At 44.8% G+C, this 57,671-nt stretch carries 45 protein-coding genes and 1 riboswitch (2 of these 46 running past the window's edge); of the genes, 24 read left to right on the forward strand and 21 right to left on the reverse strand.

Annotated elements, in window-relative coordinates; all coding sequences use genetic code 11:
• The 7 genes from A3CY_RS0117590 to A3CY_RS0117620 form a co-directional block, all read left to right on the forward strand.
• Positions 1-62, forward strand: the final stretch of a protein-coding gene (locus tag A3CY_RS0117590) for a TonB-dependent receptor (RefSeq protein ID WP_240388182.1). It extends 2,320 nt beyond the left edge of the window; only the last 62 of its 2,382 coding nucleotides appear in the window; the start codon falls outside the window, past its left edge; the stop codon is at positions 60-62.
• A gap of 143 nt (positions 63-205) precedes the next feature.
• Positions 206-1,696 carry a PepSY domain-containing protein gene (locus A3CY_RS0117595; protein WP_018339263.1) on the forward strand — a complete coding sequence of 497 codons (1,491 nt, stop codon included), beginning with the start codon at positions 206-208 and terminating at the stop codon, positions 1,694-1,696.
• Positions 1,697-1,870: 174 nt separating this feature from the next.
• Positions 1,871-2,071: riboswitch (cobalamin riboswitch) on the forward strand.
• Positions 2,072-2,177: 106 nt separating this feature from the next.
• On the forward strand, positions 2,178-4,562 hold the full coding sequence (locus A3CY_RS0117600; RefSeq protein ID WP_026207822.1) for a TonB-dependent receptor: 2,385 nt from the start codon (positions 2,178-2,180) through the stop codon (positions 4,560-4,562).
• A gap of 12 nt (positions 4,563-4,574) precedes the next feature.
• A complete protein-coding gene (locus A3CY_RS22305) occupies positions 4,575-5,615 on the forward strand; it encodes a leucine-rich repeat domain-containing protein (RefSeq protein ID WP_155828449.1) in 1,041 nt (346 codons plus the stop codon).
• A gap of 156 nt (positions 5,616-5,771) precedes the next feature.
• The gene (locus A3CY_RS0117610) at positions 5,772-6,983 is read left to right on the forward strand and encodes a C1 family peptidase (protein ID WP_018339267.1); all 1,212 of its coding nucleotides are present in this window, start codon (positions 5,772-5,774) and stop codon (positions 6,981-6,983) included.
• A 10-nt stretch (positions 6,984-6,993) separates the two neighbouring features.
• Positions 6,994-8,301, forward strand: coding sequence for a cobyrinate a,c-diamide synthase (locus A3CY_RS0117615; protein WP_018339268.1), 1,308 nt, complete (start codon positions 6,994-6,996; stop codon positions 8,299-8,301).
• A gap of 115 nt (positions 8,302-8,416) precedes the next feature.
• Positions 8,417-8,899, forward strand: coding sequence for a ferritin (locus A3CY_RS0117620; RefSeq protein ID WP_018339269.1), 483 nt, complete (start codon positions 8,417-8,419; stop codon positions 8,897-8,899).
• A gap of 99 nt (positions 8,900-8,998) precedes the next feature.
• On the opposite strand, the gene cbiB is transcribed toward A3CY_RS0117620, so the two are convergent.
• The 6 genes from cbiB to A3CY_RS0117650 form a co-directional block, all read right to left on the reverse strand.
• The gene (gene cbiB, locus A3CY_RS0117625; RefSeq protein ID WP_018339270.1) at positions 8,999-9,976 is read right to left on the reverse strand and encodes an adenosylcobinamide-phosphate synthase CbiB; all 978 of its coding nucleotides are present in this window, start codon (positions 9,974-9,976) and stop codon (positions 8,999-9,001) included.
• 8 nt (positions 9,977-9,984) lie between these two features.
• Positions 9,985-10,998 (reverse strand): pyridoxal phosphate-dependent aminotransferase, encoded by a 1,014-nt coding sequence (locus tag A3CY_RS0117630; RefSeq protein ID WP_018339271.1) that lies wholly within the window; start codon positions 10,996-10,998, stop codon positions 9,985-9,987.
• Between the two features lie 2 nt (positions 10,999-11,000).
• Positions 11,001-12,476: a cobyric acid synthase gene (locus A3CY_RS0117635; RefSeq protein ID WP_018339272.1), complete on the reverse strand. Its 1,476-nt coding sequence runs from the start codon at positions 12,474-12,476 to the stop codon at positions 11,001-11,003.
• 33 nt (positions 12,477-12,509) lie between these two features.
• Positions 12,510-13,082: a cob(I)yrinic acid a,c-diamide adenosyltransferase gene (locus tag A3CY_RS0117640; RefSeq protein WP_018339273.1), complete on the reverse strand. Its 573-nt coding sequence runs from the start codon at positions 13,080-13,082 to the stop codon at positions 12,510-12,512.
• 59 nt (positions 13,083-13,141) lie between these two features.
• A complete protein-coding gene (locus tag A3CY_RS0117645; RefSeq protein WP_018339274.1) occupies positions 13,142-13,657 on the reverse strand; it encodes a histidine phosphatase family protein in 516 nt (171 codons plus the stop codon).
• Between the two features lie 347 nt (positions 13,658-14,004).
• Positions 14,005-14,499, reverse strand: coding sequence for a GNAT family N-acetyltransferase (locus A3CY_RS0117650; protein WP_018339275.1), 495 nt, complete (start codon positions 14,497-14,499; stop codon positions 14,005-14,007).
• Positions 14,500-14,603: 104 nt separating this feature from the next.
• Between A3CY_RS0117650 and A3CY_RS0117655 the strand changes: the two genes are divergently transcribed.
• The 4 genes from A3CY_RS0117655 (at position 14,604) to cobS (ending at position 17,467) form a co-directional block, all read left to right on the forward strand.
• Positions 14,604-14,993, forward strand: a complete 390-nt coding sequence (locus A3CY_RS0117655; protein WP_018339276.1) for a ribosomal maturation YjgA family protein — start codon at positions 14,604-14,606, stop codon at positions 14,991-14,993.
• Positions 14,994-15,056: 63 nt separating this feature from the next.
• Positions 15,057-15,569, forward strand: coding sequence for a bifunctional adenosylcobinamide kinase/adenosylcobinamide-phosphate guanylyltransferase (locus A3CY_RS0117660; protein WP_026207824.1), 513 nt, complete (start codon positions 15,057-15,059; stop codon positions 15,567-15,569).
• Between the two features lie 16 nt (positions 15,570-15,585).
• Positions 15,586-16,626, forward strand: a complete 1,041-nt coding sequence (cobT, locus tag A3CY_RS0117665; RefSeq protein ID WP_018339278.1) for a nicotinate-nucleotide--dimethylbenzimidazole phosphoribosyltransferase — start codon at positions 15,586-15,588, stop codon at positions 16,624-16,626.
• 79 nt (positions 16,627-16,705) lie between these two features.
• On the forward strand, positions 16,706-17,467 hold the full coding sequence (cobS, locus tag A3CY_RS0117670) for an adenosylcobinamide-GDP ribazoletransferase (RefSeq protein WP_018339279.1): 762 nt from the start codon (positions 16,706-16,708) through the stop codon (positions 17,465-17,467).
• A 47-nt stretch (positions 17,468-17,514) separates the two neighbouring features.
• Here the strand turns inward: cobS and A3CY_RS0117675 are convergent, their stop codons facing one another.
• The gene (locus A3CY_RS0117675; protein WP_148375307.1) at positions 17,515-17,859 is read right to left on the reverse strand and encodes a WG repeat-containing protein; all 345 of its coding nucleotides are present in this window, start codon (positions 17,857-17,859) and stop codon (positions 17,515-17,517) included.
• A gap of 136 nt (positions 17,860-17,995) precedes the next feature.
• Between A3CY_RS0117675 and cobC the strand changes: the two genes are divergently transcribed.
• Together cobC and A3CY_RS22310 are read left to right on the forward strand one after the other, a co-directional pair.
• Positions 17,996-18,523: an alpha-ribazole phosphatase gene (gene cobC, locus A3CY_RS0117680; RefSeq protein WP_018339281.1), complete on the forward strand. Its 528-nt coding sequence runs from the start codon at positions 17,996-17,998 to the stop codon at positions 18,521-18,523.
• Positions 18,520-21,276, forward strand: coding sequence for a sensor histidine kinase (locus tag A3CY_RS22310; RefSeq protein ID WP_018339282.1), 2,757 nt, complete (start codon positions 18,520-18,522; stop codon positions 21,274-21,276). Before cobC ends, A3CY_RS22310 begins: the two co-directional genes overlap by 4 nt.
• Here the strand turns inward: A3CY_RS22310 and A3CY_RS0117690 are convergent.
• The 8 genes from A3CY_RS0117690 to A3CY_RS0117725 all read right to left on the reverse strand — a co-directional run bounded on the left by A3CY_RS0117690 (position 21,271) and on the right by A3CY_RS0117725 (position 30,282).
• Complete coding sequence (locus A3CY_RS0117690; protein WP_018339283.1) at positions 21,271-21,546, reverse strand: hypothetical protein; 276 nt, start codon at positions 21,544-21,546, stop codon at positions 21,271-21,273. The genes A3CY_RS22310 and A3CY_RS0117690 overlap by 6 nt on opposite strands.
• Before the next feature lie 118 nt (positions 21,547-21,664).
• Positions 21,665-22,711 (reverse strand): winged helix DNA-binding domain-containing protein, encoded by a 1,047-nt coding sequence (locus A3CY_RS0117695; RefSeq protein WP_018339284.1) that lies wholly within the window; start codon positions 22,709-22,711, stop codon positions 21,665-21,667.
• Positions 22,712-22,775: 64 nt separating this feature from the next.
• A complete protein-coding gene (gene typA, locus A3CY_RS0117700; RefSeq protein ID WP_018339285.1) occupies positions 22,776-24,584 on the reverse strand; it encodes a translational GTPase TypA in 1,809 nt (602 codons plus the stop codon).
• Between the two features lie 83 nt (positions 24,585-24,667).
• The gene (locus A3CY_RS0117705) at positions 24,668-25,663 is read right to left on the reverse strand and encodes a class II fructose-bisphosphate aldolase (RefSeq protein ID WP_018339286.1); all 996 of its coding nucleotides are present in this window, start codon (positions 25,661-25,663) and stop codon (positions 24,668-24,670) included.
• A 160-nt stretch (positions 25,664-25,823) separates the two neighbouring features.
• Positions 25,824-26,492 (reverse strand): uracil-DNA glycosylase, encoded by a 669-nt coding sequence (gene ung / locus A3CY_RS0117710; RefSeq protein ID WP_018339287.1) that lies wholly within the window; start codon positions 26,490-26,492, stop codon positions 25,824-25,826.
• Between the two features lie 96 nt (positions 26,493-26,588).
• Positions 26,589-27,710: a glutaminyl-peptide cyclotransferase gene (locus A3CY_RS0117715; protein ID WP_148375305.1), complete on the reverse strand. Its 1,122-nt coding sequence runs from the start codon at positions 27,708-27,710 to the stop codon at positions 26,589-26,591.
• 10 nt (positions 27,711-27,720) lie between these two features.
• The gene (gene cysS, locus A3CY_RS0117720) at positions 27,721-29,190 is read right to left on the reverse strand and encodes a cysteine--tRNA ligase (protein ID WP_018339289.1); all 1,470 of its coding nucleotides are present in this window, start codon (positions 29,188-29,190) and stop codon (positions 27,721-27,723) included.
• Between the two features lie 285 nt (positions 29,191-29,475).
• Entirely contained in the window at positions 29,476-30,282 is an 807-nt protein-coding gene (locus A3CY_RS0117725; RefSeq protein ID WP_018339290.1) for a M48 family metallopeptidase, read from the reverse strand.
• A 215-nt stretch (positions 30,283-30,497) separates the two neighbouring features.
• On the opposite strand from A3CY_RS0117725, the gene A3CY_RS0117735 reads away from it, so the two are divergent.
• From A3CY_RS0117735 to A3CY_RS0117755, 5 genes are all read left to right on the forward strand, one after another.
• Positions 30,498-31,064 (forward strand): RNA polymerase sigma factor, encoded by a 567-nt coding sequence (locus A3CY_RS0117735; RefSeq protein ID WP_018339292.1) that lies wholly within the window; start codon positions 30,498-30,500, stop codon positions 31,062-31,064.
• A gap of 116 nt (positions 31,065-31,180) precedes the next feature.
• Positions 31,181-32,338: a FecR family protein gene (locus A3CY_RS0117740; RefSeq protein WP_018339293.1), complete on the forward strand. Its 1,158-nt coding sequence runs from the start codon at positions 31,181-31,183 to the stop codon at positions 32,336-32,338.
• A gap of 139 nt (positions 32,339-32,477) precedes the next feature.
• Entirely contained in the window at positions 32,478-35,951 is a 3,474-nt protein-coding gene (locus tag A3CY_RS0117745) for a SusC/RagA family TonB-linked outer membrane protein (RefSeq protein ID WP_018339294.1), read from the forward strand.
• 11 nt (positions 35,952-35,962) lie between these two features.
• On the forward strand, positions 35,963-37,444 hold the full coding sequence (locus A3CY_RS0117750; protein ID WP_026207825.1) for a RagB/SusD family nutrient uptake outer membrane protein: 1,482 nt from the start codon (positions 35,963-35,965) through the stop codon (positions 37,442-37,444).
• Between the two features lie 2 nt (positions 37,445-37,446).
• On the forward strand, positions 37,447-38,253 hold the full coding sequence (locus A3CY_RS0117755; RefSeq protein ID WP_018339296.1) for a hypothetical protein: 807 nt from the start codon (positions 37,447-37,449) through the stop codon (positions 38,251-38,253).
• 79 nt (positions 38,254-38,332) lie between these two features.
• On the opposite strand, the gene A3CY_RS0117760 is transcribed toward A3CY_RS0117755, so the two are convergent.
• From A3CY_RS0117760 to A3CY_RS0117780, 5 genes are read right to left on the reverse strand one after another with little or no spacing between them, the layout of a single operon-like run.
• On the reverse strand, positions 38,333-40,954 hold the full coding sequence (locus A3CY_RS0117760; protein WP_026207827.1) for a valine--tRNA ligase: 2,622 nt from the start codon (positions 40,952-40,954) through the stop codon (positions 38,333-38,335).
• Positions 40,955-41,012: 58 nt separating this feature from the next.
• The gene (locus A3CY_RS0117765; RefSeq protein WP_018339298.1) at positions 41,013-41,855 is read right to left on the reverse strand and encodes a zinc ribbon domain-containing protein; all 843 of its coding nucleotides are present in this window, start codon (positions 41,853-41,855) and stop codon (positions 41,013-41,015) included.
• A gap of 3 nt (positions 41,856-41,858) precedes the next feature.
• On the reverse strand, positions 41,859-42,644 hold the full coding sequence (locus A3CY_RS0117770; RefSeq protein WP_018339299.1) for a Nif3-like dinuclear metal center hexameric protein: 786 nt from the start codon (positions 42,642-42,644) through the stop codon (positions 41,859-41,861).
• 20 nt (positions 42,645-42,664) lie between these two features.
• Positions 42,665-43,000: a MerR family transcriptional regulator gene (locus A3CY_RS0117775; RefSeq protein ID WP_205619924.1), complete on the reverse strand. Its 336-nt coding sequence runs from the start codon at positions 42,998-43,000 to the stop codon at positions 42,665-42,667.
• A gap of 13 nt (positions 43,001-43,013) precedes the next feature.
• A complete protein-coding gene (locus tag A3CY_RS0117780) occupies positions 43,014-43,904 on the reverse strand; it encodes a M23 family metallopeptidase (RefSeq protein ID WP_240388183.1) in 891 nt (296 codons plus the stop codon).
• Between the two features lie 244 nt (positions 43,905-44,148).
• Here A3CY_RS0117780 and alaS point away from each other — a divergent pair, with 244 nt between their 5' ends.
• From alaS to A3CY_RS0117810, 6 genes are all read left to right on the forward strand, one after another.
• Positions 44,149-46,776 carry an alanine--tRNA ligase gene (alaS, locus tag A3CY_RS0117785; RefSeq protein WP_026207828.1) on the forward strand — a complete coding sequence of 876 codons (2,628 nt, stop codon included), beginning with the start codon at positions 44,149-44,151 and terminating at the stop codon, positions 46,774-46,776.
• 117 nt (positions 46,777-46,893) lie between these two features.
• The gene (locus A3CY_RS0117790; RefSeq protein WP_018339303.1) at positions 46,894-48,618 is read left to right on the forward strand and encodes a tetratricopeptide repeat protein; all 1,725 of its coding nucleotides are present in this window, start codon (positions 46,894-46,896) and stop codon (positions 48,616-48,618) included.
• Positions 48,619-48,739: 121 nt separating this feature from the next.
• Positions 48,740-50,044 carry a TlpA family protein disulfide reductase gene (locus tag A3CY_RS0117795; protein ID WP_026207829.1) on the forward strand — a complete coding sequence of 435 codons (1,305 nt, stop codon included), beginning with the start codon at positions 48,740-48,742 and terminating at the stop codon, positions 50,042-50,044.
• Positions 50,045-50,185: 141 nt separating this feature from the next.
• On the forward strand, positions 50,186-50,869 hold the full coding sequence (locus A3CY_RS0117800) for a hypothetical protein (RefSeq protein WP_018339306.1): 684 nt from the start codon (positions 50,186-50,188) through the stop codon (positions 50,867-50,869).
• Between the two features lie 156 nt (positions 50,870-51,025).
• Positions 51,026-52,624: a sensor histidine kinase gene (locus A3CY_RS0117805; protein WP_018339307.1), complete on the forward strand. Its 1,599-nt coding sequence runs from the start codon at positions 51,026-51,028 to the stop codon at positions 52,622-52,624.
• Positions 52,625-52,669: 45 nt separating this feature from the next.
• Positions 52,670-53,356 (forward strand): response regulator transcription factor, encoded by a 687-nt coding sequence (locus A3CY_RS0117810; protein WP_018339308.1) that lies wholly within the window; start codon positions 52,670-52,672, stop codon positions 53,354-53,356.
• A gap of 87 nt (positions 53,357-53,443) precedes the next feature.
• On the opposite strand, the gene A3CY_RS0117815 is transcribed toward A3CY_RS0117810, so the two are convergent.
• A protein-coding gene (locus A3CY_RS0117815; RefSeq protein WP_018339309.1) for an alpha-2-macroglobulin family protein crosses the window boundary here: on the reverse strand, positions 53,444-57,671 show its 3' portion. The gene runs 1,535 nt beyond the window's last position; only the last 4,228 of its 5,763 coding nucleotides appear in the window; the start codon falls outside the window, past its right edge — the gene reads right to left on this strand; the stop codon is at positions 53,444-53,446.

The following is a 57,671-nucleotide window of genomic DNA, read 5'->3' on the forward strand; positions in this document are numbered from 1 at the left end:
CGAATGCTCCCGTGCAAGGTGCGCCGGTGAATTATCAGTTTTCACTTTCTTACAAGTTTTAGAACAATTGTTCCCCGGGATTGTTTGTTATAGGGATGAAGTGAAGAATTTCTTGAAAAGAGGTTTTTCACTTCTCTCTAAATGAAGAAAGTAAGTGAAACGGAGTTTCGGACCAGTCCGGGGAATTGATATAAATGGTATTGTTATGATTAAATTTTTTATTCATGTTCACCGCTTGCTGGGCGTATTGTTGTGTATTTTGTGTTTCTCGTGGTGTATTTCGGGGATTGTACTTATCTATCATGGTTACCCCCGCGTGGGTCCGGATAAAAGTTTGCCCCGGCAGGAAGCCTTGGATTGTGCTCAACTTCCCTCCATGCAGGAGGTGTGGCAGCGTCTGCCTAAAGACGTGTTAGGCAAAAATCTCACGCTCAATAATCCTTACGGTCGACCGGTTTTCCATTACGGTCGGTGGAGGGACATTGAGGACGTATACATGGACACGGCTTACGTGCTGCCGGATAATACTTATCCGCTTTGCGAGGAGCACGCCCGCTTATGGTGTCCCGATCATCATATTGTGAAGGTGGACACCATGCATAAGTTGGACGTGTGGATTCCTTTCGGACAATTGAAGCGGGATTTGCCCGTTTATGCTTTTTATTATGATGGACCGGAGCATTATCGCTTGTATGTGTCATCCCGTACGGGCGATATTCTTCATTTTTCTTCCCGTGAGCAACGTTTCTGGGCATGGATCGGGGCGATTCCGCATTGGTTGTATATTACTTCTATTCGGCAAGATATGCAGTCGTGGAATGCTTTGCTCTACTGGAGCACGTTGGTAAGCATGATTATGTGCGTTGCCGGTGCTTTCCTTGGTGTCCGGGCTTACTGGTTGAACCGGCGCAAAGGGCTGTTACGTTCCCCGTACAAAAAGCAATGGTTTCGCTGGCATCACATTACGGGGTTCTTTTTCGGTATTTTCTTGTTTACTTGGCTTTTCAGCGCTTGGGCGCCGATGTCGTCGACCTTTTCAAGTTTGTTTAAACAGCAGAAGGGAAAAGACATGGCATCCCGTCCCCAGGTATCTGACCGGGGTGCATTGCCCGCTGAAGCTTATCGGTTGGACTACCGGGCGGCAATAGCTTCGATTGCCAAGGAACACGGAGAGGTGAAAGAGATATCGTGGGGGAACTATCAGGATATCCCGCTTTACAAGGTGCGTACCGTGGATGAGATTTATACGCTGGACGCTTCTGCGGATTCTGTGTGTCCGTTCCGTATAACAGAGGAAATGGTGTATGCTGCTGCCAAGAAATTAGCTGGAGATACGGTTCAATACACGATTAGTAGGATGGATGAGTATGACAATTATTATATTTCCCGGCGGAAAGGGAGATTACCCCTTCCGGCATATAAAGTAACGATGGAAACGGAAAATAATGATGTTTACTATTTTAATCTCGAATCTGAAAAACCGCAGCATTATGATGACAATGGCAGATGGCGAAGATGGGCTTTCCGGGGATTGCACCGGCTGGATTTTAAGTTCTTGTTGGATCGTCCCGTGTTGTGGACAGTGGTCATGTGGACGTTGTTGCTGGGATGTGCGTTTGTATCTCTATCCGGGATCGTGTTGTTCGTGAAATACATTATCCGATTGATAAGAAGACCCCGGAAATGTAAAGGTTAAAGTAGAGTGAAGGAGTTTTGATCATTCCTTCCGTCAGCCGGAATATCGTGAAGAATCTCTTGCCAGAAGTTCCTGTGTTTGAGATTCTTCATTTCGTTTAGAATAATAAATGAAGATTTTGTCCGGAGGAACGGAAAAAATAGGTCTGGAAATTATAAAATAAGAAAATTGTATTACTTTTGCCCCTGTTTTGGTGTTACACCTTCTCTCGTGGAGGTGATNCTTAATAGGGAATCCGGTGAGAATCCGGAACTGTACCCGCAGCTGTAAGTTCCTTTAAAAGGATTTTGTACTTCAAATGTCACTGGTGTTACAACCGGGAAGGCAACAAAATCCGGAACAAGTCAGAAGACCTGCCGAACAAGATAAACCATAGCTTTCGGGAAAAAAAGCGAGAGGGAAAATACAATTTTACCTTGAAACTCATATTGCCCAGAAGACTATGTTAATAATGCTTTATTCATTATTAATATATAGTTGTATGAAAAAAGTTGTTGTATTGGCATTATTGCTGATGATGTGTATTGGTTCTCTTTTTGCGGAGGACAAAGACAAGCGGAAAAAGAAAAGTATCACGGATACCATTTTCCAGATTGATGAGGTAAACGTGGTGAAAACTAAAAAGACGAATCGGGTTCAGCTATTAAACCTGAATGTGCCTTTACGTTATGTACCCATGACAGTAACTTCTTTGCCGGGGGCGGTGATCGAACGCAAAGGAATTGTAAACTTAGAGGATGCAGTACGTTTTTTGCCGGGAGTAACGATTTCTAATCAACTTGGTCCTTTTAAGGCTTATTCTGTACGCGGGGGACGGCAGGCATTGGTGATGATCGATGGAATACGCGATGACCGGGCTATCATGAACACGGCACCGTTTGGAGATTTGGCTTCAGTGGAAAGAATCGAGGTAATTAAGGGTGCGGCATCCATTCTGGGCGGACATTCTGCCATGGGGGGAATAATCAATATCGTTCGCAAGAAGGTGACTCCTGATTTCACGGCAAATGCCCGTATCAGTTACGGGAGTTGGAATGAGAAACGGGCAACCATGGGATTCGGGGGCAAATTGGTCGGACCTATTGAATACCGGGCAAATTTGCATTACTCCCACGGGGATGGGTATCGGGATGTGACATCCAATCGCTTTTCCGGTTTGGCTGCATTGGGGGCTACTCTCGGGAAAAGCCGGATTGATATGCGTTTCGGTTTTTGCGATGACGATTACACGACGGAAATCGGATCGGCTCCTTATATGCCCGGGGATATGTTTGATGTGGAGACAAATGAACTCGTGTTGAAGAAAGGGGATTTAAATCCTTTTGCCGATTATGACCAGACTTATGGGGATCACGCGAATGATTTTATGAATCGCAAGAATTGGAATATCGATTTTCAATATGTATATAGTTTCTCCAAGAGTTTGAAACTGAAAGAGCGTTTTGCCTTTGACCATAGTTTTATGCGTTATTGTACCGTGGAAGGTATCAGTTACCTGACTTCAAAAACTCCAAGAGATGGTTATAATTACGTTTATTATAAGAAAAATGGAGGTGCGTTGACCCCAACATATGTTTGCCTCGATTCTTTGCAGCGGTCATACCCGTTAGGTTTTTACCCGCGGCATGATACGTGGAATAATACGTTGGAGTTAACTGGAGATCTCGAAACTGGTAGTTTGACCCACCACTATACAGTAGGTTGGTCGTTTGATTTGTTTGATTATTTGCAATATAACGGTTGGACAGAAAAGGAAAATGATAATATTGGTCCCGGAGTAAAAGCTAAATTAACAGTTGTTGATCCACACTTGGTACAAGGGTGGTGGGAAAATCGTGTTTCTGCTGTTACCATGCGTAAGGATTATACGAACGGATTTTATATCCATGACGTGATTGAGTTGAACGAGAAGTGGAAAGTAATGCTTGCCGGACGTATGGATTTCTTCCGTCGCCAGAGTGCCACGGCAACCCCTACCGATAAAGAGCGGCATTACGATAAAGAGAATCGTTCCGAATGGCAGAAGGTAAGCACTTCCGCTTTCACGTATCGTGCCGGAGCGGTATATATTCCCATGCCTCAACTTTCGTTCTATGCTTCTATGGCGTCATATTTTACTCCGAATACGACAATTTATAACCCGAATACGATTTATCTCGATCGTAATGGTAAGGCGTATAATCCGGATACGGATGGCGGAGAGGTGTTTAAACCAACGAGAGGATACCAGGCAGAAGTCGGGATTCGTTACACCTTAAATGATTTTGTTGATTTTAATGCCAGTATTTTTTACTTGCGGCAATTGAATTTAGTGAGAAAGGTCGGAACGCAAAATGTGGAAACGGAAGATGAGAACGGAGAGATCTTTTTGGAAGAGAAAACGATACAAGCCCAAATCGGTACGGCTGACTCCAGAGGATTGGATATGGAGATTATCCTTACTCCCGTGTCGACTTTACAAATTACTGCGGGTTTGGGCGTGTCCGATTATCGCACGCGTGCAATCTTGAAGAGTAGTGCTTTCCCGGATTATGTGGAAACAAGTAAAAATATGCGTACAACAGGAGCTCCCCGTACCACTTTCTATGTTTTTGGCGACTATACGATCCCGCGCGGGGTATTTAAAAACTTGTCATTCCATTTGAGTGGTAATTTTGTGGATAAAGTATTCAAGGATGTGGCTGCTCGTACTTATACTCCGGCTTTGTGGTTAATGGATGGAGGTATTTTTTATACTATTAAACGTAACGTGATGTTGGCAGTGAACGTGAATAACTTGTTTAATAAAGATTATTTCACGCAAGGCAACAAACCGGTGAAAGGGATGCCGCGGAACTTCCAGGCATCTGTGTCATATAATTTTTAATATTTGCAGGCTATGAGAAAAATATTTGTTGTAATGCTAATGATATGGGGCGCAATGTTTACTTCTTGCTCCGATAACGTGGACCGGGTGTATGAAGATATGACAACCCCTTGGGAAATATCCATGAGTGTAACGAAAGCTGAAGCGGGAAAAGTTAGTTTTAACTTGTTCCGGGGAAGCTATCTCGGGGCGTTAGTAGATGAGATTAATTGGGGGGACGGGAAAACGGAAAAGCCGGGTAGTATGTCGGTTTACAGTCACGAGTTTGAAGCTGGCACATATACGATTGTCGCGAAAGGGCGAGGACCTGTTTTGTTGTGGATAGCGGAAAAGGATTTGACCTCGCTCGACTTGAGTAAATGTACATTATTAACAGAATTACAATGTTCTGCCGGGAAATTTACTTCTTTGGATTTGAATGATTGCCAGGAATTGACGGCTGTTGTTTGTAAAGCTGCTTTGACTTCTTTGAGTGTGGATGCTTGTAAAAATCTGACGAGCTTGGATTGTAGCAAGAATCAATTGACGGAATTGCCGAAACTCCCGAGTTCTGTAACATCAATCGTGTGTAGTAATAATAAGCTTGTTTCTTTAGATCTTTCTTCATATGATAATCTGGCTAGTATTACTTGTGCGAACAATCAATTGACGGGTTTGAAAATATCCCCAAACGTGACGTCCTTGGATTGTAGCGGGAATAAATTGACCTCTTTGGATTTATCTGCCAACGAGAGTTTGACTTCTTTGACGTGCTCTAAGAATGAGTTAATCTCCTTGAAAGTGTGTACTTCCAATAAGGTATTGGCTTGCCTAACCTCTATTTCTTGTGGAACGAACCAGTTGGCAGAGTTAGATTTATCAAATTGCCGGGCTCTTGTGACTGTGTCTTTTGAGAATAATCAAATGGATAAAGATGCTGTTGATGCTGTTTATACACGGCTTTATAAAACGACGAATAGTAAGGCTACGGTAACCGTTTATGGAAATAAATCTGTCGGCACTCCTTCTATAGCTATTGAAAAGGGATGGACTGTGGTTTCCGAGAAAAAATAGTATTTTCCGTGCATAATTAGGAATGAGGTTGTCTGAAGTGAAGTAGGACAACCTCTTCTGTTTATCTGTAGTACAATTTTTGATTGGACGAAAGACAGAATACGGACTTATTGGCTACTTTTGTCAAAAATAAAATAGTCATTATAACATAAGAATATGAAAAAGTTTGTATCGTTTTTATTGGTACTGTTTCTTGTAGCCCGTGTGGGTGTCTACGCGCAAGATACGGTAAAACAGGATACCGTGAAGCCCGAGGGGTATAAGTTCACGGATATCAAGAGATTGCCTGCCACGTCCGTGAAAGACCAGTTCCGATCCGGTACTTGTTGGGCATGGTCTACGGCTTCTTTCCTGGAATCGGAAATGATGCGGTTGGGGAAAGATTCAGTAAACCTTTCGGCAATCTATTTCGTGAAACACGCGTACAGCGACAAGGCTGACAAGTATGTCCGTTTGCATGGCGTGTTGAATTTTGCCGTGGGCGGAGCCTCGTCAGATGTCATTAATATGGCAAAGAAATACGGGATTGTTCCCCTGGAAGTTTTCGAGGGGTTGAATTACGGGGAGCCGAATCACGTGTTCGGGGAGATTGATGCTGTGCTGAAAGCATACGTGGAAGCGGTGGTCGAGAATAATAACAGACGATTGAGCTCCGCGTGGAAGAAAGGATTCGACGCGATTCTGGATGTTTATCTCGGCGAGGAACCCGAGAAGTTCGAGTACAAGGGGAAAGAATATACCCCCCGTACTTTTGCCGACGAGGTCGTTGGGTTGAACATGGATGATTACGTGAACTTGAGTTCGTTCACGCATCATCCATTCTACACGGAGTTCGCGTTGGAAGTCGCCGATAACTGGGGATGGGATAAGGTGTATAACATCCCGTTGAACGAGTTGATGCGGGTGATGGAAAGTGCTATCGATAACGGATATACCTTTGTTTGGGGGGCTGACGTGAGCGAGAAAGGGTTTGCCTCAAAGGATGCAGGCGTTGCCGTGGTCCCCACGACGAACACGAAAGAGATGACCGGGGCTGAAATAGCCAAGTGGGAAAAGTTATCCAAAGAACAGCAAACGATGGAAGCATTTAAACTGGCTCCGGCTCCCGAGAAGAAAATCACCCAGGAGATGAGGCAGGAAGAATTCGACCGTTACCTGACGACGGATGACCATGGAATGCATGTTATCGGTAAGGCAATGGATCAGAACGGAACGCCTTATTTTATCGTGAAGAACTCTTGGAATAAATACAATAAGTTCGGCGGGTATTTTTACGCCTCTTATCCTTACATGGCGTTGAAGACGATGGATATACTGGTACACAAGAACGCTATCCCGAAGGATATCAGGAAAAAGTTAGGTATTTAAAAAGGTGAAGATGCAGAAACCACAGGTATTGATCGGTGCGGCAACTTCTGGAAGCGGAAAGACGACTTTCACGTTGGGTTTGTTGCGGTTGTTGCGGAAGCGGGGCATGAAGGTACAGCCTTTCAAATGCGGACCGGATTATATTGACACGAAACATCATGCGATGGCAGCCGGAGAGGAGGCTGTCAATTTGGATACTTTTATGGCTTCGGCAAGACACGTGCGGCAAATCTACACGCGTTACGGGACAGAGTGCGATGTTTGTGTGACGGAAGGTGTTATGGGGTTGTTTGATGGGTATGACAAGATGAGGGGCAGTAGTGCCGAGATTGCCGGTTTGCTGGGGATTCCCGTGGTGCTGGTGTTGAATGCCAAGTCGACGGCTTATTCCGTGGCTCCCGTGTTGTACGGTTTTATGCACTTTCGCCCGGAATTACGTGTCGTTGGGGCGATCTTTAATTTCGTGGCATCGGAGTCACATTACGCTTACCTGCGGGGGGCTTGCGAGGACGTCGGTATCGAGGCATTGGGTTACATCCCTAGGGACGAACGGATTGTCATTCCTTCTCGTCACTTGGGATTGTCTATTGACGAGAGTGTTTGTTTTGATGAATTTGCCGATACCGTGGCGGCGGTGATCGCCAAAACCGTGAATGTCGATCGGTTGTTGGAATTGTGTACGGTAGATTTTCCCGGACAAGAGGTGCGGGAGGAATCCCGGCAGGGGAATAAACGGATAGCGGTGGCTCGGGATGAAGCTTTTAATTTCATGTACCGGGAGAACCTCGAAGCGTTGAAGCGGGAGGGAGAAGTCGTTTTCTTTAGTCCGTTGCGGGACACGGTATTGCCGGAAGCCGATTTGATATATTTGCCGGGAGGGTATCCCGAACTCTTTCTTCCCGGGTTGAGCGGGAACGAGGGCATGAGGCAAGCTCTCCGGGCATACTGCGAAACGGGGGGAAGATTGTTAGCCGAATGTGGGGGAATGATGTATCTGTGTGAGCATATCACGGGTACAGACGGTGTCACGTATTCTATGGTTGGGGTTCTCCGGCAGGAGGCGACGATGGAGCAAATGAAGTTAAAATTAGGCTATAGGGAAGTGGTCTTGGGCGATAAGACAATCCGGGGACACGAATTCCATTATTCCCGGGTAAAGCCGGGAACGGTAGGAGGCGCTAATGGGGTGAAAGTGTATAACGCCAAGGGGGAAAAAGTCGATACACCTGTTTATCGGTATAAAAATGTAGTAGCGAGTTACATCCACTTTTACTGGGGAGAAGGCAGAATGGAGCAATTGTTAGATATGTTGTTGTAGATTTCGAGATGACAAATTGTCCGTAAGGGAATATTTCTGCATAGTCGTTGCGTGTGGCATATATTTTGTCTTGTTTCGGTTAGTTTGAAAAAAGTAAATTGTAAATAAAAGAGTTATGATGAACGAAAATTTAGTGAAAGCATTTAATGCTCAGGTGAATGCTGAAATGTGGTCTTCTAACTTGTATTTATCTATGTCCGTGTACTTCGCGCAAAGTGGATATACAGGAATGGCATCGTGGATGAGAGCACAATCTAAAGAAGAGTTGGAACACGCTTATGAAATGATTGATTTCGTGATCAAGCGAGGAGGAAACATCGAGATTGGACAAGTCAACGTGGTTCCCTCGGCATGGGGATCTCCTTTGGAAGTGTTCGAGCATGTTTATCAGCACGAGTGCCACGTGTCTAAATTAATCGATGATTTGTTGGATGTTGCTATTAAAGAAAATGACAAAGCGGCACAAAATTTCATTAATGGATTCGTGAATGAGCAAGTTGAAGAGGAAGATACCGCTCAGGCTATTGTGGATCGTCTTAAAATGTTGAATGGGCACAATCTTGTATATATCGATGATAAGTTAGGAGAACGGAAATAGGTATAAAAGAGGGTGATTAAAACTTGAAATAAACCCTAAAAGTTAGACACAAAACTTTTAGGGTTTATTTTATATGGAAAAGTACATGTATAAAAAAAGCTAGAAAAATGGAAGTGGAGGACAAAGAAGGGTGTAAATAATACAGACGAGGATTACCGTCAGCAGGCACACCGATTGATTCACGCGGGCGGCACGTTTGTAATCCTTGCCGGATAGTTCCCGGTCGTTAACCCCGATATAAGGTTTCTCGACCAGAATCCCGTGGTAGATATTCGGTCCCCCGAAACGGCAATCCAAGATGCCTGCCATCGCGGATTCGGGATAGCCGGAATTGGGACTGGCGTGTTGACGGGCATATCTCCGGATGAAGGCGAAGATGCCTTTCCGGTAACCGGATAACGCCATCAGCAGTGCGGTCAGCCGGGCAGGGATGTAGTTTAAGATGTCGTCGAGGTGTGCGGAACAGCAACCGAAGTCTTTGTAGCGGGCATCTTTGTAGCCGATCATGGAGTCGAGAGTGTTAACCATCTTGTACATCATCATGGTGGGGAAGCCGCCTAGCGCATAGAAAAATAGCGGGGCAACCACTCCGTCGCTGAGGTTCTCTGCCATAGTTTCGAGAACGGCGGTATATATCTTCTTGGGAGGCAATTGGCTGGTATCCCGCCCCACGATCCAGGATAACCGTTTCCTCCCGGCTTCCAGTCCTTGGGTTTCCAGCGTGCGGATCACTTCTCCGCCTTCTTGTATCAGGCTATGGTTTGCCAACCCGTAGAAGACGAAAACGGAGGCGATGATGTAGTAGGTCACGGGATGAATGACCCACGCTCCCCATGCCAGGAGTCCGCCGAGGCAGAGGGTGGCAAGGGGCAATCCGATGGCGATGAGGCAACCTTTCGTTTTACGGTGTCCCCCTTTGTTCAAATGTCGTTCACACCAGCCGATGATGTTCCCGAATGCCACGATGGGATGAGGCAGCTTTCTCGGGTCCCCGAAAAGCAAGTCGAGCACGTACCCGATGACGAGCGGGACGATAAGAATTGAGAATTGAGAATTGAAAATTGAAAATGAGTTCATTTTAAATTCTAAACTTTAAATTCTAAATTTTTCAGTGCTTCCACGAGCATTCGGTTTTTCTCCTCGGAGAGGGTGTTTATCCGGAAATAGTGTTCATCCAGTCCCCTGAAATTCGAGGCTTCCCGAATCAATATTCCATGTTTATCTATGAGATATTGTTTCAGTTCCTTGACGTTATATTTGGTGTGCACGAGGAAGAACGAGGTGCCTGAATTTAAAGGGAGGAAACCATTGATTTCATCCAAATGTTGAACGAATGCTTCTTTGCGTTTCAGCAGTCGAAACGTGTCCGGGAGCAAGTATTTCCCGTTTTTCATGAGGAATTTCCCTACCTCGATGGCGAGAGAATTCACGCTCCACGGGAATTTGAAAGCTTTGATGCGTTCGATCAGTGCTTCGTTACCCAGCATGTAGCCCAGGCGCAGACCGGGGATGGCGAAACTCTTGGTCATGGAATGAACCATCAGTAGATTCGGGTAACGGGACAGCAGTGGTTCGCTGGGTTCTGCCGTCGGGGCGAAATTGATAAATGATTCGTCCACGACGAGTGTCATGTCCGGGTAGTATCGTAGGATGCGCTCTATGTGCTCCCGTGTCCAGATGTACCCGTTCGGGTTGTTCGGGTTGCAGATAAACATTAAGTCTGCGGCTTCCGGTTCGAACAATTCGATGCGGGAGAATAGTATATTGTGCCTGTACAGCGTGCAAGCGTCCTCGTATTCCCGGAACGAGGGGATCGGCAATAGCGTTTTTGCCCCCTCGAACGCGTGTGCGATTAAGTAGAACAATTCCGTGGCTCCGTTTCCGGCAATGACGTTTTGAGGGGTCACGCCGTGGAATGCAGCCACTTCGTTGACGAATGATTCGGCAGACGGTTCCGGGTAATGGAATATCGTGTCGATTTGTGTTTTGAGGACAGACCGGATAATATCCGAGTCCCCGTCATACCACACGTTCGTGGAAAAATTGGCTTTTATCTTGTTGCCAGATTTGTAAAGGTCGTCACCGTGTCCGTTAAGCATAGTTATTTTGTTTTAAGTGTGGAGTATATATATTCCATATCAACACATGAACGCACGTGTTGAGCCAGTTTGTCGTATTGTTGGTTTTTAAATTCGGCGTAATCGAACTTCTTGGGTGTGGCGCGGGTTAAGCCTTCTGCCAGGTCGTTGAGTACGATGTCGTTGTCCAGAATCCCGTGGAGGTATGTCCCCCAGCATTTATCGTCGAGCAGGTAACCATCCTCCTGTCCCTCGTGCATCCGGTTAAGGGGCGACGGTTTTTCCCCGTCTAGCAGCGTGGTGTGTCCCATGTGAATCTCGTATCCCTGGCAAGTTTCCGGGTGGTTCCGGAACTTGAACTGGCGTTGGCGGGTCACTTTTTCCGCTTCCATGACGGTTACTAGCGGGAGGATTCCCAAGCCCGGGATGGCGGGCATATCACCCTCGATCCCGTCAGGGTCTTCTACGCGGGCTCCCAGCATTTGGTAGCCGCCACAGATGCCGATCACTTTCTTGCCGTCCCTGTGTGCCCGGATGATGGCTTCGGCAATGCCGTTTTCCCGAATGTTTTGCAAATCGGCGATCGTGTTCTTCGTGCCGGGGAGGATGATAATGTTGGCTTTGCGGATTTCTTCCGTGTTGTTCGTGTAATAAGCGTGGAAACGGTCGTCCCTTTCCAGTACGTTGAAATCCGTGAAGTTTGACATTCTTTTCAGCAGGACGATTGCCACGTTGATTTTACCGCTTTCCGCCTTCACGTGTTTGGTTTCCAGGGCGACGGAGTCTTCTTGCTCGATATAAATATCCCGGAAATACGGAATCACTCCCACCACGGGAATGCCCGTTAATTCTTGAATCAGTCGGCGTCCCTCGTCAAATAGGGATATATCTCCCCGGAATTTATTGATAATGATACCTTTCACTTGTCGTCTTTCTTCTGCCGACAGCAAGGCGATAGACCCGTAGACGGAAGCGAAGACGCCTCCCCGGTCGATGTCTGCCACCAGATACGTCGCGGCATCCGTGCGGACTGCCATACGCATATTCGTGATGTCCCTGTCCCGAAGGTTCAGTTCCGAGATGCTCCCGGCACCTTCCAGCACGATCGGGTTGTAACGGGCATGCAGGCGTTCGTAGGCGGCATAAGCTTGGTCGAATAGTCCGGCTTTGTTGTTGGACATGAAGTATTCTTTGGCGGACATATTCCCGATGGGCTTACCGTTCAACACGACTTGCGAGCTTTGGTCGTTCGTGGGTTTGAGCAACACGGGATTCATATCGCTTTCCGGGGCTATGCCGCACGCTTCGGCTTGCACGGCTTGGGCTCGCCCGATTTCCAGCCCATCGGGGGTGGAATAGGAATTCAAGGACATATTCTGTGCCTTGAATGGGGCGGGATGATGACCGTCTTGCTTGAATATACGGCAGAATGCCGTGTTGATGATACTTTTTCCCGCGTCCGAGCAGGTACCGACAAACATGATAGACCGAAGGTGCATATATTGATTCTAGATTAGATGATTTCTTCCATTTTAATTGTTTTTCTTCTTGTAAAGAAAGGCTTTCCATCTTTCTTCTTCCGATCCCTCCTTGTCCATTTCCCAGCGAGCCAGGGTGAAGAGCAGGTCGGAGAGGCGATTCACGAAACGGAGAATAAGAGGGGGAACCTCATCAGTTCGGTTGAGCGTCCAAAGGCGTCTTTCGGCTCTTCGGGCGATGGTGCGTGCCACGTGGCAGTGGGCGGAAACCGGAGTGCCTCCCGGCAGGATGAAATAAGTTGACGGGTGTTGCATCTCGTTGTTCATGCGATCAATATGTTGTTCGCAGAACGCGTCGAGGTCTTCCGGTAGTTTGTTCGGGTTTTCTTCACGGATAGCAGACGGGGTTGCCACTTGCGACATCACGATCATCAGCGAGCGTTGCAGGTATGCCAGCATTTCTTGGCGTTCGTCCTGTTCATCCAGCAGAGCCCGTATCACGCCCAGCGATGCGTTCAGCTCGTCGAGTGTCCCGTTTGCCTCGATGCGGATGTCATCTTTGTCAACCCGGCTTCCCCCGAATATTCCGGTAGTTCCTTTGTCTCCTCCTTTCGTGTAAATCCTCATAATAATTGAAAGTTGAAAATTGAAAATTGAAAATGCAGGTTTCCAATTTTCAATTGGGTTTATATTTTAAAGTAAACGCGGGTCGTGTTTTCCATGATGGGAAGATCGATCATTTCGATCGCTTTCTTGCCTTCGAGGTACGTGATGATAGCCCGGTTGAATGCCCCGTGCCCGATGGCTATAATGCGCCGGTCGGGAAAGTTATCTTGCAGGTAACGGATGAAGTCGGTCGCCCGTTGGTAAAGGGCTTCGACAGATTCCACGCTGGGAGGCAGGTTGAGCCAGTCGACATCGTCGAGCCGTTGTCCCGTGTATACCCCCCAGTCCATTTCCCGCAACAGGGGTGTTTGGTGGGGTGTCAGCCCGTGGCGTTTTGCCACGGCTAGTGCTGTTTCGTAACTCCTAGCCAAATCGCTGGACACGACGGCATCAAGCCGTTCGTCCTTCAATATCTCCGCCAGGTTCTCCGCTTGCGCTTTGCCCAGTGGGGAGAGCGTGCCGGGGAGTTGCCCTTGCAGGATGTGTTGTTGGTTTTCCAGGGTTTCTCCGTGTCGGGAGAGTATCAGTTCTATCATCACTCTTTTTTTAGAATCCAGATGACAAAAGTAATAAACAATTTCATTCGATAGATTGAAGAGAGATGAAAATGCGTGTCCCGGGATGAGGACGTTGTGTATCGGGAAATCGGGAATGTGTAGCCTGAAGAATGGCAATTTACTCTCGCGTTAGGTGACTATTGGGTGACTATTGGGCGGCTTATAGGCGGGTCCGCCCACTTATCGCCTACAGTTTGCCCACTCTTCGCCCACGTTTTAACGAAAGATGTGCTTTTTTAACGTGGGTAAAATTTTAGGTATGCCACGTTATTCAAGAACAAACGGGAGGCTACACGGGAGTGATGCGGGCGGTCATCCCCTGTTGTTCACAAGTTTTTTTGCATGATGATGACATCGAAGTCTTCCCCGAATTTGTGTCCCACTTTTTCCAGTCGGGCACATGGCGTGAAGCCGAATTTCTCGTGGAACGAGATGCTTTGCGGGTTTTTAGACGAGATGTCGGCGAGAATGATGCGGATTCCCCGTTTCTTGGCGTCAGCTTCCAGTAGGTCGAGGCACATTTTGCCCGCCCCAGCGTGGGTGTAGTGTGGAAGGATGAAATAGCTGATTTGTGCCGTGTGTCGGAAGGTCGGCAGGGGATGATAGGGACTCAGGTAACAGAATCCGGCGGTGGCACCCGAGTCGGATTCTTTGATGGCGTATGCCGGGTAGTCTTGTATTTTCTCCAGTATTTTTTCAAAGAAAATATCCGGGAGCCGGTGTTCCGCGAAGGCGGCGAAGCTGTTTTCCACGTAGTAGTTGAAGATGTCCATAACCTCTTTCTGGTGTTTGTTCCCGAGTTTCTCGAATGTGATGTTCATTGTCATTCAGATTATTAGTTTGTTCAAAGTTATGGAAAATATTATATAATTGAATGGATTCTTTGTAAATTTGTGACCTGCCGGAAGAGATGAAAAGATACAATATGATGAAAGGAATGCGGTTCAAGTATTTGTTGTTGACTCTGGGAATGATCGTTTTGGGATTGCTTTCCCGGAAGACAGACGTCTGCACGATTGATTTCGTGAAGATGTACGTGGGTGATGTCCTTTGGGCAGCGATGGTGTATTTCGGTTGCCGCTTTCTGTTCGTGAGGATGAGTAGGAGTGTGTCTTTCGGGGTGGCGTTGGTATTTTCATATTTGGTCGAGATAAGTCAGTTGTACCATGCCCCTTGGATAGATGCTATCCGGGGAACGACTTTGGGCGGGTTGGTGCTGGGCTTCAGCTTTTCGTGGAGCGACCTCGTGTGTTACACCGTGGGGGTGCTTTTGGGGGTTGTCCTTGACGTGTTGTTGGTGTGGAAGCGAAAATAAATGTTTTATTTTCCGGAATAATACTTTGAATTTCTTAAAAAAACAGAGAAATTTGCCGCTATGATGAAAAGAAAAGTAATATTGGTTACGGGAGGGCAACGTTCCGGGAAAAGTCGGTACGCGCAGGATTTGGCTCTGCAGTTGGCGGAGAATCCCGTTTACTTAGCCACCTCGCGGGTATGGGACGAGGAGTTCCGGGAACGGGTGAGAAGGCACCAGGCTGATCGGGGAGTGCGATGGACGAACATAGAGGAGGAGAAATTTTTGAGCCGGCATGACGTGCATGGGCGTGTGGTGGTGATCGATTGCGTGACGTTGTGGGGAACGAATTTCTTTTTTGATAACGATTCGGACGTGGATAAATCCCTCGGGGAGATGAAGGAGGAATTCGACCGGTTTACCCGGCAGGAGGCTACATTTATCTTCGTGACGAACGAGATCGGGATGGGGGGAGTTGCCGTCGACACGGTGCAACGCCGTTTCACGGATCTGCAGGGATGGATGAACCAGTATATAGCCCGTGCCGCCGACGAGGTGGTGTTGATGGTGTCGGGAATAGCCATGAGAGTGAAGTAAATCAATTTTCAATTATATGAGAAATTTTGTAATTCAGGAGACGGACAAGGCGATGTTGCCAGCCTTGATAGACAAGATAAATAATTTGACAAAACCGAAAGGATCGTTGGGTTTGTTGGAGAAGGTGGCGGCGCAAATCGGTTTGATACAACAGACGCTTTCCCCGGAATTGAGGAAACCGCAGAATATTATTTTCGCTGCCGATCACGGTATCGTGACGGAGGGGGTTAGTTTTTCCGCACCCGAGGTGACGGCGCAGATGATTTCTAATTTTATCAAGGGCGGTGCCGGGGTGAATATGTTCGCCCGGCAGCACGGTTTCGGGATTAAGCTGGTGGATTGCGGGGTAAATTGTGATTTCGGACCGATGGAGGGGTTGATCGACCGGAAGATACGGAAGATTACTTCCAATTATCTGCACGAGGCGGCAATGACGGAAGAGGAGTTCGATCGGGCAATCGAGATCGGTGCGGAGATCGTGGATATGGTGCACGCGGAGGGGACGAACGTGGTGAGCTTCGGGGAGATGGGGATTGCCAATACTTCTTCTTCCTCGATGTGGATGACTTATTTGACGGGTATTCCCTTGTCGGATTGCGTGGGTGCGGGCAGCGGGTTGTCCCGTGAAGGGGTGGAACACAAGTACAACGTGTTGCGTCGTTGCATGGAGAATTACACTGGCGACGGTTCGGCGAAAGACGTTATCCGTTATTTCGGGGGATTCGAGATGGTGGCTGCCGTGGGAGGGATGCTTCGGGCTGCCGAGCTGGGGATGATTATCATCGTGGACGGTTTTATCATGACTAACTGCGTGTTGGCGGGTCGGGCGTTGTATCCCGCGCTGACCGATTACTGTATATACGGGCACCAGGGCGACGAGTGCGGGCATAAGCTCGTGCTGGATTACTTGAAAGCGGAACCTTTGTTGAATCTTGGTTTGCGGTTAGGTGAAGGTACGGGGGCTATTTGCGCTTATCCCTTGCTGGTTTCTGCCGTGAACATGATTAACGAGATGGCTTCTTTCAAGGCGGCTGCAGTGACGAAATACTTTAAATAATTGAAAATTGTAAGTAAGGGGGGAGTTGAAGTGATGGCTTGTGCGGCAGGAATCTAAAATCATTAAATCTAAAATTACTATGTGTTCTCTTTTGGCAGCATTGATGATGTTTACGCGTTTGCCGCTGTGGCGGTTGGTAAACGTGGATAAACGCTATTTCGCGGATGTGATCAAGTTCTGGCCTTTGGTGGGTTTTCTGACGGGAGCGACAACCGGAGGTGTCCTGTGGCTTACGGCTCAGGTGTTGCCGTTGGGGGTGGCGTGTGTCCTGGCGATTATCGCGAGGATACTGTTGACCGGTGCTCTGCATGAAGACGGTTTGGCGGATTTCTTTGACGGTTTCGGGGGCGGCACCTCGAAGGAAAAGATTTTGGCGATCATGAAGGATTCACATATCGGGTGTTACGGAACGATCGGGCTAGTGCTTTATTTCGGGTTATACTATTCCTTGTTGTCGAGTTTCGATCCCGCGATGATTTTCCCGATCGTGATTGCTGCCGATTGTTTTTCAAAGTTATGTGCTGCCGTGATGATAAATACGTTGCCTTATGTCCGTAAGGAAGAAGAGAGTAAGACAAAGGTAATTTACAGTAAAGTACAGGTACTTATTTTCGTGCTCGTGGGAGCGGTCACGATGATTCCTTTCTTTTTTCTGAAAGATGCCTCTTTCTGTTGGGCGATGGTTCCTGCGATATTGACGGCAATCGCTTTACGCTTCTTTTTTAAAGCAAAGATCGGGGGATACACCGGAGATTGTTGCGGTGCTTCCGTTCTGATTATCGAGCAGGTATTTTATTTGAGCGTGCTGGTGATCTGGTGTCGTTACCAGTTTTTATTTTAGTTCTTGATTTTTACCCGTATCACGTGCCCGTCGGTCTGTTGTTGTACTTACAGGGTGCCGTCTTCTTCGATCGGGTAGACTGATTTGTATTTACAGGGGACTATTTCTTTGCCGGTGTTGGCGATGATGTCCTGGCAACGGTTGAAACGAATTTTGGCGAGGTTGTTGCGAAAGGATTCGGCAGCCTCGTATTTCAAGGGGATCACGACGTCCCTGGGCGTGTTGATATACCCGTATTTGTTTCCCATTTTGATGGCTGCCAGACCTTCGCTGAAATCAAGGGCGTGGTCGTATTTGTAGGAAATGCCCCCCATTTGCCGTTGGCAAGCTGATGAGCGTATCCCGTGAAGGAACGGTCGTCTTGACAGGAGTATATAATTGTCACGTGACAAATGCCTAACAGGAATGTGATAAAACTTTTCATGGCTGCCTATTTGCTTGTAATAAAGTCAAAATTATAAATTAATTGATGAAATTCTAGCAAGATACGAAAAAAAAAGCGATTTTTACGAAGTGAAAGATTGTATTATGGAGATAGTTTTGGTTAGACATACGAGGGTTGATGTCGTGCCGGGTACGTGTTATGGCAATACGGATGTAGATGTGGCTCCTTCCTTTAAAGAGGAAGCGGAACGGGTGCGAACCGCTTTGTCCGGGTACACGTTTGATGCCGTTTATTCCAGTCCTTTACAAAGGTGCCGTAAGCTGGCACTCTATTGCGGGTTCGGGGATTTTATCCCGGACGAGCGATTGAAGGAACTGAATTTCGGGCATTGGGAAGGACTGCGCTGGGACGAGATACAAGATCCCCTTTTGCAGGAATGGTACGATGATTGGTTGAGTATTCCCGCGGGGGGAGCTGAAAGTTTCCTCGAACAGTATAATCGGGTGTCCCGTTTTATGGATGATTTGAAGGAAACGAAGTACCGGAAAGTCTGCGTGTTTGCTCACGGGGGAACAATCCGGGCTGCATTGATCTATGCTGGTAAATATAATTTCAATCAGGCTTTTACGGATGATGTGGATTATGGATCTCAAATCAGAATCACGATATGAGATACATTATCATTGCCTTATGCTTGTTGTTTGCGATAAATCTTTCGGGGGAAAACAAAGAGCGGGATGATTATATCCTGTTGATTAGTTCATATAGTAGCCGTTATCCCTGGCCGAAGATGATCGAGAATTCATTTCGTGAGGAACTTAATCTTCATGTCGATTCGGTTAAGGTTTACAGTGAATACTTGAATTGCGACCGCTTCTCGTCCTCCGAAATATGGGTGGAGCGAATGAAGGTGATTCTACGGCAGCACTCGGCTTGCCCGCCAAAGATCGTCGTCTTGCTGGCGGATGCCTCGTGGATGGCATACCGGAAGGCTTATAACGGGGAATGGGGAGAGGTGAAAGTGCTTCTTGCCGGGGTCAAGGATTGGGGTGTCGATTATGACCGTTACTGCGACAAGCAACATTTGTCTGCCAAGGATTTCGTGGCGACAACCGACTTGTGTAAACAATACAACGCGACGGGACTCACTGAACGCGTGGGCGTGAGCAAGACGATACACATGATGAAGCGTTTATTCCCGGACACGAAGAATGTTGTTCTTGTCGGGGATAATTGTTTTTACGGGATATTTGCTTCTTTGCTCGCGCAAAAGTTTGTCCCGGAAGATCATCCGGAGTTGAATCTTATCTCGTTGGACGGGCGTTTCCTCACGACAGATTCGTTGTTGCGGAGTTTGGAACATCTACCGGAACACACGGGGATCGTGTATGCTTCCTGGTTGCAGGATATGACTAGCCAGACGAATGATTTTGATTATATCAATGCCAAGATATTCGCCACGGTCGATCAGCCTGTGTTCACGCTTGCCGACTGGGGGAAGGGCAGCAAGGATTTCATGGGTGGATATTATTATTCGATGGTCACTTACGGGCAGCAGTTAGCGGAGATCGCTATCAGGCTGTTGGACGGGGCGGAACCGGGAGATATTCCGTTGAATGACGCGGGAGAGGGATTCGGGGCGCATCTGAACAAAAGCCTGGTGTTGAAATATAAACTTGACCCGGCGGTTCTGGGCGATCCGGTGGCTTATTTCAGCTATCCCAGTTCTTTCTGGGAAGAGAATAAGAATGTGCTGGTGGGAATGTTGATCGGGACGCTGGTTTTCGTGTTGGTGTTGATGATCGGTTTTTATTTTTACCGGACAAGGAATTATTTGAGGTGGCAGCAGGAGTTGAGTGATAGTTTGAAAGACTCTCTGGAGAACCAACGGCATATATCGGAATCTTTGGAGGTTTTCCTGCAAGAGAAGACAGAGGAGGAGGCGGTGAACCGAATGTTGCTGCGGATCATGGAGGAATACCGGGCTGACCGGGCGTATATATTTGAATTCGACCGTTCCGGTTTGTTTTGTGATAACACGTATGAAGTCGTGGCGGAAGGAATAGAGCCGCAGAAGGAGAATCTGCAACACGCTCTTGTTGCAGATTCGGCAGATATGTGCTCTGCCGTGTTGCGGAACGAATTGTTCGCGGATGATGATTTGGATGCCCAGGGTATTCGTTCCATCCTCGTTGCCCCTTTGAATTCGAACAACCGCACATGGGGATTTGTGGGAGTCGATTTCGTTCGGGAGAAACGGGAGTGGACGGAACAGGATAAGTTGTATATTAGTACTTTATCTCATGTTTTATGTATCGGGATGTCGCATTTCCGTTCGGAAGTGTTGCAAAAAGAGAGTGAACTCCGTTTCGGTTATCTTTACCGGAATACGTCATTGGCGATCTGCCTTGTTGATGCCAAAGGGGTTATGCAGGAGGTGAACGAGTGTTTTCTGGAAGCGACGGGGATCACGGATAAAAAAGACTTGATCGGCTTGTCCTTGTACTCCCTCCGGTTTATATCGGATGAATGCTGGGAAGTACTCGACGGGACGGGACAACTGGTGATCGATTACGAGTTTTCGCCCAAGGCATGGAAGGAGGCATACGAGATTTGTTCCAAGAAGAAATCTTCCCGTTATTTCACGGTTCACGTGAAAGGGCTGAAGGACGAGGCGGGTAATACGCTCGGGTATATGATGGTTTGGATTGACAACACGGTACTCGTGGAAGCGAGAGCGAAAGCCGAGGAGTCCGACCGCTTGAAGTCTGCTTTTATCGCCAATATGTCACACGAGATACGGACACCTTTGAACGCGATTGTCGGTTTTTCCGAGTTGCTCACGATGGACGAGGAATTGGAGAAAGACGAGCGGGACGAGTATATCAAATTGATACGGACGAACACGGATTTGTTGCTGCAACTGATAAACGATATTCTCGATCTCTCGAAAATCGAAGCCGGGGTATTGGATTTTATCCCCGAAAAAGTTGAGGTGGATTTGCTTTTGTCGGGGATCGAGTCCTTGTACAAGATGAAAGTAGATGGGGACGTGGAGATGAAGTTCGTTGGCGAGCACACAGGTGTGAATAGCTTGTTCGTGGATAAAAACCGTTTGAGCCAGATTATATGTAATTTCTTGAATAATGCCTTGAAATTCACTACAAAAGGGTATATACATTTCGGGTATGAAGTTCGGGAGAGCGATATGTATTTCTTCGTGGAAGATACCGGCTCCGGGATTCTGCGGGAGAAACAAGAGGCTATTTTTCAACGGTTTGTCAAACTGGATTCTTTCAAGCAAGGCACAGGACTCGGGCTTTCGATATGCTCGACGATCGTGGAAAAGTGGAAAGGGCAAATCGGGGTTGAATCAGAAGAAGGACACGGGTCGAAGTTCTGGTTTACGGTACCGAAGCTATAAAGGGTGCTCGTACAAACGATTTTCCTCTTTCTTCTTCTCGGCACGAAGTTTTTTGCGCAAGCTCACCTCAATGGAAAGTACCAGGAATACAATTAAAAATATCACACCCACGTTAATCCACGTGCGGAAGTTTGCCTCGTAAAAGTCAGTCATGGCAATCTTGGCTATTGCCGCCAGTACCAGTATATACAAGCAGGTGCGAACATTCCGAAGCTTCTTTTCCGTGGAAGCGATAATGTCGTTATCCGGGGAGGTATTTTTTGTTTTCATGACCTAAAAGTTTAATAATGCACCAATATATCATGTAAAGGTATGAAATTTCTTTTGATTTTAAGCTTAGAGTGATGAAACAACAAATGAAAAAGGTAAGAAATCGGAAATCATTCTATCATGGCATTAAAAAAAACGCTTTATACTTCTCTAAAGCATGATTGATGAGTTTCTCGCTGATCTTGGGATGATCTTCAAAAAAAGTAGTTTCTATTTTTATCTGATTTTTTGAGGCTTTCTTGTGCCAGTTTCCTACTACCTTGCCGTTGTACAGGATGACAGGATAGAATATACCCCAGTTGTTGAATGCTTTGGGGTGGTGAATGGGATCCATTACCGTGCCTCGCTCTTTATAACTGATGAGGTATTCATCGTAGGAGGGCAGGAGGTGAAGTTGTGCCCGGGAGGAAGGTGCGTTCTGGCAGGATTCGTGCACGTACAATTCGAGCGAGCCGTATTTTTCCACGTGCAAATCCGGTTTAATGGCTTCTATCGCTTGTTTGGCTTCCGAGATGAGCAAGCCGGACCACCACGTGAAATCCTGTAAGCTCGCCGGGGAATGGCTTCTAAAATAATTTGTTGCCAATTTCGCCAATGCTTCTTCTTTGGACAAATCTTTAACCGGGGGAATACGTTCTTCCAGAAGGACATACGTCGGTTTTTTGTTTTTATCCGCTCCGCTGCAAATAATGCCTTCCGATTCGGCACGGAATAGATAGTGGTTCAGTCGGGTCTGGTCGACAATGTTACCGAGACGGGCTAACTCTATCCCCATTTCTTCTCGGGTAAGGTGCTTGCCTTCGAGTATCTTTTCGATCTCCCGGTTGCATTTCAGGTATTCTTTTTCCTGAATACCGACTTGCCTGCACCACGACTCGTTGGCAGCCTTGATGCGTTGGTAGCATAGTTTTAACATCCAACGCAAATCTTCGGCCACGACAATATGCCACGTGGGGCGCATGACGTGGGTGCGAATGATGTCACCCTTTTGCAGGGCTTCTTCAACGATCGATAAAGAACCTGATTTTAATCTTATTCCGATTGCCCATTTTACCATCGGGTAGTTTTGAGCCTGTAAGGCACCCATCCATGCCACGAGTTCTTTCGGTGTCGTGAATTGCGGGTTTGTCAACTGTTGGCATTGCAGGCGGATGTTTGTCAACATAGGCAAATGGGGTGGAGAAATGAAGGTGTGTCAAAAATGACTTTTGGCACACCCTCATTCATTGCTATTCTATTGTTTTATTTCTTCTTTTGCGTTCGTTCTCGTCCAAGTAAATCTTGCGAAGGCGCATGGATTTTGGAGTAACTTCCACGTATTCGTCTTCCTTGATATACTCGAGAGCCTCTTCCAAACTGAATAATATTGGCGGGGCGATGTTCGTCTTTTCGTCTGAACCGCTGGCACGCATATTTGTCAGTTTTTTCGATTTGCACACATTAATCACGATATCGTCCTGACGGGTGCTTTCCCCAATAACCTGCCCGGCGTACACTTCGTCACCCGGGTTAATGAAGAACCGACCTCTGTCTTGCAATTTATTGATCGCGTATGCAAATGAATCTCCTGTTTCCATGGCAATCAGCGAACCGTTGGTACGCATTTCTATTTCTCCGGCATACGGTTCAAAACCTTTCAGGCGGTGTGCCATCACGGCTTCTCCTGCGGTTGCGGTCAACAGGTTACTTCTTAAACCGATGATACCTCTGGATGGAATGTCAAATGTCAGGTGTACCCGTTCGTCGCGGTGTTCCATGTTTGTCATAGTTCCTTTGCGGCGGTTGACCATTTCAATCGCTTTGCCGGAGACTTCTTCCGGAAGGTCAATGGTCAATTCTTCCACGGGTTCGCATTTCACGCCGTTGATCTCTTTGATGATTACTTTCGGTTGTCCTACTTGTAACTCGTATCCTTCACGCCGCATGGTTTCGATCAGCACGCTCAAGTGAAGAACTCCCCGACCGAACACGATGAATGAATCGGCTGATTGTCCCGGTTCCACTCGTAGGGCGAGGTTCTTTTCCAATTCCCGATCCAAGCGATCCTTGATATGGCGGGAAGTCACGAATTTTCCGTCCCGTCCGAAGAAGGGGGAATCATTGATCGTGAACAACATACTCATGGTCGGCTCGTCAATAGCGATAGGGGCGAGAGCTTCCGGGTTCTCGAAATCGGCAATTGTATCCCCGATTTCAAAACCTTCGATACCGACCAGTGCGCAAATCTCGCCACATTCCACTTCTTCCACCTTTTGTTTGCCCATCCCCTCGAAGGTCATCAAATCTTTAATACGGGTTTTTATAAGGGTAACGCCATCTCTTTTGCAGAGAGTTACGGGCATTCCGGATTTTAACGTTCCGCGGGTTAATTTGCCGATAGCAATCCGTCCCACGTATGAAGAATACTCCAAAGAAGTGATTAGCATCTGGGGGGTCCCTTCCTGTACTTTCGGGGCGGGAATATCTTTGATGATTGCGTCCAGCAATGGGGTAATATCTGTTGTCGGTTTGTGCCAGTCCGTGGACATCCAACCTTGTTTCGCGCTACCGTACACTACCGTGAAATCCAATTGTTCTTCCGTGGCATCGAGGGAGAACATTAAATCGAACACTTGCTCGTACACAAAGTCTGGGCGGCAGTTCGTTTTGTCAACCTTGTTTACCACGACAATCGGTTTTTTACCCAAAGCCAGTGCTTTCTGGAGCACGAAACGGGTTTGCGGCATAGTCCCCTCGAAGGCATCAACCAGCAATAGAACACCGTCTGCCATATTGAGTACACGCTCAACCTCTCCTCCAAAGTCGGCGTGCCCCGGGGTATCAATAATGTTTATTTTGTAATCTTTATAGTGAACTGAAACGTTCTTGGCTAGAATAGTAATTCCTCTCTCTCTCTCCAGGTCGTTATTATCGAGTATTAGATCGCCTTTGTTTTCGGTATCTCTGAATAAATTTCCTTGAAAGATCATCTTATCAACCAGAGTCGTTTTCCCGTGGTCAACGTGTGCGATAATCGCAATGTTTCTAATTTTCTGCATTTTGCTCCTATGGTATTAAATCCAAATAGGGCGCAAAGGTAGTGTTTTTTTCATAGAAAAGGGGCTTATTAAGCCCCTTTTTTTTATTCTACTCTGTTGGCACTTCCCAAAACGTTAATGGTTTTGTGCTTGTATAATTCCTTCAAAGCATCTCTTGCCGGTCCCAAATATTTGCGGGGATCGAACTCTGCCGGTTTGTTGGCAAATACTTCGCGAACGGCGGCAGTCATGGCAAGACGACCGTCTGAGTCGATATTTATTTTGCAAACAGCGGAAGTTGCTGCCCTACGTAATTGTTCTTCCGGGATACCCACGGCATCTTTTAACGCTCCACCATATTTATTGATCGTGGCAACTTTATCCTGCGGTACGGATGATGACCCGTGGAGTACGATCGGGAATCCGGGGATTCTTCTTTCGATTTCTTCCAGTATGTCGAAACGCAATGGGGGAGGAACTAATATCCCGTCAGCATTGCGGGTACATTGTTCCGGTTTGAATTTGTTGGCACCGTGGGAAGTTCCGATGGAGATCGCTAACGAGTCAACACCTGTTTTCTTCACGAAATCTTCGACCAAGTCCGGGCTGGTGTACACGCTTGCAGCGGCAACCACGTCGTCCTCGATTCCTGCCAATACTCCAAGTTCACCTTCCACCGTGACGTCATATTTGTGAGCGTACTCCACTACTTTTTTCGTCAGAGCCACGTTTTCCTCGTAAGGAAGGGCAGAACCGTCGATCATCACGGAAGAGAACCCCATCTCGATACAAGAAACGCACAACTCGTAAGTATCGCCATGGTCAAGGTGAAGACAGATAGGAATATTGCATCCTAATTCTTTAGCGTACTCTACTGCTCCTTGTGCCATGTAGCGCAAAATCGTTTGGTTCGCGTATTTACGCGCACCGCTTGATACTTGTAAGATAACGGGCGATTTTGTTTCCACGCAAGCAGCAACGATCGCTTGCATTTGCTCCATGTTATTGAAATTGAAAGCGGGAATAGCGTATTTACCTTCCATTGCCTTCTTGAACATTTCTCTGGAATTAACCAGTCCTAAGTCTTTGTAATTAACCATAGCTGATATGTTGTTTATATTTCGTGCACCAAAGTTATATATTAAAAGCCGACTTTCACAAGGAAACGAGAGAAAAATTTCAAACGTTTGCGTAGTTTGGAAATTCATGGAATTTCCAAGTTGCAACTTGAACTCAAACGGGCAGAAAAAATAGAGCGGTTTACCACTCTATTTCTTGCAGTCCATTTGAGTTCAAATAAGCATTAGCTTGACTGAACTGGTGATTGCCGAACCAGCCACCCCGGTTTGCCGACAGAGGCGAGGGATGGACGGATTTCAATACCAGATGACGGTTGGTGTCGATGAAAGCCCCTTTACGTTGGGCGTATGATCCCCAAAGGAAGAACACGAGGTTGTCTTTCCGTTCCGCTATGGCTCGGATCACGGCGTCCGTGAATGTTTCCCATCCTTTGTTTTGGTGAGAACCTGCCTGATGTGCCCTCACGGTCAGCGTGGCGTTGAGCAGGAGTACACCCTGTTCTGCCCAGCGTTCCAAGTTTCCAGAGCTGGGGATGGGTGTCCCCAAATCATTATGAATCTCTTTGAAAATGTTCTGCAAGGAGGGTGGTTGTTCTATGCCTTCTGGAACAGAGAAACAAAGCCCGTGTGCCTGTCCGGGACCATGGTAAGGGTCTTGCCCTAAAATGACAACCTTTGTCCGATCGGCTGGACAATGGTCGAATGCGTTAAAAATAAGTTTTCCGGGAGGATAGATTCTCGTGGTACTGTATTCTTGTTTCACGAATTGGATTAACTCGGAAAAATAAGGTTTCTCGAATTCATCTTTTAGTAATTCTTTCCACGAGGGCTCGATTTTCACGTCAACCATAACTATTTAATTTTAGATTTATGGATTTCGTGATTGCCGATTCGATGACTCTGTGATTGATTTAATCACGAAATCGGCAATCATTAAATCACAGAATTAATAAGTTTTTATCTCGAACAACTTCGGCCAGTGTTTCCCGGTAACGTAAATCGTGCCCTTCTTTTCGTTGTACGCGATACCATTCAACACGTCGTCATTTTCGTCCAATTTGGCTTTCTCCGCGGGAGTCAGCATATTCGGTAACAGTAGTTCCTGTACGACTTCTCCGGTTTCCGGGTCGATAACCACGATGCGATCCGTGAGCCATTCGTTAGCCCAAATGTAACCGTTGATGTATTCCAATTCGTTAAGGTTGGTTACCGGACCATTGTTGTCATATACCTCGACATTCTTTACGACGGAGAATAATTCCGGGTCGAGATGGTACAGGCGATGCGTCCCGTCGCTCATGACAAGTTTGTCCCCCATGGTGGTGAGTCCCCAGCCTTCTCGCATGGAGTAGTCGAACGTGTTCTGCAACGTGAAGGTTGCCAGATCATACACGAATGCTTTTTGGGATGTCCACGTGAGCTGGTAGATTTTATCCTTGTACACGGTGATCCCTTCCCCGAAATAACGGCTGTCCAAGCTTAATGAAGCCAGCGTTTTATTGTTTTCCAGGTCGATTTTGCGCAACGTGGACTGACCTTTTATCCCAGTGCCCTCGTAGATAATTCCATCAATGTAGACCAAGCCTTGTGTGGAAGCATCCGTCGCATGGTTATACGTTTTGATTAACTTGTAATTCAACCTTTTCGGGGCTTTCTCCGGTTTTACGATAAATGATTGAGTGGCAACTCCTTGCTTGTTATCCGGGTGGAAGGCAATTACTTTCAACGTGTTCGTGCCGCATTTTTCCCGGGGGATTTTGAATACATATTTTTTTGTGACGCTGTCGAGTGTGGCAATCTTTCTTTGATTAAAGAAAAGGTGTGCCGAGTCGATCGGGTAGCGCTTGTTATTGGCGTACAGGATTTCTAATTCCTGGTCGAAACGACAAGTATCTCCTTTCATGGGATAGACAAACTGTACGCTTTTCACGTATTTAGGTCCGGTGCCGCGGGAGGCTTCCGTGTTGCCTGTAACCGCTGTACCCTCCGTGCTTTTGGCTTTATTCGCACCTTGACAAGCTGTGATTAAAATAATACTGAATAATATGTATTGGTAGCAAGAGGTCATAATCATTGTGTTATTCTAGTTCCCATTCGTAACCGTCCTTCGTGTCCTTGATCTGGATTCCGGCATTTTTCAATTCATCCCTGATTTTGTCCGAGGTTGCCCAATCTTTATTTGCCCGTGCTGCTTTCCTGACATTCATCATGGCGTCAATTACTTTACCGAGGGCTTGATTGCTGGCACTGGCATCTTGTTCTCCCTTTAATCCCAAAATGTCGAACGCGAAGCTATCGAACAATTCGGTTAAGATCTCTAAGTTTTCTGCATCTATTTTTTCACTTCCGGCGGCAATGGAGTTGATCATGCGAACGCCGTCGAACAGATGCGCTATTAAAATAGGGGTGTTCAAATCGTCGTTCATAGCCTCGAAGCAATTGTCCCGTAGAGTTTTTACATCCACGGTATTTTCGTTTGATGCTTTCAGTTTATGCAACTGCACGATGGCTGACATCAAGCGCTCGTAGCCTTTCTCTGCCGCTTTCAACGCTTCATTCGAGAAATCCAGCGGGCTGCGGTAATGGGCTTGAAGGATAAAGAAACGAACGGTCATCGGTGAATAGGCTTGTTCGAGCACGTCGTTGTCCCCGGCGAAAAGTTGATCCAGGGTGATGAAGTTCCCGAGCGATTTGCCCATCTTCTGCCCGTTGATCGTTACCATGTTGTTGTGCATCCAGTATTTCACAGCCGGGTGTCCTTGTGCCGCAGTGCTTTGGGCAATCTCGCACTCGTGATGCGGGAATTGCAGGTCGAGTCCGCCGCCGTGGATGTCAAACGTGTCACCGAGATATTTCTGGCTCATGCAGGAACATTCAAGATGCCAACCCGGAAAGCCTGCCCCCCACGGTGAAGGCCAGCGCATGATGTGTTCCGGTGTCGCTTTTTTCCATAAAGCGAAGTCCATGGAATTCCGCTTTTCGTCTTGCCCGCTGAGTTGGCGGGTATTTACCAGCAACTCGTCGATCTTCCGTCCGGAAAGAATCCCGTAATGGTATTTTTTATTGTAACGTTCCACGTCGAAATAGATATTTCCTTCGCTCTCGTAAGCGTATCCGTTGTCGATCAGTGTTTTGATCATTTCCTGTTGCTCGATGATGTGTCCCGAGGCGTGAGGTTCTATGCTGGGGGAGAGCGTGTTCAGTTGCTCCATATTTTTGTGGTAACGATTCGTGTATAATTGCACGACTTCCATGGGCTCCAGTTGTTCCAGTTTTGCTTTCTTTGCGACCTTGTCTTCTCCGTCATCCCCATCATTCACAAGGTGTCCCACGTCCGTGATATTGCGCACGTATCTTACTTTGTATCCCATGTATTTGAGATAACGAAACAACAAGTCGAACGTGATCGCTGGGCGTGCATGTCCCAAATGGGCGTCCCCGTACACGGTGGGTCCACAAACATATAATCCCACGAACGGGGGATTTAGCGGTTCAAATAACTCCTTTTTCCGGCTTAACGTGTTGTATATCGTTAACTTGTTTTCCATAATACTAAACTGCTTTATTGATATGATTCAACAAAAGTATGAATTTTATCATTGAAAATTGAAAATTGAAAATTGAAAATGAAGAAAATCACGAATTATTGCCCGATTTCTATCTTTTCCCCTTCTGTTCGCTAGCGGTGTTTTATCCTTTCCCTACCTTATGAAGGTTATATGAACGAATCAATATCGTTGCATATTCGCATCCCGTCGATTATGCTACGTTTATGCTTCGTTCATGCTTCGATGGTGAGGTAGGGAAAGGGTAGGCTTCGTGTAGCCCAAGTATTATTGAGGTTTATATTTCAATGCTTCCGGAATGGCGGCTTTTAGTTTCGCTATACGATTCTGGTCGGCAGGGTGGGTGGAGAGGAACTCGGCAGGTTTGCTTCCTCCCGAATGTGCCATTCTACTCCAGAATGCCACGGCTTCGTTGGGATCATAGCCCGCCATTGTCATGAAGATCAAACCCAAACGATCTGCCTCGTACTCGTGTTTCCGGGAGAAAGGCAGGGTGACTCCTAAATTTGTACCCATGCCGATCGCCGCGGAAAGCAGGGCTTTGCGTGTATCGGATTGGTTGTGCCCGAGGATTTCCGTTGCGGCGGCTTGCCCGTATTGAAGTAGGGTTTGCTGGCTCATGCGCTCATTGCTGTGGTGCGCCACGGCGTGGGCTATCTCATGCCCCATAACGACAGCGATACCAGCGTTATTCTGGCAGTAGGGAAGGATGCCCTCGTAGAATACAACTTTCCCGCCCGGCATACACCATGCGTTCGGTTCGTTGCTGGCGACGAGGTTAAATTCCCATTGAAAGTTTGCGATCTGGTCTTGCATTCCGTTGGAGGCAAGGTATTGTTCTACGGCTTTTGAGATGCGGGCTCCCACGTCTTTGATTCGTTTTTTGTTTGCCTCGTCCGTGGACAGCTTGTTTTCTTTCAAAAAGCTGCTATATGATGTCAGACTCATGGATACCATTTCGTTTTCTGGGAAAAGGATCAGCTGGCGGCGTCCCGTGATCGGTACGGTGGCACATTGTGCGAAAAACAACAATATAATTATTGGTAAAGCAATACGTGAAATCCGTGTTTTCATATTCCTGTAATAAATCTTGTATGTTTATTATTTTGTGTGCTAAAATACTATACGAATTTGAGAATTGCAATGTTTTAGTAGGTTTCGTGGCGGATGCCGTGAAATGGGTGAGGGTAGAGTAAAATTTTTGATGAGAATCGTGGGAAGGTGTTAATATTATGGTATTAATTCCTATTTTTGTCCGAGGTAACTTTATGTTTCACGAAATTGAGGTTATGACAATAGACTCGGCAGAGATTCTCAGGGCTGTAAATGAAAAAGATGTATCGGGATGGAAGTGTATTTATACGGCTTACTATACGGCTTTGTGTGTTTATGCCAATAGGCTGATTAATGATGTTCACGGGGCGGAAGATTTGGTTCAGGAGGTGTTGTGTAACGTGTGGAAGTCGGATAGCAAGTTCGAGAACGTGAATAATTTCACGTATTATCTGTATCGGGCGGTTTACAATCAGGCGATGATGGAAATTCGCAGTAAAGGGTATCGGGAACGTTATGCTCGACAGGTGATACAAGATTCGGAGGGGTTTTCGGATGAGGTTTTTGTGGAAACGGTTCGGGAGGAGCTGACAAGACATTTATATCGTTATATTGATGAGTTACCTAACGAACAACGTCAGATTATTTTATTGAGTATTAAAGGGTATACCGGAAAAGAGATTGCGGACGAATTGGGGATTGCGATAAGTACAGTAAAGACGCAAAAGAATAGGAGTTTTAAATATTTGAGAGAAAAACTTAAAAATACGGTATTGTTTTTTCTGATTAGTTGTTTTTGGTAATGGGATCATAAAGAGAGTGTTCGTTGGCTTATTTTTTCCATTTTCGTTAAAATATTATTTTTCTTGTCATACCAAATTTGGTTTCGTGCATCTTGATATAAAAATAATGCACGAAAATGGACCAGAATTTTAAACGGTTTGTAGATTTATTCAGGAAAGCTCTTTCCGGGTCGCTGACGAAAGATGAACAAGAGGAATTTGATGTCTTGTTGCAAGATCCGGTGATACATGAGGTTTATCTGGAAATGCAGGATGCGGATTATTTAGCGGAAAGGTTGGCTCCTTATTTACTGTTTCCTTCGGAGAAGGCTTATCGAAAATTTGAACATCGCTTCGGGAAAAAATATGTTGCACGCAGATTATTTACGCGTTGGTCGGTTGCTGCCACGATACTTATTTTGATCGGTGTTGCTGTCGGGGTTCAGTCAACTCGTGAAAAGGAGATGCAGAAAATCGAAATCCCGGGGAATACAATTATTTCTCCCGGGATACCGCAGGCGCAGTTGAAACTGGCGGATGGTCGGAAGATTGCGGTTACGCATGTAAACGAAGGGAAAATCAATGAACAGGGAGGGACGCTCATTCAATTTGAAGAAGGGAAGTTGACTTATCATCATGCGGGACAAACAGCGTCGACTATCGTGTATAACGAGTTATCTGTGCCTCTTGGTGGAGAATGTTATGTCGTGCTGGAAGATGGTTCCAAGGTATGGATTAATGCCGGGAGTGTGCTGAAGTACCCAACTTGTTTCGGCGATACGATTCGGGAAATTTATTTAGAGGGAGAGGCTTATTTTGAAATAGAAAAGAATACCCGTCCTTTTGTGGTACATTCGGGGTTAGGTGACGTGAGAGTGTTAGGGACAGCTTTTGGAATCACTGCATACCCCGAGGAAAATATGTTGACCACGCTTGTAAGCGGGGAAGTTGCTTTTGAACAAAATCAGCGGGAGTCCTTGACGATAACACCGGGAGAGCAGATTGTGGCTTACCTGTCGGGTAAGATTGAGCGGAAGACGGTGGAACCGGAAGAGTACGTGGGATGGAAAAGCGGTATATATGTTTTTAAAGATCGAAAGCTGGAAGAGATCATGTTGAATTTGGAGAGATGGTATAATGTAAAAGTTTTTTATCAATCCCAACAAATGAAAGACGTGCGTTTCACGGGTAACGTGGAACGATATAATACGATCAACGCTTTTATGCAAATTTTGGAAGGAACAGGAGATGTGAAATATAGGATAAACGGTAATACGGTTATCTTGTATCAATAAAAAAACACGGATACCAGACCTAGGAAATTTGTTATCCGTGTTATAAATTTATTACTAACTAATACTTTACAAAGCTATGAAAAAAAAGCTATTGCCGAGGTTAAGATGCTTTATCAAGTGTAAAAAAAAGATCTTATTGATGATGAAATTGAATGTAGTCTTTTTGTTCTTGTTTAGTTTAAACATTTTTGCAGATGTTCAAGCTCAGGACAAGGTGTCATTAAAGCTGGAAAATGCGACGCTCGAGGAGTTTATTAATGCCGTGAAAAAGCAGGCAGGTGTTCGGTTTCTTTATAACTCCGGGGTGGTGCAAAACTCGGGGACGTTGTCAATAGAGGTGAAGGATGAATTGATAGCTTCCGTGCTGGAGAAAGTGTTGCCGACATTCTCGCTGGAATACAAGATTATCAACAACGTGATCGTGTTGAAACGCAAAGGAGAAGCGGGATGGATGACCGAGGAGGAGAAAGAAGTGATCAAGGGGAAAGTCGTTGACACGAAAGGAACACCGATCCCCGGGGTTACGGTTTTGTTGAAAGGTACGACATGGGGAACGTCGACGAATGAGGAGGGCGTGTTTTCACTGGAATTTAAGGGGAAGGTCGATACCTTGATTGTGTCGTTTATCGGAATGAAAACCCGGTACGTGAAATTGGAGAAGGGGAAAAAAGAGTATTCTATCATCATGGAAGAGGATGTGCAGATGATGGATGAAGTCGTGGTTACCACCGGATACCAGCGGTTTAGCAAGCGGGAATTGGCTAGTTCTATCGTCACTTTGAAGGCTGAAGATGTGGTGGTTGCCGGGGCAATGACAATAGACCAGATGTTGCAGGGAAAGGTGCCGGGAATGTCGGTTACTTTAACTTCCGGAGAACCGAGTGCTACCCCGAAGATCCGTATCCGCGGTACTTCCACGATAGCCGGAAATAAAGCTCCGGTTTGGGTTATTGACGGGGTGCCTCAAGAAAACCCTTTGCCTTTTAATGCTTCCGATATAAACGGTCCTGACGCAGAGTACCTGATTGGTAATGGTGTTGCCGGGTTGAACCCGCAGGATATCGAGTCGATCAATGTCCTTAAGGATGCTTCCGCGACGGCAATTTACGGGGTAAAGGCTGCCAACGGGGTCATCGTGATTACCACGAAGAGAGGGAAGAAGGGAAAGCCGATGGTGGCTTTTAATTCTAATTTCTCCGTGAACCAACGTCCTTCTTACAGGCGGCTGAATCTGATGAACTCTCAGGAACGGGTAAAGTTGTCTCAGGAGATTATCGAACATGGGTTACGTTATAAGCGAATGCCGAAAAGGATTGGTTACGAGGGGATTGTCATGGATTTGTATGACAAGAAAATTACCCCGCAGGAATTCGAGAAGCAAGCTCGGGTGCTGGAAAAGAGAAATACGGATTGGTTTGATATTCTTTTCCGCAATTCTTTGTATCAGGATTATAGCTTGAGCGTGTCGGGAGGCGGAGATCATAATAGTTACTATATTTCCTTGGGTTATAATAATAGCCGGGGTGCGGCAATCGGTTCCGACAGCGAGAGGTACACGGCAATGTTGAAAATATTGAATGATATTACGCCTTGGTTACGAGCTTCTTTCAAGATCAGTGGTTCTATATCGGATAATAAGGGTTTCTACCAGGTGAATCCGCAAGATTATGCTTACCACACTTCACGGGTGATTCCTTTGTATGACGAGGAGGGAGATTTGTTTTTCTATAATAAAGGGGGAACCACGGATAGACCGGAGTCGTTCAACGTGCTGAATGAATTGAACGAGACCGGATCGAAGGGGCATACGGAAGAATTCGGTTTGCAGTTGAATCTGGATGTTGATTTGTACAGGGGATTGAAATATCGGGGATTGTTCTCGTATGCCACTTCAAATGCCCGCACGGAGAATCATGCAACAGAGCGATCTTATTATATCGCCCATATTCGTGGGTCGGATTTAGGTTTCTATCCTCCTTTTAGTGATGATGAGAATAAATCCAAATTGCCTTATGGTGGAGAACTTTCATACGGGCACACGAACAATCACACGATGTTGTTTCAAAACGGATTGGAATATAATCGGGTGTTTAATGATAAACATTCGTTACGGGGGTTGTTTATTCAAGAGATATCGATTAAAAATTATAAAGGTCATTCTGCGAGGGCTTACGGTTATGATAATGAAGGGGGAGAGCGGGTTACATGGCCGAATCTGGACAACGAGAGGGTGAGGGATTTTATTCAAAGTAGCGCTTACACGAATATTACCGACCGGGAAACCAGAATCGTTTCTTTTATCGGTTCGGTGGATTATTCTTACGAGAATCGTTATATCCTCAATGCGAATATCCGTTCGGACGGTTCGAACAAGTTCGGAACGAACCCGAAATATCGTTTTCTGCCAGTATGGTCTGTTTCCGGAAAGTGGAATATTAACCGGGAGAATTTTTTGAAGGATATAGATTGGTTGACTCACTTGGCTTTGAAAGCGTCCTATGGTATCCAGGGAAATATTAATGATGATTCTTCACCGGATTTGATCGTGAGATTGGAGGGGCGGCATGAAGTGTCGCAATTGAAATATTCTACCTTACAGCAATTGCCTAATCCTGACCTTAGGTGGGAGAAAACGAAATCCGTGAACGTGGGCTTGGAGTTCGAGTTCCTTGACCGATTTTCCGGGGTGGTGGAGTATTACAACAAGAGGAGTAAAGATTTGATTATGAATAAAGAGGTGTCTATGGCAACGGGGCGCAATTACGTGAAGATTAATTCCGGTACCATGGATAACAAGGGTATCGAGGGTATGGTGTCCTGCGATATTATCCAGAATAAAACTTGGAAATGGAATGTACGTTTAAATGCAGCCTATAATGAGAACAAGATTATAAAATCGCAATTACCGGAGTCTACTTCCGACGAGTTGGCGAAAGACATGATTAAGGGGAATATTACGACGGAAGGAACTGCGGTAGGGACTTTTTATTCTTTGGATTTCGTGCGGTTGAGCGAGACAAACGGATACCCCCTGTTCCGGGATAAGGAGGGCAATGAGGCGTATGATATTGATTACACGACGGCTGCCCTGGTGAAAAGCGGGAATTTTAACCCGAACGTGACCGGAGGTTTTGATACTTATTTGACATATAAAGGTCTTAGCCTGTCTATCGGTTTGTCATTCGGGTTGGGAGGAAAAAGCCGTTTGCCGGCTTTGTATGGAGAGATGAGAGCCGTGTTTGACCCGGTGGAGAATGTGACCACGGAAGTTGCCCGGAGATGGAAACAGCCGGGGGACGAGGCGAGGACTAAAATACCGGCTTTGTATGATGAAAGGATATCGGAAGGGTATAGTTTTCAGACCTATTACGATCAGACGGATATACGGGTAGCCAAAACGGACTTTTTGCGATTGCGTTTGATTTCTTTGAGTTATGCGGTTCCCTCTCATATTGTGAATCGGATTTATCTGAAAGGGCTTACGGTTCGTTTCCAGGCTAATAATGTGGCTGTTTGGGCTCCTAAGGCTTGGCATAATCTTGATCCGGAAACGCCTTCCGCAAATATACCTGTACTTCCTAATTATAGCTTCGGCTTGAATTTAACTTTTTAACGTGTAGTGCTATGAGAAAGATTATTATATTTTTAGGAGTTGTTTTATCTGTTTTGTTCGTGAGTTGCGACCGATTTCTTGAGCATTCGGATAAAGACTTGATTATTCCGGAAACCGCAGAGCAATACCGGCAATTACTTATCGGGGAGGGGTATCCTCATGCTTTCCAGACAGACGTGGCATACATGAAGTTGATGGATGATGACATTGAAATCTGGTACGGGAGTAAGGATAAGGAGCAAACTTCGGACGTGCAGGCTATGAAGGGTGTCTTTACTTGGCAGAGAGATCTCGAGGAGGAGATGAATAGCATGGACGGAGCCTATCCGGCAAGGTATAAGAATATTTTGGGATGTAATTTGATTATTAATGACAGGGAGAGGATTGAGGGGCACGAGGAAGATGTGAATCTGCTTGTCGCCCAAGCCTTGACCTTGAGGGCTTACAATTATTTCTGTCTGGTCAATTGGTATGCGAAGCCTTATGACAAATCTACTGCGGATTCCGATCCGGGGGTATGTGTCTGGTTGGATACGAAGCCTTCTATGGAACGGTTGTACCGGGAGAGCGTTGCGAAGGTTTACGAATTGATCCATGACGATATTACGCAGGCATTGGAGTTGTTCAAGAATGCGTCGGTTCCGGATAATAAATTCGAGATCACTCGTGAAGCGGCTTTGCTTTTGGCTTCTCGGGTGGCGTTGTACCAGGAAAATTGGGTGGACGTGAAGAAGTATGGGGAACAGGTGTTGAACGTGGTGCCGTCATTGTATGATTTGAAAGGCGGTGAAATTACGTTTGGCGAGACCTCTTTTTCTTTTATCGATCCGTTAAAGAATCCGGAGATACTTTTCAATTTCGGAGATCTCAGAACTTCATATAAGTATATATATAGTATAAAGGGAAATACTGCCGGACCGTTCTTTCAGGTATCCCGTTTTTCGGATGATGCTTTGTTGAAATTGTTTGATATGGATAACGATTTGAGGATGAAAGCATTTTTTGGCGAGGAAGGCTACCAGTACGAGCCGATTAAGTTTTCAAGATCGCCTTCTTCCGGCACGGGTGAAGCGTGGCGCGTGGCAGAGGTCTATTTGAATCTGGCGGAAGCTTATGTCCGGGATGAGAACGAACCGGATTTGGGACGAGCCGTGGAATTGATAAATGAGATCAGAAAGAATCGAATCGTGGGTTATCAGGATGTGCGGGCTGAAGATTATGATGTAACGACTTTTTTGCCTGTGATTTATGAAGAGCGACGGAAAGAATTGTGCTTCGAAGAAACTCATCGTTGGTGGGATCTTCGGCGGCAGGGGATGCCCGAGTTGAAACATGTGTTGATTAGCAGGGGCGGGGTGGAAGAAACGTTCATGTTGGAGTGCGGAGATATGGGGTATGTTTTAGAGATTCCCCGGAAAGAGCGAGAATATAATACGGCGATGGAACTGAATCGCCGTCCTGAAAGAAGATCGGTAGAAACAAATATTGAATAGTTATGAGGAAGATTATATATTTAGTTATTTGCATGTTTGCCGTGCAAGCTTGTTCGGAAGACAGTATTACTCCCGAACTGGATTTCGACGTGAACCCGGAACTTTCCACGTCCACGTCGTTGGATAAGAAAATATCGGATTTTTACCGGAAGTACGATACGTATATTGTTTATAATTATTCGAAAGAGGATATTAATTGGAACTGGGATTCGTATCGCCATTACGTGTATTCTTTCCCGGAGAATGCTGAATATGCGGAGAAGTTGCTGGATTTTATAGAAACGAAGTTTTTAAGCGGTTTTGCGGATGATATCTTGAAAAAATATCTTCCTTACCGTATCTATCTGGCAGATACATTGTGGGAAACAAGTAGTAAGAAAACACAGCGTTATGCTTTGGAGGGGGTAAATTATTTTGTTTTCGGTGGCGCAAGTGAGAAAAATTTCCCGGCGGAAAAGAATCAAAGAGCTGCCGTGCAGGAGTGGCATGAATGTTTTGCCAGTAGTTTGATCGCTAAGACGACAGAAACTCCGGAGAAGTTTTGGTCTGTGAGTACTTATTTGCGGGAAGCTATTAGAACCGATCAAGAAATGTATGAACGCGGTTACGTTTGGCGAAATCGTATTTTGCCTCCCTCAAAAGAAGAAGATTTCTTTAAATGGGTGGCATGGTTTGGCGGAACGACGAAGGAAGCGGCAATGGAACTATGCAATCAGTATCCTCTTATGAAGAAAAAGTACGCTTATCTTGTAGAGTATTATAAAGAAACTTTTGATATCGATCTGGAAGGAATACATTGGAAAGAATGATTTTTTTCACAATAGTGTAAAAAAGCCCCCGAAATCTTTATTTAAAGTTCTCGGGGACTTTTGGTTGTTTCCTATTTATTTATAGTTCTGCCAATTGCTGTTCGATCGCCTTGATTTTAGCTTCGGCATCGGCTTGTTTTTTGCGTTCGTTCTCGATGACTTGTGCGGGAGCGCCGCTCATGAATTTCTCGTTACTTAGTTTTTTCATAACGGAGTTCAGAAAGCCTTGAGCGTAAGCTAGGTCTGCCTCGAGTTTGACTCTCTTTTCTTCGGTGTTGACTTCACCCACGGCGGGGATAAAGTATTCTACCGTGTTGCTGATAAAGCTCCAGGCTCCTTTTACGGTGTCGTCTACCATCTCAATATCGCTGATGTTACCCATTTTGCTGATTACGGATTCAAAGCGTAACGGGTAACGGTCATTGTTTTTTATTCTAAACGAGATTGCATCTTTGAAGGCAACATTGTTTTGTTTCCGAATCGTACGGATTCCAGCGATAACTTCTTTGGTGTTTTCAAATTCACTCAGGAAATTCTCGTCATAATTGCCGGGTTGAGGTTGCACGGAAACCATGATACTTTCGCCATCTTTCCGTTCACGTAGGTTCTGCCAGATCTCTTCCGTGATAAACGGCATGAAGGGATGGAGCAATTGCAGCATTTCTTCAAAGAGATAAATCGTTTTCTCGTAAGTAGTCCGGTCGATGGGTTGCTCGAACCCAGGCTTGATGATCTCTAACAGCCAGGATGAGAACTCGTCGCGGAATCCGGTGTACACGGTCATGAGTGCTTCCGACAAACGGTATTGGTCGAACTGGTTGTTCAACGTTTCCTTGCTCTTGTTGAGATATTGCTCAAACCATTCGAGTGCTAGTTTGGAATGTTGCGGTTGTTCGATGTCTGCCACTTGCCAGTTACTTACCAAGCGGAAAGCATTCCATATTTTGGTCGTGAAATTGCGTCCCTGTTCCGGCAGGCTTTCGTCGAATAACAAGTCGCCTCCCGCGGGAGCACACAATAGCATTCCTACACGCACGCCGTCTGCACCATACTGGTTGATGAGGTCGATCGGGTCGGGTGAATTCCCAAGGGATTTGGACATTTTGCGATGTAATTTATCGCGCACGATACCCGTCAGGTAAAGATTCTCGAAGGGTTTTTCGTGCCTGTATTCGTAACCAGCCATAATCATGCGTGCCATCCAAAAGAAAAGGATATCCGGTCCCGAAACCAAGTCGGTTGTCGGGTAATAGTAGTTAATATCCTCGTTGTCCGGTTCCAAAATACCATTGAACACGGAGATTGGCCATAACCAGGAGGAGAACCAAGTATCGAGACAATCTTCATCCTGGCGCAATTGATCTGCAGTGATGTCTTTACCGAATTTTTCTTTTACTTGCTTAACAGCTTCTTCTTTATTGTTGGCTACGACATAATCATTGCTATTCGGAAGGTAGAATACTGGAATTTGGTGTCCCCACCACAATTGACGGCTGATGCACCAGTCTTTCACGTTCTCCATCCAGTAGCGATAGGTGTTCTTGAATTTTGGCGGAGTCAGGCGGATGGCGTCGTTCATCACGGCATCCAATGCCGGTTTTGCCAAATCTTTCATCTTCAGGAACCACTGCATGGAGAGCTTCGGTTCGATCACCACGTTGGTGCGTTCCGAGTAGCCTACTTTATTGTTGTAATCCTCGATCTTTACCAGATTGCCCGCTTGTTCCAGTGCCGGGATGATTTCTTCACGAACGACAAAACGGTCTTTGCCTACAAAAAGTTGGGCATTCTCGTTTAATGTACCATCGTCATTAAATATGTCGATAGATTCAAGATGATGTTTGAATCCGATTTCATAGTCGTTAATATCATGTGCTGGCGTGATTTTCAACGCTCCGGTTCCGAATTCCATGTCCACGTATTCGTCCTGAATGATCGGGATAACCCGGTTTACAAGCGGAACGATGCATTTTTTGCCTGCCAGATGGCGGAAACGTTCATCGTTAGGGTTCACGCACACGGCGCTATCCCCGAGGATGGTTTCCGGTCGGGTGGTGGCGATGGTAATATACTCGTCGTTAGAGCCTTCTATTTTGTAACGAAGGTAATACAGCTTGCTGTGTTCTTCCTTATAGATTACTTCTTCATCGGATACGGCTGTTTTGGCAGCCGGGTCCCAGTTTACCATGCGGATACCCCGGTAGATCAATCCTTTGTTGTAAAGGTCGACAAATACTCGGATCACGCTTTCTGAACGGATTTCGTCCATGGTGAAGCATGTTCTGTCCCAATCGCAGGATGCCCCGAGACGTTTCAACTGTTCAAGGATGATTCCCCCGTGTTTTTCTGTCCATGCCCAAGCATGTTTCAGAAACTCTTCCCGAGTGAGATCCCGTTTCTCGATGCCTTCGCTTTTCAGTTTGGCAACCACTTTGGCTTCCGTGGCGATAGAGGCGTGGTCGGTTCCGGGAACCCAACAAGCATTCTTTCCTTGCAAGCGAGCCCGTCTGACGAGTACATCCTGTATCGTGTTGTTCAACATATGTCCCATGTGCAGGACTCCCGTGACGTTAGGCGGGGGAATAACAATACAATACGGAGTTCTCTTTTTATCAACCACAGAATGGAAAAAACGATGTTCCATCCAGTATTGATACCATTTCTCTTCGCTCTTTTGCGGATCGTAGTTTGTTGGAATCATTTTGAGTAAAATTAAAATTTTAGATTCTAAAAAGGCTGCTTGATGAGCAGCCTTGTTTTTATTCTTCTGATTTTCTAATCCTTCTTCCTTTTTTCTTTTGTGCATCAAGAAGGGCGTCAAGGTCTGCTTTTTGTTGCGAGCCGTCGTAGTCACAGATATATTTATCGATGAGGATACGACCACAGTATTCACAGACGATGATTTTTTTCCGGGAACGAATATCCAGTTGTCTTTGTGGCGGAATCTTGTTGAAACATCCACCGCAAGCGTCACGATCCACGGTTACAACGGCAAGACCGTTGCGGGCGTTGGAACGGATACGGCGATAAGCTGTCAACAGACGATCATCGATCGTGGCAGCCAATTCTTCCGACTTTACTTTCAGGGCTTCTTCGTCTTTGTGAGTTTCGTTGACAATGTCGTTCAACTCACCTTTTTTGGCTTCAAGGTCAGAAACTTTCTCTTCATAACGTTTCTTGGATTCCTCCATGAGAGTCTCTTTTTCTGTTTTAGCCTTTGTCGCTTCCCGGATTCTTTTTTCTTGTAATTCGATTTCGAGTTTTTGAAACTCGATTTCCTTGCTTAACGCATCGTATTCACGGTTGTTACGCACGTTGTCAAGTTGTTCGCTATATTTTTTTATAGACTCTTCCGCTTTCTTGATTTCTTGCTTCCTCGTGGAGGTTGTTTTATCAAGTTCGCTTAGTTCAGCCTTCAAGTTTTCGATACGTGTTTCTAGCCCCGCGATCTCATCCTCAAGGTCTTGAACTTCCAAAGGCAATTCTCCTCGAAGAGTCTTGATTTTGTCGATCTCGGTGTCAATTCGTTGTAATTCATACAGGTTCTGCAGTTTCTCTTCAACTGTCAGTTCTTGCATTTTCTCATTGTTATTCGTCACCATATATTATAAGTACTTAATCGGATTTGTATTTATCTCTGAAAACTGAACCGCAAAGGTAGATATTTTTTTTGTAAGTATCTCATAAAATATCTCTTTTGTGAATTGTTCGCTTTCATAATGTCCTATGTCTGCTATCATAATACGGTTTTCCGTGAGGAAAAAATCGTGGTATTTGAAATCGCCGGAGATGTAAATATCCGCGGAATTTGCCAATGCCCGGTAGAAAAAGGAAGCTCCTGCTCCCCCACAGACGGCAACCCTGCGAATCGTCGACATATGAGGCTGCGTATAGCGTAACCGGTCACAATGGAATACCTCTTTTACTTGTTGCAGGAATGTCATGCTTTCGATCGGAGTATCGAGTTCCCCTATAATGCCGAATCCATTGCCTTCCGATGGATCGCCTTCCGGTTGTAGAATTTGCCTGTTGTTCAGGTGAAGTTTGTCTGCCATGCGTCCGCTGACCCCGTTGGCAACGACGTCCATATTGGTGTGGGCGGCATAAATCGTGATGTCGTGTTTGATGGCAGAGATCACGCAACGTTCCACGTAAGTGGCGGGAGTGATGTGTTTCAGCCCGCTGAAAATAAGCGGATGGTGCGAGATGATTAAATTGTGCCCGTGGGCAATTGCCTCGTTCACTACTTCCTCCGTCACGTCGATGCATAGAAGTACGGAAGTTAATTCTCGCTCGGGATCCCCGCAAAGTAGTCCGGAATTGTCAAAACTCGCTTGGAATTTTAGTGGGGCATATTCTTCTATCAGCGAAATTATTTCTTTGATGTACATGGTCGGAGCTTATAAAATTATTACGGTAACTGGTTCTTGATGGACAGTAATTCTTCTTTTATGTTCTTCAAGTGTTTCACGACTTCGAAGTGAAGTTCCGTTTCTTCTTTACGATTCTTCAATTGTTGCTGTGCTCCTTTCAAAGTCATCCCTTTTTCTTTCACTAGGTGATAGATGAGGTGAAAGTTGTCGATATCCGCTTTTGTGAATTGGCGGTTCCCTTTCTTGTTTTTGTGAGGTTTGATTACATCAAATTCTTTTTCCCAAAACCGGATGAGGGAGGTATTGACTCCAAACATTTCGGCTACTTCCCCGATAGAGTAATACAGTTTTAATGATTCTTCTTCCACCATAATAATTGAAAATAAGTTAGTCCATGCTTTGTCCTGTGTTGTTTGCTATTTCTACCAATTTCTCGAACTCATCCGGGGTTAAGTCATTAAAGTAGAAATTAATCGGGTCTATGGGTTTGTCGTTTTTCCTAACTTCATAATGCAAGTGAGGCCCGGTGGAAAGACCTGTGTTACCGAGGTAACCGATAACGTCGCCTCGCTTGACTTTCTGTCCTTTCTTCACGAGTATTTTTTCCATGTGGGCATACATGGTTTTATAGCTGAAACCATGATCGATGATAACATGGCGACCGTATCCTTTATCGAATTGGCTTTCTGTAACCACTCCGTTGCCGGTGGCGTAAATTGGGGTTCCGATGGCTCCGGTGAAATCCATGCCGGCATGGAATTTCGGCGTTTTATATATGGGATGCATCCGGTAACCGAATGAAGAACTTACTTGATGTGTCGTTTTTTCTTTTAATGATACGGGCAAGATAGCCGGGATAGAGGCTAGCATTTCGATTTTGTTCTTGGCTAGGCTTTCGATAGCATCAAAAGATTTGCTTTGAACGAAAAGAGCTTTTGACAGTTCATCAATCTTTTTAGTTGTTCCGACGATGAGGTCTGCATTGTCAAGATGTTTTAAATGCTCGTATTGGTCGACACCTCCTGAACCGGCACGCCGGATGGAGGAAGGAATAGGTTCGGTTTCAAAGATAACCCTGTAAATATTGTCATCCCTTGCTTCCACATCTTTTAATATGTTGTCCAAATATTCGACTTTGTTGCTTAAAAGGCTGTATTGTGTAAGGACTTCTTCGTATTTGCGTTTTAGTTGTTTCTCTTTCGGGGAATCGATGAAAGCATACACGAGGTATAGCATTACGATTGCCAGCGAGAAACTAGAGAAGAATTTTTTGACCAACCGCCAGATTTTTTTCTTTAAAGTTGATTCTATTTTATCAAAAGATAATGTGTCCGAATTAAAATGATACCCTGCTTTCCGCATAGTTATTCAATAAAAAATAGTATTTGCGATGCAAAGTTAAAGAAATAATCTAAATTTGCAACTTGGAAAAACAGGTAATCGATATGATTACATGATATTTCCGTTTGAATGTGAGAAGAAACATTCGTTGTTTTACGTGGATTTACTAAATAGAGAATGTATGAAGTCGGCAGAGATCAGACAGAAATTTTTAGATTTTTTTGAGAAGAAATCACATACAATAGTACCTTCGGCACCGATGGTTATCAAGGGTGACCCAACCCTGATGTTTACAAATGCCGGAATGAATCAATTTAAAGATATTATACTAGGTAATGTTCGTCCGAAAGCGACCCGGGTGGCGGATTCGCAAAAGTGCCTGCGGGTGTCGGGAAAGCACAATGACCTGGAAGAAGTGGGGCATGATACCTATCATCACACGATGTTCGAGATGCTGGGGAACTGGTCTTTCGGTGATTATTTTAAGAAAGAGGCGATTGCTTATGCGTGGGAATTTCTGACCGGTGAAATGAAATTGGATAAAGACCGCTTGTATGCCACTGTTTTCGAGGGAAGCCAGGATGACCATTTGGATGCCGATAATGAGGCGTTGGAATATTGGTTGCAATATTTGCCTAAAGAGCAGATTCTGTATGGGAATAAGAAAGATAATTTCTGGGAAATGGGGGATATGGGACCTTGTGGCCCTTGTTCTGAAATACATATAGATTTGCGCCCGGAAGCAGAACGTAAAATAAAGTCGGGGCGTGATCTCGTGAATAAGGATAATCCTTTGGTAATTGAGATATGGAACCTTGTCTTTATGCAGTACAACCGGAAGGCGGACGGGAGTTTGGAGAATCTGCCGAGCCATCATGTGGATACGGGTATGGGATTTGAGCGGTTGTGTATGGCGGTACAAGGAAAAACGTCTAATTATGATACAGATGTATTTACTCCGATTATCGGGGAAATAGCCCGGTTGAGCGGAAAGGAATATGGCAAGGACAGTGCGGCAGACGTGGCAATGCGTGTGATTGCCGACCATTTACGTACGATAGCTTTCTCCATCACTGACGGACAATTGCCGTCGAACGTGAAAGCCGGATACGTGATTCGCCGTATCCTGCGTAGGGCTGTGCGTTATGCTTATACTTTCTTGGATCAGAAAGAAGCTTTTATGTATAAGCTGGTTCCGGTGTTGATCGAGGTCATGGGGCAACATTATCCCGAATTGATAGCACAAAAGGTGTTGATTGAACGGGTAATTCAGGAGGAAGAAAATGCTTTCTTGCGTACCCTGGATAAGGGTATCAAGTTATTGGATAAGATTATAGAAAAGACTAAGGCAGAAGATTATCTGACCGTGCCGGGTAACGTGGCTTTTGAATTGTACGATACTTATGGTTTCCCGTTGGACTTGACAGAATTAATCTTGAAAGAGAACGGATTGGTAGTGAACCGCCGGGAATTTAAGGCGGAGATGGAAGCCCAAAAGGAGCGTTCTCGTTCTGCTGCAGCAGTGAATACGGATGACTGGGTGGAATTGATCGCTGACGATACCCAAGAATTCGTGGGATACGATTACACGGAAACGGAAGTGCAGATCACTCGTTACCGGCGGGTGAGTGCGAAAGGAAAAACTTTCTATCAGGTGATATTTAATATTACTCCTTTCTATGGCGAGAGCGGGGGACAGGTTGGAGACCGGGGGTGGTTGATTTCCGAAACCGAGAAAATTGATATTTTAGACACGCAGAAAGAAAACGGGTTGACGATGCATCTCATGGATCGCTTGCCCGAGGATTTGACGCAGGTGTTCACGGCTAAGGTTGATTTGGATAAGCGAATTGCGACAGAAAATAACCATACATCGACTCACTTATTGCATTATGCTTTAAGAAAAGTCTTGGGAACTCACGTGGAGCAAAAGGGATCGTTCGTGAGCGATGAGTACTTGCGGTTTGACTTCTCGCATTTCCAAAAGGTGACGGATGAGGAATTGGAAAAAGTAGCCGCAATCGTGAACCAGGAGATTCGCAAGAACTATCCGCTGGAAGAAAATCGTGCAATTCCGATTGGTCAGGCAAAGAAAATGGGAGCGATGGCAATATTTGGAGAGAAGTATGGAGACCTGGTACGTGTGGTGAAATTTGGGGAATCTGTGGAATTGTGTGGAGGTACACATGCCCATGCCACAGGGCAAATCGGCTTCTTCAAGATTATTTCGGAAAGTTCCGTGTCTGCGGGAGTACGTCGTATCGAGGCGATCACTGCAGCTAAGGCTGAGAACTATATCTTAAATACGTTTAAGATGTTGAAGGAGATGGATAGTATGTTTAAGTCCAATCGCGGGATACTGGAAAATATTAAGGCGTTGATCGACGAGAATGAAGGGTTGAAGAAAGATGTAGAGAAGTTTACCAGTGAGAGTTTGAAGATATTGAAAGAAGGTTTGAAGAACGAAAAGCGGGTGATCCGGGACATTAACCTGATCGTTCGGACGGTTGGAATGGCTCCGGCAGCCGCGAAAGATATTGCTTTCCAATTGAAAGGAGAGTTGAATAATCTGATTCTTGTGCTGGGAGGCGTATTTAACGGGAAACCACACTTGACGGTGATGATTGCTGATGCGCTAGTGAAGGATTATGGTTTGCACGCCGGGCAGATCGTGAAGGATGCCGCGGTGGAAATGCGAGGTGGAGGAGGTGGTCAGCCATTCTTCGCTACAGCAGGCGGATCAGATCCGGATGGGGTGGCTCGGGCACTTGAAAGAGCCGAAAAATTAATTTTGGACAAAATTAATTAGAGTTTGGTATAAAATTTGTGCAAGGAATTCCGTATATAGATAAAATTTTATACATTTGTTTTGTGAAAAAAACACGTGAACTAATTTGAGTATTACAAATAAAATTAAGAAATCATTATGAAAAGAACATTAGGTCTGGTTGCTGTTGTTGCCTTGTCTGGGTTAATAACTGTTTCCTGTTCTTCCTTGAACAAGATGAAGAAACGCGCAGGAGAGATAACTTACTCCGTAACTCCGGAAACCTTAGTGGCTAAAGGTGGAATGGTTGATTTGAAAATCGACGTAACTTTCCCAGCCAATTATTTTAACAAGAAAGTTGCTTTGGAAGCGACTCCCGTGTTAAGATTTAAAGATGGTGGTGAGAAGGCTTATGAGATGAAAGCAATCCAAGGAGAAAAAGTACAAGGAAATGCTGAAGTTATCCCTTATGAAGCTGGAAAAACGATTACGTATGTAAGCCGTGTTCCGTTCGAGGATGCCATGAGGCTTTCTGATTTGGAGATTGATATCATCGGATCTAAAGGTGCTAAAGTGGTAGAATTTGACCCGAGAAAGATCGGTGACGGCGTGATCGCAACTGAAATGTTGGTAGTCAATGCTCCTGCAACCTCCATTGGTGCTGATAAATTTCAAAGAATCATCAAACAACAAGAAGAAGCTGCTATCTACTATTTGATTAATTCAGCTAATATCCGTTCAAAAGAAATGACTTCTGAAGAAATGAAGAAGTTAGAAGCTTATATCAAAGAGGCTGCTTCAAAAGAAAATATGAACTTGAACGGTATTGACGTTAGATCATATGCTTCTCCTGACGGTGCTTATGACTGGAATGATAAATTAGCTAACAAACGTGAAGCCGGTTCTTCTGATTTCTTGAAAAAACAGATGAAGAAAAGTAAAGTTGAGCAATACAAAGATGAGAATTTTTTCAAGAAATTTGTGGTTGCTGAAGACTGGGACGGATTCAAGAAAGCTATGGAAGCATCAAATATCCAAGACAAAGAATTGATCCTTCGCGTATTGGAAATGCATTCAGATCCTGAAGTAAGAGAAAGAGAAATCAAGAATATTGCTTCTGTATTTGCAGTAGTTGCCGATCAAATCCTTCCGAAATTGAGAAGATCTTTGTTCGTGGTTAACGCTGAATTGATTGGTAAATCAGACGACGAATTGAAAGCTTTGGCTAAATCTAGCCCTGCTGAATTGAACGTGGATGAATTACTTTATTCTGCTACATTGTTTGATAATAACAACGATAAGTTGGCTATCTATCAATCTTGCATGAAACAATTCCCAAGTGATTGGAGAGGTTTCAATGACGCAGGTATGATTCAATTCGAGATGGGTAACGTTGCAGAAGCTCAGGCTAACTTCAATAAAGCAAATTCTTTGTCAGCTAACAATCCTGTTGTTCAAAATAACCTGGGTGCTGTTGCTTTGAAGAATGGAGATTTGAAACAAGCTGAAGTTTATTTCGGTGCTGCTACTGGAGTAGGTCCTGAAGTGGATTACAACAAAGGTATCATCGCAATCAAGAGCGGAGATTACGCTGCAGCTGTAAATTATTTCGGAAAATGCAATTGTGTGAATGCTGCTTTGGCAAACGTACTTGCTGGAAATAATAACGAGGCTTTGAAGAAATTGAACGCTGAAAACAAAGAATGCCCGATGTCTTATTACTTGAAAGCAGTTATTGGCGCTAGAACCAACGATGCTAATGCGGTAATGAGTAATTTGAGAAAAGCATGTTCTTTGGATGCTTCATTCAAACAATTGGCTGCTACCGATATGGAGTTTGCTAAATATTTTGAAAACAATGATTTTACTGCAATTGTAAAATAAGTTATTGTTAATATATGTAAAATGGCGACCCTGAGGTCGCCTTTTTTATTTACCTTTTTTTTAACACATACTTTTCTGCTGAATACATATCTTTGTATCCTTAAAGTTAACACGATAAAGCATGAGGAGTTTGCTAGGTATATTATTTATTGTTCTTCTGGCTGCCTGTGTACAAGATAAAAGCGTACAGGTTTCCGGACGGATTGATACTGGACGTACCCGTGATTCTGTCATCGTCTTTGAAGTGAATGGAGAAATGCATGAGTTTAAGTTAGACAATAGGTATTTTTTCTCTGGTAAAATAAAATTGGAGAAAGGTAGTTATGCATATATTTATCAACCTTATTACATACCCGTGTATTTGGCTCCGGGAGAAGATCTGGAAATAAATATAGTTCGTAATACCGGAATTCCTCAGTTCAAGGGAACATTAAGTGCGGTCAATAATTATTTGAAAGAACAGGGACGAGGGATGGCTTTTATTTCTAATGCTGATTATAAGTTAGAAGAAGAGGCTTTTGTACAACGGATGCAGGATATACTCAACATGAACATTTTGTTGTTGGAAGCCAAGAATCTTGGAGAAGATTTCACGAATCAGGAGAGGGAGAGAATAAGATACGGGATAGCAGGGCAAGCTATTATTTACCCGAATACACATATGGCATCCGATTCAATGGAATATAAACCGGGGGCTACATTTGATAATTTTGTTACCAGTTTTGACTTTAATAATGAGGATTTACTTTCATATCCCTCTTATAAGCAATTCTTGATGTATTATTTCTATTATTACAAAGGAAAGAATATGAGTGTCAGAAGATTGATGAACTATATTCTGACCAATGTAACGAATCTTAAAGTGCGGGACTTCTTATTATCTGAAGTAGTCTATAATTATTTTGCCCATAACGGTTTGAGAGATTCGGATTACTTGCTTTCGATATGTTGGAATGAGGTGTCCGATACGAGTAAGCTTGCAAAGGTGACGCAGTTGGTCGATCGCTGGCGGAAGTTATCTGCTGGAGCAACGGCTCCGAATGCACTTTTGGTTGATAGCTTGGGGAAAGAAACCCAATTGAAAGATATGCGAGGAAAATATCTTTATATCTGTGTGGGGATGCCTGATTTTGGCGGTATGGGTGGGAGTAAAGAGCTGTCAGCCTGGGGAGAGTTAGTGAAAGAATATGAAGGAAAAGATATTCGATTCCTGACATTTTGTCCGGATACGAATATATTTTTGCAAGTAAAAGATATTCCGGGAGAACATTTTTTATTAAAAGATGTTTCCAATTTTTATGCTACTTATATGGTTAGCACCTTACCTAGATACATGTTGATCAACCCGGACGGTAGGATTTCCGTGGCAGATGCTCCGAAACCTACAGGTTCTGTGAAATTACTTTTGCAGAATATGGGGTTATAATTTATTTTTGTATATTTGTCGATGTTTACAGCAAGTAAATTTTACTTGTTGTGATGTTTGGTTAATTATTAGAGCTAGTATAATAACAGATGACATTTACATTTGTAGTAAGCTATAAATGATAAACAAAATTTATTAGACATGAAAAGAATAGGTTTATTTTTAGTGCTTGTGGCATTTTTATTGAGTGCGTGTGATAGCAATTCAGTAAAAGTACGTGGTGAAGTAGAAGGATTGAAAGGGAAAGTAAAATTGTTGGCAGAACTTCCAGGGGAACCGGGATTAACTATTTTGGCTGAACAAGATGTTACAGATGGAAAGATTGATTTGAGAACAGAACAATTCCAGATACCGGGTAGAGTGTGGGTTGATATTGATGGAAAAACTACGGTTGAAGCTATTCTGGACACTAAAGATATGATCTGGATTCAGGGGAAAATTAAGTTCCCGGATCAAATAGAGGCTAAGAATTCAGGTTTAATGGACGAATATGCAGAGTTGAAAAAGCAGTATAAAGAAAGATATGGCAAGGATATTGAAAAAGTAGACCGGTTAATAGGAAAGATCAGCAAGAAAGAGAAGTTGTCTAAAGACGATGAGGTAATGTTAGGTATTCACCAATTGCAAAAGCAACGTTTCTTGAGAAATCGTGCTAATTGGACGAAATCATTGGTGGAAGCTAATCTTGGTAGAGAATTGTCGTTATTCTTGATTAAAGATGAATTGCAAGATAGTTTAGCATTGCAGAAAAGACTTTTCAAAAAGATGAAGGTTGAAAATAAAGAGAGTAATATTTATAAAGTATTGGAAAGTCGTTTACAATAAAGTATAAAACCATTTATTGGTTTTTATTTTCCCGTTTTTATTACTTAGTTGTTTTTTTAGAGGTACCTACCCGGGTACCTCTTTTTAATTTTTCAGGTCAAGCGTTGCATGGTGAGATAAAAAACATTAACTTCGCTAATTGTATAGTGTCAGCTTATGATTAAGAAAATTATTATCAGGATTCTGTCTATTGTCATGCTCATAGCCTTTATCGCCGTGGTAAGCGTGCAGTGGATTTGGATTAAATATAGTATGAAAGAGGGAGAAGCACGTTTTACTTCAAAAGTGTATGACGTGTTGGGGAAGGCTGTCAATTTGGTTGATCAATATAGCGAGCAGAGCCTATACCAGAATATGATGGAGCAGTATAATAAGTTGGAAGAAAAAATTGCTGCTACTGATCAGATATTGGATTCATTAGAACAGGGAAAAGCTTATTATCAGGAAATGTTTCCTGCTTTGTCCATAGAATTTACGCGGACTGACGGACGGACTACGGTAACGCAAACGCAACGAATGATGCCTTTAGAAATATATTCCAGACAACTTCAGGAAACTTCCAGACGATTGCAAGAAGCCTCGGATAGAAGTTTTCCGCACCAATTAATTAAATCTGCGGAGGAAGAGGCTAGTTTGGAAGTGGATTCTTTGGATCGACGGCGTTTGGTAGATATGGTCAGAAAAGCGTTGATTCGCTATATGAAAGAAGAGGACCCGCACAATGCTGACATTGCCAAACGGCTTCAGGGGGTGGATATGGATCCTTATCTGCGGGAAGAAATGGTAAACACGGGAATAAAGAATCATTTCAAGTGGAAGATCATGAAGGGGGAGGAGTTGTTGAAGTATATCAAAGAACATGGCAAGAAAGGATTTTATTACACGGAGTTGTTCCCGAACGATCAGATAAAGAAAGATGCTAACTTGTGCATCATGTTTGACACGAAAGATTCGCTTTTCTATAATAATATCGGATGGATGTTTATCGCTTCCGGTTTCTGTATTATCGGTTTAATGTCCGTGTTTATAATAACAATCGTCGTGATCATGCGGCAGCAAAAACTTTCCGTGATCAAGAATGATTTTATTAATAACATGACACATGAATTTAAAACTCCTTTGGCGACAATTTCTTTGGCGACGGCAGCCATCGAGAAAGAGAAAGTGCTGAATGATAAAAATCAGTTGTTGAAATTCAATTCGATGATTCGAAACGAGAATGAACGGATGAATAAATATGTGGAGCGTATCCTATTACAGGCTAAGCTCGATCGTCGGGAGGTACATTTGAAAAAAGTGAACGTAAACTTGAACGTGTTGGTGGACGAAACGGTTGAACATTTCCGTTTGCAAGTCGAGGAACGAGGTGGGATAATCAAGGCAGACCTGGATCCGGAAGGTTATGTCATGAGTGCGGACGAAGTGCATATGCTGAACGTGATATGTAATTTAGTAGATAATGCTATAAAATATTCGCATGATTCGTTGAATGTGTATATATTTACAAAGCGGGAGGGCAATCGTTTTATTATCGGGGTCAGGGATACCGGCATCGGAATTCCTAAGGAAGCTCAGGATAAGGTGTTTAAACGATTCTACCGCGTGCCGAGCGGAAACGTGCATAATGTAAAAGGTTTCGGCTTGGGATTAAGTTACGCCAGGTCTATTGTGGAATTGCACGGGGGAGAAATTCGCCTGACTTCTAAAAAGAACAAAGGTACCTTGGTGGAGATTATTTTTAAGATGGAAGAGTAACCGGACAAAAATTAGAATTTGAAGTAGTAAATTAAAATTGAATATATGGGACATAAAATACTTTTAGTAGAAGACGATCCTTGTTTTGGTTCAGTATTGAAATCCTACCTGGAATTATCCGATTACGATGTGATACATTGTACGAACGGGGTAGACGGGTTCGAGGCATTTCGTAAAGAGAAGTTTGATTTGTGTCTTTTAGATGTGATGATGCCCGAGATGGACGGTTTCACGCTGGGGAAAAAGATACGGGAATTGGATGTAACAGTACCTTTTGTCTATATCACGGCAAAAAGTATGAAAGATGATATGAAGCTAGGCTACGAAATAGGGGCGGATGACTATATCGTGAAACCTTTTGATTCGGAATTGTTGATATTTAAGATCAAAGCAATCTTGAGCCGTTGCGAGCACGAGGAAACGGAAGTTAAGCCGAAACTTATCGAGTTAGGAGCCTATTTGTTCAACACGGAGTTGCGCACGATCACGAAAGGGGATGAGGTTATTAAGCTAACCCCGAAAGAATCCCGTTTGTTGGAATTGTTGTACTACCACAGAGATGGTTTATTGCAGCGGGATAAGGCATTGAATGAAATATGGGGTGCCAGTGATTATTTTACAGCTCGTAGTATGGACGTGTACGTGACAAAATTAAGAAAATATTTCAAGGATGATCCATCGATCAAGATTGAGAACGTGCATGGTTCTGGCTTCCGCTTGATTCTTGATTGATAGAACGAGAAGATAAGAACTAAAAGTTAAAAGCTAAAAACTAAAAGTTAGGAATATACCTCTTTTAGTTTTTAGCTTTTATCTTATTCAGTGAACAGTAATGCTTCCTGCATGACTATTTGCTGAATATTGAGGAGCGTAAATACATTGTAATGTACTGATACCGTCTTGATAAGTTCCGCTTTGAGCGATCCATGCCGTGTACTCGAACACGTGTGTACCTTTCGGAAGGAAATCAAAGAAGAAGTTTGTGGCGACGTCAGTCGTTTCCTGGTAATACACGAGATTTTCTTGCCAACGATTGCCGGAGAGTTGTTCCGTGGGTTCAAAACATCCGGCTCTCAGATCTTTCAGGTGTACGAATTGCATATCCTGGTCGTTAGTTACCGTGATGCGGATATTAATTCGGTCACCGACTTTCAATGTTTGTCCTTCCAGGGGAACAAGTATATTCCCGTTTTCGCTTTCCTGTTGGATAAAGAGTTGCTTTTGCACGGAAAGGCCTCCCGAATGGCTAGTAACTTTATCGAGTTTTTCGAAATATTGCAGGTATAAACCTCCCCAGCTTACTTGAGCCTCTTTTTTCGTGAGAGTAACATTCGTCATTTTCGGGGAGATTTCTTTACCCGTGAAACTTTGTTTGATATACCCGAGAGTTGTTTCTTCGGGATTCACGTCCAATTTCTTGTTCCCGAGTTTTACGCTTAGCTCTTCCCGTGTTGCCAGTTGGTTATTGCCCGTGAGCAGTAAGGCGTAAATCGCATCGACAGTTGCGGGGGTAGATCCCCAGTTCTGGGTTTGTTTCTGGCGTAACAACCACTGTTTCATCAGCTCGGTATCCGGGCTATTCCCTTCAATTTCCCGGAATGCACTCATGAGCGCCACGTGGGTTTGGATGGCGGAATTGGTAAACAGGGTAGAACGATTGTTCGCCCAATACATTCCCATCCCGGGTGTGGTGGTCGAGAACTCTTTCAAAGACCGGATGATTTGTTTCGCTGCGTCTGTTTTACCGTAGCGATAGAATGCTATGGCGGTCAATGCTTTCTCGTAAAGGGAAAGTTTTGTCCACGTGGACTCCAGTTGTCCCAAGTAATATTTGTGTGCTTCCAGGGCATTGGTCAAAGGAATATCCCGGTATGCACTACGCGTGTACAGGTACAGTATTTGGGAATATCCTGCGGTCTTGGAATGTTTGTAGGACTCCTGAATTTGTTTGTCCAGAAAGTTTAGTGCTTTGATTTGCATCTTTTTCACTTGTTCCGGGTGGCTCGTGACATTTAAAGTGACCAACCGTGCCATGGCTTCAAGTACATTTTCTGTCATGAAGGCACTGGAGCCAAAGCCTTTGAACCATGACCAGCCACCGTCTTCGTTTTGTAGTTCAGTCAGCTTGTCAATGGCTTGTCGGGCTATATAATTCTGGCGGTTCACGTCCAGGAGTTCTCCTAGGGAGTGCATTTGTTGGGTTTCGTTTTGTGCTTCCGTCACCCACGGGGAGAGTTGTAATAGTATTGATTTTAACTCTTGATTCTTTTCCAGCGGAGAGGTTAATGCGGCATCCGGCTTTTGCATCCATTTCTGAATGGCACCCGTGATTTGCGGATTGGCGTTCGCGATAGCAGAAGCCAAAGAGCTCACATAGTAGGACGCCGTAATTTCGGTTACGTTCTCCGTTTGTGGCGTGTTGATGGACGGGAGAGCCAATACGGCATACCAAACGGGATTTGCCGTGAGTTCTAGTGTCAGACGGTACGGGGTGATCCCTTTCGGGGCATCCAGTTTGAATGTTTGTACTCCTTGCTTGCTCGTGAATATCGGTAAGGTCTGGGTAACCAGTGTCGCATCCGGAACCACGGGGAGTACATATTGCTCGCCATCACTGAAGCGTGAAGAGGAAGCAACAATACGACATCCGAGTAAATCCGTGTTTTCGGGGGCAGTAAATTCAAAACTTACTGTTTGATTCTCTTGGGCTTTCACGTCAAAAGCTACCTGTTGTTTGCTGATTACTGCATTTGTCGCTGGAATAAACAATTCGAGGTAAGCTTCGCCTTGTTGCGTGTCGGTCGTGAGATTGTTGATTGTGGCTTGTAACACGACTTTATCTCCCGTGCGAACGAATCGAGGCAGATTGGTATTGACCATAAATTCTTTATTCGTAATGACCGACTTTTCTATTTGCCCGAATTGCATATCCGGGGTATGCGCCAGAGCCATAAACTTCCATGTCGTGGTAGATTCCGGGACTGTAAATTTGATGACCACATTACCCGTTGAATCCGTTAGAAGTTGCGGGTAAAAGAATGCTGTCTCCTGAAAGTTTTGCCTGATTTGTGAAGTTGCATTGATACCGTTTTCTTCTGACAAGATACCTGGAACTCCCGTGTCGGCTGCTGCTTCGACTGAAGTTAATCCTCGGACGTAAAATTTGGTGTTAGCACTATTTTCCGCAAGATCGGCAACTTCCCCGAAGGCAACCATGTTTACGGCTTTTTGTTTTATTGCCCCTCTGGACTTGCCATATCCTGTTACAACGACATCATCTAAACCAAGGAATGTAAATTCACTTAATCCGTAGAGGTTTAATCTATCGAATTCAAATCTTGGTATATCTATACGTTTCAGATTATATCCGATGTTTCCTCCTAACGAATAGTTATTGAATCTCCATTGGGGTGTTGTGTTGTAGTCATAGTAAACCGGGTTAAAGTTCCATGTATTTGGACGAATGTTATCCAGCGAAGCATCGTACATTCCTGCCATCATTTCGGCAATGACAGCCTTGCCTTGTCCGTTTTTAATGATGAATGACCACTCTTCTTGCTGCCCCGGGGTCAGATGATCCCGGAAGGTTTTGGTGATAATATCCAGTTTATTGTCTACTTCTTCACGGGTCAGCATGAAATTGTTCGTGAAGAATTCGCCGTCTTTGATAAAGCTGACAATCACTTCTGCTTTTTTCCCGAAATTCTCTTTATACGGTATTGCCAGTGTGGTATTGGAATTGTTCAATACCAGGCGTTTCCGCTCCATGAGTTTCTGGTCTGAGTATATTTCGTATAATACATACACTTCTTTGGCAGATGAACCCAATAAGATTTTGGCATCTTCCCCCGGGGAACACGTCGTTTTTTCTTCCACGCTCCAGAAATAGGTGAGATAAGGCGGGCGCTTGTCTTGGGGAGAATAAAGATATATGATATTTTCGTCAGTAATATTTTTATCATCTCCCGTGCCGGAAAGTTTCAGCAGATACGCACCGGATGGTAGTGATGACAAGTTCAATTCCAATTGTTTGTCCTTGTCGGTTGTAAATGTACCTTCCAATACTTTTTTATCCACGGGTAGATTATTCCGGTCGTATTGTTCCCCTAGTTTTTGTAGCGGTTTTAATGCGAGTAATTCATAGGTGATATTTTCGGTTAACGGATACCCGTTGTAGTTTTGAGTTGTGATTGAAATATTACTGGTCTTGTCTTTATCAATATAAGGATAAATGGCAGAGTTCAGTTGATAGCGCTGGGGCGTTGCTTGTATGGTGTATTGTGATTCTTGTGTTTCACCATTGGGAGTGGTGACTGTGACCGAAACGATATACGTGACGAAGTTTCTATAAAGAGCCCCGGAAAAATTGTCTGCTATTTTCTCTGTATCGAATGGAATACTGAATTCGCCTTTCTCGTTTGTTTGAGTTTTACCGGTGGCGACAGTATTTTCTTGGAATCTCCACGGGAAAGCACGGCATGAGATGGAGTAAGTGACTTTACTGTTGCCCGCATTGACTCCGGAATAATTTTTGGCGATACCGGAAACCGTGAGGCGGTCGCCTAATTTGTAAGCCTCTTTTATCGGGTTGAAGGTAATCTCAAATTTCGGGCGTTTGTATTCGGCTACCGTGATGACGTGGTTCGATTCTCCCGCGGTGATGAAAAAAAGTCCATTCAACACCTCTTGCGGTAACGTGAATTTGCCGGCAAAGGAACCGAATTCGTTGGTTTGTACTTCTTCTTTTGCCACGACTTGATTGTTGGCATCCGTTAATGTTACCGTGTATTTTTTGCCCGTGACGGCTTTTGAGGCTTCGGCGGTTGCTTCCCAAGAAATTCCGCTGAAATAGACGATTTGTCCTGGTCGATATATTGCCCGGTCGGTAAAAAGGCTAACTTCTTTTACAATAGGTGTCGAGGAATTGAAATATTGACTCGGGAGGCGAGTTACAACCCCGTGGTTATCATCCCCTAAAGTAACCTGATAAAGACGGTCTTGGGGGATGTTCTTTATAGAGGCAATTCCACTTGCGTTGGAAGTGAAT

Origin of the sequence: Butyricimonas synergistica DSM 23225 (genome assembly GCF_000379665.1) — a bacterium.
GTDB classification, from domain to species: domain Bacteria; phylum Bacteroidota; class Bacteroidia; order Bacteroidales; family Marinifilaceae; genus Butyricimonas; species Butyricimonas synergistica.

What these genes read in the sequence shown, in the direction of transcription:
- A3CY_RS0117595 (WP_018339263.1), top strand. Translation starts at nt 206, where the DNA reads ATGATTAAATTTTTTATTCATGTTCACCGCTTGCTGGGCGTATTGTTG.
- A3CY_RS0117600 (WP_026207822.1), top strand. Translation starts at nt 2,178, where the DNA reads ATGAAAAAAGTTGTTGTATTGGCATTATTGCTGATGATGTGTATTGGT.
- A3CY_RS22305 (WP_155828449.1), top strand. Translation starts at nt 4,575, where the DNA reads ATGAGAAAAATATTTGTTGTAATGCTAATGATATGGGGCGCAATGTTT.
- A3CY_RS0117610 (WP_018339267.1), top strand. Translation starts at nt 5,772, where the DNA reads ATGAAAAAGTTTGTATCGTTTTTATTGGTACTGTTTCTTGTAGCCCGT.
- A3CY_RS0117615 (WP_018339268.1), top strand. Translation starts at nt 6,994, where the DNA reads ATGCAGAAACCACAGGTATTGATCGGTGCGGCAACTTCTGGAAGCGGA.
- A3CY_RS0117620 (WP_018339269.1), top strand. Translation starts at nt 8,417, where the DNA reads ATGATGAACGAAAATTTAGTGAAAGCATTTAATGCTCAGGTGAATGCT.
- cbiB (WP_018339270.1), bottom strand. Translation starts at nt 9,976, where the DNA reads ATGAACTCATTTTCAATTTTCAATTCTCAATTCTCAATTCTTATCGTC.
- A3CY_RS0117630 (WP_018339271.1), bottom strand. Translation starts at nt 10,998, where the DNA reads ATGCTTAACGGACACGGTGACGACCTTTACAAATCTGGCAACAAGATA.
- A3CY_RS0117635 (WP_018339272.1), bottom strand. Translation starts at nt 12,476, where the DNA reads ATGCACCTTCGGTCTATCATGTTTGTCGGTACCTGCTCGGACGCGGGA.
- A3CY_RS0117640 (WP_018339273.1), bottom strand. Translation starts at nt 13,082, where the DNA reads ATGAGGATTTACACGAAAGGAGGAGACAAAGGAACTACCGGAATATTC.
- A3CY_RS0117645 (WP_018339274.1), bottom strand. Translation starts at nt 13,657, where the DNA reads ATGATAGAACTGATACTCTCCCGACACGGAGAAACCCTGGAAAACCAA.
- A3CY_RS0117650 (WP_018339275.1), bottom strand. Translation starts at nt 14,499, where the DNA reads ATGAACATCACATTCGAGAAACTCGGGAACAAACACCAGAAAGAGGTT.
- A3CY_RS0117655 (WP_018339276.1), top strand. Translation starts at nt 14,604, where the DNA reads ATGATGAAAGGAATGCGGTTCAAGTATTTGTTGTTGACTCTGGGAATG.
- A3CY_RS0117660 (WP_026207824.1), top strand. Translation starts at nt 15,057, where the DNA reads ATGAAAAGAAAAGTAATATTGGTTACGGGAGGGCAACGTTCCGGGAAA.
- cobT (WP_018339278.1), top strand. Translation starts at nt 15,586, where the DNA reads ATGAGAAATTTTGTAATTCAGGAGACGGACAAGGCGATGTTGCCAGCC.
- cobS (WP_018339279.1), top strand. Translation starts at nt 16,706, where the DNA reads ATGTGTTCTCTTTTGGCAGCATTGATGATGTTTACGCGTTTGCCGCTG.
- cobC (WP_018339281.1), top strand. Translation starts at nt 17,996, where the DNA reads ATGGAGATAGTTTTGGTTAGACATACGAGGGTTGATGTCGTGCCGGGT.
- A3CY_RS22310 (WP_018339282.1), top strand. Translation starts at nt 18,520, where the DNA reads ATGAGATACATTATCATTGCCTTATGCTTGTTGTTTGCGATAAATCTT.
- A3CY_RS0117690 (WP_018339283.1), bottom strand. Translation starts at nt 21,546, where the DNA reads ATGAAAACAAAAAATACCTCCCCGGATAACGACATTATCGCTTCCACG.
- A3CY_RS0117695 (WP_018339284.1), bottom strand. Translation starts at nt 22,711, where the DNA reads ATGTTGACAAACATCCGCCTGCAATGCCAACAGTTGACAAACCCGCAA.
- typA (WP_018339285.1), bottom strand. Translation starts at nt 24,584, where the DNA reads ATGCAGAAAATTAGAAACATTGCGATTATCGCACACGTTGACCACGGG.
- A3CY_RS0117705 (WP_018339286.1), bottom strand. Translation starts at nt 25,663, where the DNA reads ATGGTTAATTACAAAGACTTAGGACTGGTTAATTCCAGAGAAATGTTC.
- ung (WP_018339287.1), bottom strand. Translation starts at nt 26,492, where the DNA reads ATGGTTGACGTGAAAATCGAGCCCTCGTGGAAAGAATTACTAAAAGAT.
- A3CY_RS0117715 (WP_148375305.1), bottom strand. Translation starts at nt 27,710, where the DNA reads ATGACCTCTTGCTACCAATACATATTATTCAGTATTATTTTAATCACA.
- cysS (WP_018339289.1), bottom strand. Translation starts at nt 29,190, where the DNA reads ATGGAAAACAAGTTAACGATATACAACACGTTAAGCCGGAAAAAGGAG.
- A3CY_RS0117725 (WP_018339290.1), bottom strand. Translation starts at nt 30,282, where the DNA reads ATGAAAACACGGATTTCACGTATTGCTTTACCAATAATTATATTGTTG.
- A3CY_RS0117735 (WP_018339292.1), top strand. Translation starts at nt 30,498, where the DNA reads ATGACAATAGACTCGGCAGAGATTCTCAGGGCTGTAAATGAAAAAGAT.
- A3CY_RS0117740 (WP_018339293.1), top strand. Translation starts at nt 31,181, where the DNA reads ATGGACCAGAATTTTAAACGGTTTGTAGATTTATTCAGGAAAGCTCTT.
- A3CY_RS0117745 (WP_018339294.1), top strand. Translation starts at nt 32,478, where the DNA reads ATGATGAAATTGAATGTAGTCTTTTTGTTCTTGTTTAGTTTAAACATT.
- A3CY_RS0117750 (WP_026207825.1), top strand. Translation starts at nt 35,963, where the DNA reads ATGAGAAAGATTATTATATTTTTAGGAGTTGTTTTATCTGTTTTGTTC.
- A3CY_RS0117755 (WP_018339296.1), top strand. Translation starts at nt 37,447, where the DNA reads ATGAGGAAGATTATATATTTAGTTATTTGCATGTTTGCCGTGCAAGCT.
- A3CY_RS0117760 (WP_026207827.1), bottom strand. Translation starts at nt 40,954, where the DNA reads ATGATTCCAACAAACTACGATCCGCAAAAGAGCGAAGAGAAATGGTAT.
- A3CY_RS0117765 (WP_018339298.1), bottom strand. Translation starts at nt 41,855, where the DNA reads ATGGTGACGAATAACAATGAGAAAATGCAAGAACTGACAGTTGAAGAG.
- A3CY_RS0117770 (WP_018339299.1), bottom strand. Translation starts at nt 42,644, where the DNA reads ATGTACATCAAAGAAATAATTTCGCTGATAGAAGAATATGCCCCACTA.
- alaS (WP_026207828.1), top strand. Translation starts at nt 44,149, where the DNA reads ATGAAGTCGGCAGAGATCAGACAGAAATTTTTAGATTTTTTTGAGAAG.
- A3CY_RS0117790 (WP_018339303.1), top strand. Translation starts at nt 46,894, where the DNA reads ATGAAAAGAACATTAGGTCTGGTTGCTGTTGTTGCCTTGTCTGGGTTA.
- A3CY_RS0117795 (WP_026207829.1), top strand. Translation starts at nt 48,740, where the DNA reads ATGAGGAGTTTGCTAGGTATATTATTTATTGTTCTTCTGGCTGCCTGT.
- A3CY_RS0117800 (WP_018339306.1), top strand. Translation starts at nt 50,186, where the DNA reads ATGAAAAGAATAGGTTTATTTTTAGTGCTTGTGGCATTTTTATTGAGT.
- A3CY_RS0117805 (WP_018339307.1), top strand. Translation starts at nt 51,026, where the DNA reads ATGATTAAGAAAATTATTATCAGGATTCTGTCTATTGTCATGCTCATA.
- A3CY_RS0117810 (WP_018339308.1), top strand. Translation starts at nt 52,670, where the DNA reads ATGGGACATAAAATACTTTTAGTAGAAGACGATCCTTGTTTTGGTTCA.